Source organism: Streptomyces sp. NPDC088732, from assembly GCF_044751205.1.
Lineage (GTDB): Bacteria > Actinomycetota > Actinomycetes > Streptomycetales > Streptomycetaceae > Actinacidiphila.
The window spans coordinates 1-57,671 of sequence record NZ_JBIVLI010000008.1 but is presented as its reverse complement, the minus strand read 5'-3'; the positions used below and the strand labels follow the sequence as shown (position 1 = coordinate 57,671).

Below are 57,671 nucleotides of genomic sequence, written 5' to 3'. Positions count from 1 at the left end.
GCTCCCACCTGGCTGATGAGGTGGGCAAGGACTGGCGCGACCAGGAACCCCGCATCATGGCCGCCCTGGCACGCGCAGTGCCGTTGTCGCGACCCGTGACCTACGACCACTGGATGGCAGCCGTACGCGAAGCCTGGCTGCTGCGGCAACTCGCCGAATGGATGCCCCGTGCCGCCGATCCGGGCCCTCAGGTGCGGGACATGCTGCTGGACGAGGCATGCCGTGAGGCACCCGAAGCTGCCGCTTCAGCGCAGCTCGCGCTCGGGCACTGCGGCGATCTGCGGCTGCTGGAATCCAACGCTGTCCCCACGAGCGAGGCGATCGCCGCACTGCTCACCCACCACGACCCGCACCTCCCACCCCTCCTGCACCTGGCCCTTGAGGAACACCTGCCCAAGGGCGACCCGGTACTGCTCGACGCACTCACCCCAGCCATGGCCCGCACCTACGCGGCCCACATCGCTGAGGCATTCCGGGCTCGTCCCACGTTCAGTGCGATGCAGCTCCTCGGCACCCTCGATCCGGCCCTTGTCGACAACGCCACCTTGGACCGCCTCGCGGCAGCCCGACGCGACAACCCGAAGAAGGCGCTGCGTGCCACCGCAGCCGTTTCCCACGCGCTGCTCACCGTCCGGCCCGGAGCCGCGATCGGTCTGCTGCGCGAGCTGATGGCGGGGGACTCGCCGGAGTGGATCCTGCCCCAGGCCGGTCGGCTCGGGCCCCTGGCCGCGCCTTTGGCCGCGCAGGTGCGGGAACTGTTCGCTGGGCGGGACGGCATGGCGCGTGCGGAAGCGGCCGACGCCTATTGGCGCATCACCGCGGATCCTGGCCCGGTGGTCCCGCTGCTGGTCGAACTGGCCGTCCCCAGCAGGGCGCCCCACGCCGGTGACTGCGCGTGGCATCGCCTGGAGGCGCTGCGCACCCTCAGAGACATCGGGATCACACCGCCGGAACTTCTGCCCCTGCTCGAAGCGTGCGCTCGCTCGCCCCGCCGGGTCGCCCGCCCGGACACGGACGAAGAACTGCGCGAGGTCGCCGTCGGACTGCTCGCGCGTGCGCAGTGAGCGGTGCACGTCCCGTGCCGGTGCGGCATGTCAGGCCCGGGTCGCACCGGGCAGCCCCAGGGCGGCCAAGAGGGCTGAGGAGAGCTCTTCCGCGAACAGGGCTGACCCGGTGAGCGCATGCCGGATGGCTTCCTCGTCGGACGTCAGTCCGGCCGCGGCCGACCAGGCGAGTGCGCCGGCGACCGCCCGCTCGACGGGGAAGCGGTCCAGAGGGATCTCGTAGCTCTCCGCCATCTCGCGGTTGAGCAGGCCCTGCCATCTGCTGCCGTCCGGCGTGAGGGCTTCGACGAAACCGACGTCGCTGTCCAGGAAGGACACCATGATCGCCGGTGTCCGTGTGCTCTGGACGAGGTTCGCCAGGCTGCGTCGTCCGGCGTCGGCGAAGTCCGTCACCTGCCAGCCCTCCGCCCGCACCTCCGTGTCCTCAAGGTCCGTGAACCCGGCTGCCAGCATGAGCCGGCCCAGGTCTTCCGTGGTCCGCGTCGTCAATGATCCGCCTGAATTTCCCATGGCCGGAAAGCTAGCGGGTACCTCTGACAAGCCCGCTCGGCGTCCGCGGGTTCAGGCGGTGTCCCACTGGCGGAGCTGGAGGGCGATCTGCCGGACGGGCGCCTCGCCGGCGATGACGTCGCGGACCAGGATCGCGGCGTCCTTCGGCTCGTAGGTCAGGGTGTGGCCGTTCACGCGGAGGAACGCGACCGCGGCGAGCCAGCCGAACTGGCCGTTGGAGTGCTCCAGGGCCGGGAGCCTGGCCAGGGTGTGGAGCAGCGCGGCCGCCTTGAGCCAGATCGAGCCGTAGATCTCGCGCCGCATGGCCTCCGAGCGGTGCCGGGCGACCGCGGCCGGGAGGATGCCCAGGTCGTCGGCCTGCGGATCGCCCGTGATGTGCTCGGCGACCTGCAGCAGCATCGGGACGTCCGCGTAGATCACCGCGTCGGGCCGGCTCACGCGGCGGTCCCGCGCGCCTGGTCGTCGGCGTTGAGCTCGGCCAGGCGGTGGCCGGCCTCGGCGTCCGCGGCGCGGTACGCCTCGTTCGGACGGCCGTCCTCCGGCAGGATCTCGGCAAACGCGTCCTTCACCTTTGCGTGCGCTTCCATCGCGGCTTCCAGGAACGCGGTCGGGACGGCGTTGGCCTGGATGAGCGCCGCCTGCCGGATGAACTCGCGGGTGGGCAGGCCCGCGGCCGCCGCCGCGCGGCGCACCTGGTCGAGTTCGTCGTCGTCGGTGAAGGGGACGTTCATGCCCTTGGTACTCGTCATGTACTGACGGTACCGCCGGTACACCGCGCACCGCGAGGCCTTCCGTGTTTCCCGGCAGGGTGCCGGAGGGGGCGGCTTCGCCTCACCACGGCTTCTCCGCTCCCCGTGACGCAGGCGGAAGGCCGACCGCCCGGCAGATTTTGCGCTGAGTGTTGACCCGTCAAGACATCCGATGTTCACTTCCTGTGGCACGGCCATGCCAACGCCGTGACGTACCCGCACGCCGTCATTCCGCTTGTCGCAGGCGCTTCGAGAGCGAACGGCCTCGTGCGACCTGCACTGCTCTTTCCGTTACATGTCCCGCCCGGCGCGTCGCTTCGCCATGCCCTCGTACGGCACGGGGAGCAAGCGTGCCAAAGAAGCAGTCCCACCAAGTCATCCGATCAATCACGCTCCACGTCGACCGGTCGCACCCCCGTCCCAGGCTCTCCGGGCGCCGGTCGGCGCACCCCCATGACCAGCAGGGAGGACATTCGATGAGACTGCGCAGACTTGTGCGAGCGGCGCTCGCAGCCGTCTGCATCATGACCGCGACCGCCGTCGGGCTGTCGGCTCCGGCCGCGGCCGCACCGACGGAGGCCGCGTTCGACTCCGCCAACGGAGCCCTGAACGTGGATCGCGCCGCCTATATGTCCAAGCACGACCTCGTCTACAACCGGCCCAACACCAACCCCCTGCACGGGCTGACCGTCGGCAACGGCCGCACGGGCGCGATGGCCTGGCAGAACAACGGGCTGACCATGCAGGTGTCCGGCGTGGACACCTCGCAGCAGACGGCGTTCGGCGCGGGCCTGCTCAACCTGTCCACGACCCCGGCGCTCGAGAGCGGCTACAGCACCTATCAGCAACGCCTGTCGCTCTACGACGGCACCCTGACCACCAAGTACGACAGCAACCGCACGGTGACCGTGATGGGCGTGCCGAACTCCGAGGTCATGGGCGTGCACGTCGAGGACTCGCGCTCCGGGGTCTCCGCCGTCAACCTCGACCTGGGCCTGTGGGACGTCTCCCAGCTGGGCAACAGCGGTGACGTGCCCAACCTCACCACCTGGAAGACGGTCTCCACGTACGCCGACTCCACCGGCGCCGGGATCAGCCGCGGCCAGTCCGACCCGCAGAATTTCGGCTACACCCTGGCCGCCACGGTGGAGGGGGCGTCCTACAGCACCCGTGTCGTCGACGGCCGGACCGTCCGCCTGTCGATCACCCCGTCCAGCAGCTACACCATCTGGTTCACCGCCAGCACCCGGCTCAACGCGCCCTCGCACGACTCGGTGGCCGAGGCCAAGCGCGCGCTGGCGGCGGCCAAGAGCCGCGGCTACAGCGCGACGCTCGGCGACTACACGTCCTGGTGGCACAACTTCTGGGGCAAGTCGTTCGTGCAGTACTCGGGGCTGTCCGGGGACGCGGACTACCTGGAGAACGTCTACTACCTGAGCACGTACATGATCGCCGCCGGTGGGTACGGGACCAATCCGTTCCACTTCATCAACGGCGTCTTCCGGGCCACCGGTGATCAGACCAAGTGGAGCAACGCGTACTGGTTCTGGAACCAGCGCGATGTCTACAACTCCTTCCTCGCCTCCAACCACACCGACCTCATGGCCGGCTTCAACCGGCTCTACAGCGGCAACGCGGCGGCGCTGAAGGCGTACACCGGGACCCGCTACGGCGTCGACGGGCTGTGGGTGCCGGAGACCATGGGCTGGGACGGCAACGCCCGCGGCACCGTCAACAGCGACTTCACGAAGAACATCTGGTCGACGGGCACCGAGGCCGCGTACAACATGTACCTCCAGTACGCGTACACCAACGACTCCGCCTACCTGCGCAACACCGCCTACCCGTTCATGCGGGACGTGGTGAAGTTCTACGCCGCGAAGCTGTCCTTCGACTCCGCGTCCGGCAAGTACTACGTCGCGAGTTCGAACGCGCACGAGACGTACTGGAACGTGCCGAACGCGATCACCGACCTCGCCGCGGTGCGCACCCTGTTCCCCCTCGCGATCAGCACGTCCCAGTCCCTGGGCCTGGACGCGGACCTGCGGCCGCAGTGGCAGCGGATCGTGGACAACCTGATCGCCTACCCGTCCACCGCGGACGTCTATCTGCCGCACACCCCGCCGCTGGCCCAGACCCGCAACGGGGAGAACGTGGCGGCCGAACTCATCTGGCCCTACGACCGGACCGGCATCGGCGCCCCGGACCAGCAGAAGGCCGTGAACACCTTCAATGCCCGTCCCTTCCCGTACGGCAACGTCTGGGCCAATGACGCCGTGCAGGCGGCCCGGCTGGGGCTGGGGGACCAGGCGTACCAGGGCATGAAGACGATGCTCCGCAAGTACCAGACCTATCCCAACGGCATGACCGACAACACCAACGGCGTCTTCGAGTACCTCGGGGTGCACCTCGCGGCCCTCAACGAGTCGCTGCTCCAGTCCTACAACGACAAGATCCGGGTCTTCCCCGCGGTGCCGAGCGACTCCTCCTTCACGGGACGCTTCACCCTGCTGGCCAAGGGCGGCTTCACCGTCAGTTCCGAGCGTGAGGCCGGCGAGGTGAAGTACATCGGCATCAAGAGCCTGTACGGGAAGACGACGCGGGTCGTGAACCCGTGGGGGACCCAGCAGGTGAGGGTCCGCGACGTCACCGGCGGTACGACCGCGCTCACCACGAGCGCCGCCGAGTTCGACCTGCCGACGGTCGCCGGCAGGGTGTACGTGGTGGAGCGCACCGCCAAGCCGCTGTCCTCCTACACCGCCGTACGGCTCACCGGCACCGCGAACCAGGGGGAGAAGGCGCTGAGCGGCACCACCTCCACCCTGGGCCTGGCCCAGACCGCCAACCCCATGGTGAACGACAGCCAGTTGACCTACGACAGCAACTGGTACGGCACCAGCGGCCGGGGCTACGGCGACTACAACGACGACACCCACCACAGCACGACGGTGAACTCCGTGGCCCAGTACACCTTCACCGGCACGGGAGTCGGCTACATCTCCGAACGCAACGGCGACATGGGGCCCGTCGACGTCTATCTCGACGGCACCTTCCAGGCGACGGTGGACCTGCGGGTCTCCGGAGCGCGGCAGGCGCAGCAGACCGTCTGGCAGCGCACCGGACTGACCCAGGGAACGCACACCATCCGCATCGTCAACCGCAGCACCTCGGTGGGGATGGTGGACGCCTTGCGCATCACACCGTAGGAAGTCCGCGGGCCGAGGGCGCAAGCGCCCCCGGCCGGGTGCCATGGGCTGGGCCGAGGTCCGGTCCAGCCCGTGGCACCTCACGGCTCCGCGGCGCGCCGCGGCCGTCGACTTGGATTTCGTTTTTAAAGTCAGCTAGTGTGCGTCGCATGTCAGACACGCAGCAGTTCCACGTGACCGAGGTGTCGCCGTCCCACTGGGACGTGACCTTCTCCAACGGTCCGGTCAACCTCATCGACGTCGACACCATCGAGCAGCTCGCCGCTCTCGTCGACCGCATCGAGCAGGCGCCTGATCTGACCGTGGTCGTCTTCCGCAGCGACAACCCGGACTTCTTCATGGCGCACTTCGACTTCCTGGCGGACGGCGCCAGGGTGGCCGCCATGAAGCCCGGCCCGACGGGCCTCCACCCCTACGCGGACAACTTCGTCCGCCTGAGCAAGGTCCCGGCCCTGACGATCTCCGCGATCAGGGGCCGCGTCCGCGGAGCGGGAAGCGAGTTCGCGCTGGCCACGGACATACGCTTCGCCGGACATCAGGCGATCCTCGGGCAGTTCGAGGTCGGTGTCGGTGCCGTGCCCGGGGGCAACGCGACGGGGCGCCTGGGCAGGCTCGTGGGCCGGGGCCGCGCGATGGAGATCCTGCTCGGGGCGGACGACTTCCCGGCCGAGCTGGCGGCCGAGTACGGCTACGTCAACCGTGTCGTCCCCGACGGCGAACTGGACGCCTTCGTCGACGCTTTCGCCCGCCGTGTCGCGGGGTTCGACAAGACCGCCGTGTCCCGGACCAAGGCCCTCGTCGACGAGAGCGCCCCGACCTCCGACGAGGAGGCCGGATCGGCGTTGTCCGCCTACTTCCGGACGGCGGGGCGGCCGGAGAACGCAGACCGCGTCCGTCGTCTCTTCGAGCGCGGCCTGCAGCAGCCGGACGGCGTCGAACTCGACCTCGGCAAGCGGGTCGCGGAGAACGACTGAATCGCGCGGAGGTACGGGGCCGGCGGCGGCCGGACCCCGGGGCGTCCTGAGCCCCGGGGCCGGCCGCCGCGGTACCCGCGAAACCGGCCCGGTCCCGATCGCTCCGCGACGCCGTGCCGGGCACGCCCCGAGATCGAGTAAAAGGATTCAACAATGCCGAACCCGGATATCCGTGGGTTCGGCGGAGTACCGGTTGGATCGTGATATGTCGCCGTCTCGCCCGCGACCGGGAGACCCTTACCGACGGCTCCGCGGCCGTGCTTCATATCACTTCGGCCGGCGGCGTCCCCGCAGGGCAGAACGGGTGAGAACGCCCAGACCCGGCGCGAACCCATTCGGGCATCACGGGCGTTCCGCCTGCTTCAAACGCCCTCTTATCCGCCGAACCCGACACCTTTTCCCGCGGGGTCGCCACCCCTGGCCGTCGATGTGTCCACCAGGGGTGTTTCAGGCGTGTAGGGGTGCCGATTAGGGGTACTCCGCCGCTCGCCGCCTCTGCTAGACATGGCGCTGTGAAGGAAACGTGTTCATGCTGCCGTCGCGGCATCGAGCGCGCGATCGCGTCCCGACGTTGAGTGGAAAGTTTCAGTCAGTTGGCAGAAAACATGGCCTCCAGCCGCTGGATCCGCCGCTACCACCCGTCGGAGGGGAGCCAGGTCCGACTGGTCTGTCTGCCGCACGCCGGTGGCTCGGCCTCCTTCTACTTCCCGATGTCGCAGGCGCTCGCTCCGGCGCTGGACGTCCTCTCGGTGCAGTACCCCGGTCGCCAGGACCGCAGGGACGAACCCGGCATCACCGACATGACCCGCTACGCCGACGAGTTGACCAGGGAACTCCTGCCCTGGCTCGACCGGCCGCTGGCCTTCTTCGGGCACAGCATGGGCGCGGTCCTGGCCTTCGAGGTGACGCGGAGACTGGAGCGCGACCACGGCGTGGCTCCCGTGCGGATCTTCGCCTCCGGACGGCGCGCGCCGTCGAGTCACCGCCACGAGACGGTGCACCTGCGCGACGACGACGGCGTCGTAGCGGAGATGCGTGAACTCAGCGGGACGGATTCGAGGATTCTCGGGGACGAGGAAATCCTCCGCATGGTGCTGCCCGCAATTCGCACCGATTACACCGCGATCGAGAACTACCGGGCCACCCCGGAGGACGTCGTGCGCACGCCCATCACGGTGCTGACCGGAGACGCGGATCCGAGAACGACCCGCGAAGAGGCGGAGTCCTGGGAAAAGCACACGACCAGTGATTTTGAAATTCACTGTTTCCCTGGGGGCCACTTCTTTTTGGCGAACCATCAGGAGCGCATCCTGAGAATTGTTTCCGAGGGGTTGACCGCGGACGCTCGGACGAACTGAACCAAGCGCTTCGGCACAACGGGGGATCGCGTCCGACAGGCCGCGAGTTCGAGTGCCCGCCCCCGCCTGACGGCGGGGGCGGAAAGCCGCCGGACATCGGTGTCCTGGCGGACGACCGTATGGGGCAGGGCCGTACAACGGCCCGGGACGCGCCCCGCGGTGCACAGATGACAGGACGGCACCGCACGGGCCCACCGGCACGGCGCGCGGTCGTCACGTCCTCCGTAGACGTGTGGTAGCGGGAGGGGAAACTCCGTGTGGGCAAGGCTGTTCGAGCGCGGGAAGCAGCTGGACACCCTGAGCGAACTCCTCGGCAGCGCGATGCGCGGCCGGGGCCGGGTCGCCGTGATCAACGGGGCCGTCGCCAGTGGGAAGACGAGCCTTCTGGAGAGATTCACCGACGAGGCGATCTCCGCCGGCGCACTGGTCCTCGAGGCCTCCGGTTCCCGCTCCGAACGCTTTCTCCCGTTCGGCATCCTGCGCAGGATCCTCGACAGCGCGGGCCACCACTCGCCGGAGGTCCACGCCTACGCCACCGAACTGCTCGACGCAGCCTCGGAGGAGACCGCACAGGCCGCGGACGGCACCGAGGCGGGCATGCGCATCATGCCGCACCTGTCCACCGCGGTGCTCCGCCTCGCCCGGAACAGGACCGTCGTCATCGCCGTCGACGACGTCCACCACGGCGACGAGCTCTCCCTGCACTTCCTGCTCTGCCTGGCCCGCCGGGTACGCCAGGCCCGGGTGCTGATCGTGCTCACCGAGGCGGTGCGGCTGCGACCGGCCCAACTCGCCTTCCACGCCGAGCTGCAGCGCCAGCCCAACTGCACCAGCGTCCGGCTCCGGCTGCTCACGCCCGAGGGCACCGCGGGGGTCCTCGGCGACCACCTGCCGGAGGCGGCGGTCGGCCGGCTCGCGCCCGAGATCCACCGGACGACCGGCGGCAACCCGCTGCTGCTGAAGGCACTGCTGGAGGACGGCACCTCCGCCGCCCCCGGTGAGACCTTCCAGCAGGCCGTTCTCAACTGCCTGCACCGCGGCGACCCCGAGATGCTGACCGCCGCCCGCGGCGTCGCCGTCCTCGGCGACGGCTGCTCCGCCGTCCAGCTCAGCCACATCGTCGACCTGCACGTCAAGCCCACCGAGCAGGCCCTGCAGGATCTCGAACGCTGCGGCGTCCTCCACAAGGGCGCGTTCCGCACCCCGGCCGCCCGCGAAGCGGTCCTGGACGCGGCGCCCCCCGCCGCGCTGTCCGCACTGCACCTGCGGGCCGCCAAGCTGCTCCACCACGAGGGCGCGGCCTCCCTCGACGTCGCCCGCCACCTCGTGGCCGCCCGCAAGAACGTCGAGGAGTGGGCCATCCCGGTCCTCAAGGAGGCCGCGGAGTACGCGCTCGTCGACGACGAGGACGAACTCGCCCAGCAGTGCTGGGAACTGGCCGTCGCCTCCTGCCCCGAGGGGCCGCAGCGCGCCGCCCTCAAATCCCGCCTGGTGAGCCTGGTGTGGCGCAGCAGCCCGGCGGCCGCCGAGAGCCACCTGCGGCAGCTGTGCCGGGAACTCGCGGCGGGCCGGCTCGCCGACCGGGACGTGATCCAGGCCGTGTCGGCGCTGGTGTGGATGGGACAGACCGAGGGCGCGGGCGAGGCCCTGCGGCACCAGATGACCGCCGCGGCCCCCGCCTATGCCCAGGCCAGCATCGCCACCGCCCGGACCTGGCTGACGACGATCAGCCCGCCGCTCACCGCGCTCTTCGCGGACACGGACGCGGAGACGGGCACCGACACCGATCCGTCCGGTTCCGTACGCCCCGGCGGCGCGCACACGCCGGCGGCGGTCGCGGCGGCGATGGCCCCCTACGACTCCGCGGACTGCGCCTACGTCCAGGCCGCCGGGGCCGTCCTGACCACCTTGCGGGAGCGCAGGACGGACGCCGCCGTCGCGGAGGCCACCCAGGTCCTCCAGCGCTACCACCTGGGCGACCGGACCATCCAGCCCCTCGTCTTCGCCCTGCTGACCCTGATCTACACGGGCCGCCTCGACCTGGCGCTCGCGTGGTGCGAACGGCTGCTGGGCGAGTGCTCCGCACGCAACGCCCCCGCCTGGCACGCCGCGCTCGGCGTCGTCCGCGCCGAGATCGCCCTGCGCCGGGGCGACCTGCCCGGCGCGGCCGCCCAGGCGCGCCAGGCCCTCTCGCGGATCTGCACGCAGAGCTGGGGCGTCGGCATCGCGCTGCCGCTGGCCATCCTGATCGAGACCGAGGTCCAGATGGGCAACCACGAGGAGGCGATGAACCTCCTCGAACAGCCCGTTCCCGAGGCGATGTTCTCCACCTTCCTCGGCCTGCAGTACCTCCGGGCACGTGGCCGCTGCCACCTGGCCACCGGGCGCTACCACGCCGCACTGCGCGACTTCCTCACCTGCGGCGAGCTGATGCAGGCATGGGACATGGACGCCGTGGAACTCGTCCCCTGGCGGCTCGACGCCGCGGAGGCCTGGCTGGCCCTCGGCAACACCGGACGCGCCCGCGAGTACGCCGAACAGCAGAACCAGCGTGACACCGGACTCGAGGGCAGCCGCTCCCGCGGCGCGCTGCTGCTCATGCTCGCCCGTACCGGAGGCGACCTCACGTACCGGCTCAAGCGGCTCACCGAGGCCGTGGACATCCTGGAAGTCGGCGAGGACCGCCTGCAGTTCGCCGTGGCCCTGGGTGAACTGGGCCGCGCCTACCGGGCGCTCGGCGACTTCAACCGCGCCCGGATCCTCGTCCGCAAGGCCTGGCACGTCGCCAAGTCCTGCGGCGCCGAGCCGCTGTGCGTGCAGTTCATGCCCGGCGGCCAGGCCGGCCCCGAACCCGCCGAGGCCACCGGCCGCGAGACGGCCGAACCGCCCAAGGAGACCGAGGTACTGTCGGAGGCCGAGGCGCGCGTGGCGCTGCTGGCGGCACGCGGCCACACCAACCGGGAGATCGCGACCAAGCTCTACGTCACCGTGTCGACGGTCGAGCAGCACCTGACCCGCATCTACCGCAAGCTGCAGGTGAAGCGGCGCCGGGACCTCCCGGCCCGGCTGTCCGACCTGAGCCTCACCGGGGCCGCCTGAGCCCGCGACCGGCCGAGGAGGCGGAAGCAGTGGACAGCACGCACGACGTATGGCTCAGGCCCCCGCGCCACCGTGTCGACCGGCGCGCCCTGGGCTGGTGGACCGTCCAGGCCGCCGTGTTCGCCCTTCCGCTGCCCCTGGTGTTCGGAGCCCTGTACCTCTTCGTCCCGCCCGCCCGCTTCGTCTTCGTGTGGCTCTTCCTGGCCTTCCTGGTGCCCGGCGTCGCGTACATGGCGGTCATGCCCGTCTGGCGCTACCGGGTCCACCGCTGGGAGGCCACGGACGAGGCCGTCTACGCGGCGTCCGGCTGGCTGTGGCAGACCTGGCGGGTCGTGCCGCTGTCCCGCGTGCAGACGGTGGAGACGCTGCGCGGCCCGATCCAGCAGCTCTTCGGGCTCTCCGGGGTGACCGTCACCACCGCGTCGTCCTCCGGCGCGGTACGGATCAAGGGGATCGACCGGCGGATCGCCCTCGATCTCGTCGAGCACCTCACGCGGGCCACACAGGCCGCACCGGGTGACGCCGCGTGAGCCCGCAGGACGGTGAGCGGGCGGCCTCCGCGCAGGACGGCGGGTGGCGCCGGCTCAGCCCCCGGCTGCTGCTGGTCAACCTCGGCATGCTCAGCGGGCCGCTCGCCCTGTTCGCCCTCACGCTGCTCCTGACCGGTGCCGACCTCCAGGCCCTCATCTCCCTCGGGTCGATGCTGACCACCTTCCTGGTGATCACCTGGATCGGCACGATGCGGCTGCTCACCACCCGCTTCCGGGTCGTGGACGGCCGCGTCGAAATGCGCTCCGGACTCCTCTTCCGCAGCCACCGCTCGCTCCCCGTCGACCGGATCCGCAGCGTCGACATCCACGCCAAGCCCTCGCACCGCATCTTCGGCCTCGCGTCCGTGCGGATCGGCACCGGCGGACAGGGCTCGCCCTCCGGCCGGGAACTGCGGCTGGGCGGCATCACCCGGAGCCATGCGGACGACCTCCGCCGGCTGCTGCTCGACCCCCACGGGCGCACCGGCGCCGGACCGGGGACACCGGGCCCCGGCGGAGAAGGCGACGGCCTCGTCGCCGAGTTGGACTGGGCCTGGCTCCGCTACGCGCCGCTGAGCCTGTGGGGGCTCGGCGCCGTCCTCGTCGGGGTCGGCACCGTCGCGCGCGTCCTGGGCGAGATGAAGATCAACCCCCTGGACCTCGCCGTCGTCGTGTACGTCCGCGACCGCTTCGGCTCCGTGCCCTGGTGGTTCGGCATCCTCGTGACCGCCGTGGCCCTCCTCGTCATCGGAGCGGCGCTGTCCACCGCCGCCTTCGTGGAGGGCTGGAGCGGCTACCGGCTGGAGCGGGAGGGGGACGACGCCTACCGGGTCCACCGCGGACTGCTCGTCCACCGTTCCGTCACCCTGGAACACCGCCGTCTGCGCGGCGTCGAGATCATCGAGCCGATGCCGCTGCGCCGGGCCGGTGCCGCCCGCCTCGACGCGATCGCCGGCGGCCTCGGTAGCAGCGAGGAGAACCGCAGCCGGCGGTCCCTCACCCCGGCCGTTCCGCGGCAGGAGGCCCTGCGGGTCGCCGCCGACGTCCTCGCGGAGGAACGGTCCCCGACGGAGACTGCGCAGTTCCTCGCACATCCCCGGGTCGCCCTGTGCCGCCGGATCAACCGCGGACTGCTGGTCCTGGCGCCCCTCGTGGCCGTACTCCTGGGGCTCGGGCCGTGGCTCGGCCCGGCCGCGGTGCACGCGGCCTGGATCACCGCGTTCCTCGGAGTTCCCGTCGTCCTCGCGCTCGCCCACGACGCCTACCGCGCCCTGGGCCACGGCCTGCGCGACCGCTATCTCGTCGTCCGCGCGGGCACGTTCGCCCGCCGCACCGCCGCCGTGCAGCGCGACGGCGTGATCGGCTGGAGGATCACCCGGTCCGCCTTCCAGCGCCGCAAGGGTCTGCTGACCCTCGGCGCGACGATCGCCGCGGGCGACGGCTGCTACAAGGTCCGGGACGTCGGGGTCACCGACGGGATCGCCCTGGCCGAGGAGGTCGTGCCGGGGCTCCTCACCCCGTTCCTCGAACGCGGCCCGGAGGGCGGGGCGGGGCCGCGGGGCGAAGGGACGTCCACCGGTAACGGAAGGCGTTCCTGAAGCCCATTTCCCCGAACCTGCGGACACGGCTCCCGGGAATTCCTGCCGCAGTTTCCATTCTTTCTTGCAATTGCCTCCCCTCTCCGCGCATCCTGGTGCAGTCGCACGTCAAAAGGCTGAGCCCAGGGCCGAGTCAACCGGTTACCGCCTAGGGGCCCGTAGGGGATTGGTAGGGGTTTCTCGCCCTTGCCCCGCATGCGAGAGTGACCCCTGGTCTTGGGTTCTTGTCCGGGGGTAATGGAGCGTGCGATGGTGAATGAGTCCGGAGAATTCCCGTCCGAGATCCACGCCGTTTCCGAATCCGTACCGGATGCCTTCGAGGATGTCTTGTCGGACGCGGGGCCGGAGGCACGGCCGGACGCCCCGTCATGGCGCGAGCGGCTGATCCTCCTGACCGACGCCGAGCAGCACACCGCCCTGCTCGAATGGGTCACCTCGCTGGTCTCCGCCGCGCTCCGCGACTCCGCCCCCGCCGTGCTCGACCCTCAACGGCCCTTCCTGGAACTCGGCTTCGACTCCCTCGCCGCCGTCGACCTGCACGCCCGCCTCACCGCGGGCACGGGCCTGCGCCTCCCCGTCACCCTCGCCTTCGACCACCCCACCCCCGCCGCCCTCACCCGGCACCTGCGCGCCGCGCTCCTCGGCCTGGACGACACCGACGCGTCGCCCGTCACCGCCGCCGTCGGCAGCGACGAACCCATCGCCATCGTCGGCATCGGCTGCCGCTTCCCCGGCGGCGTCCAGTCCCCCGAAGCGCTCTGGGACCTCGTCGCCGCGGGCACGGACGCCGTCTCCGCATTCCCCACCGACCGCGGCTGGGACCTCGACGCGCTCTACGACCCCGACCCCGAGCGGGCCGGTACGAGCTACACCCGCGAGGGCGGATTCCTCCACGACGCCGCCGAGTTCGACGCCGCGTTCTTCGGCATCTCCCCGCGTGAAGCGCTCGCCATGGACCCCCAGCAGCGGCTGCTGCTGGAGACGTCCTGGGAGGCGTTCGACCGGGCGGGCGTCGATCCCGCGGGACTGCGCGGCGGCCAAGTCGGCGTGTTCGTCGGCGCGGAGACCCAGGAGTACGGCCCCCGGCTCCAGGACGCCACCGACGGCTTCGAGGGGTACCTCGTCACCGGAAACGCGGCCAGCGTCGCGTCCGGCCGCATCGCGTACACCTTCGGCTTCGAGGGCCCGACGGTCACCGTCGACACCGCCTGCTCCTCCTCCCTCGCCGCCCTCCACCTCGCCGTCCAGGCCCTGCGCACCGGGGAGTGCTCCATCGCCCTGGCCGGCGGCGTGGCCGTCATGGCGAGCCCCGGTTCCTTCATCGCCTTCAGCCGTCAGCGGGGCCTGGCCCCCGACGGCCGGTGCAAGCCGTTCGCCGCCGCCGCAGACGGCACGGGGTGGGGCGAGGGCGTCGGCATGCTGCTGGTGGAGCGGCTGTCGGACGCGCGCCGCAACGGGCACCAGGTGCTCGCGGTGGTACGGGGCTCCGCCATCAACCAGGACGGCGCCAGCAACGGCCTGACAGCTCCGAGCGGCCCCTCGCAGCAGCGCGTGATCCGCCAGGCCCTCGCCAACGCGGGCCTGTCGGCAGCCGATGTGGACGCGGTGGAGGCCCACGGCACGGGTACGACGCTGGGCGACCCGATTGAGGCGCAGGCGCTGCTCGCGACGTACGGACAGGGCCGGGGCGACGGCGGGCCGCTGTGGCTCGGTTCCCTGAAATCGAACATCGGTCACACGCAGGCCGCGGCCGGTGTCGCCGGCATCATCAAGATGATCATGGCGATGCGGCACGGTGTACTGCCGCGGACCCTCCACGTCGACGAGCCCACCCCGCACGTCGACTGGGAGGCCGGAGCCGTCTCCCTGCTCACCGAGCCCGTCGACTGGCCCCGGGGCGACCGCCCGCGCCGCGTCGGCGTGTCCTCGTTCGGCATGAGCGGCACCAACGCGCACACCATCATCGAGGAGCCCCCGGCCGAGGACGCGGACGCCACCACCACCGGTAACGGCGTGTCCGGGGACGGCGCCTCGCGCCCGCCGGAGCTCCTGCCCTGGGTACTGTCCGCGAAGACCCCCGAAGCCCTGCGCGCCCAGGCCCGGCGGCTCGCCGGCCATGTGACCGCCGACCCGGGACTCACCCCCGCCGACATCGGCCACTCCCTGGCCACCACCCGCGGGGTCTTCGAACACCGCGCCGTCGCCCTGGGCCCCGACCGGGACGCGCTCCTGCGGGCGCTCGACGCCCTCGCCGACGGCACCGACACCCCCGCCGCCGTCCACGACGAGCCCGCCACCGGCCGGCTCGCGTTCCTGTTCACGGGGCAGGGCAGCCAGCGCCTGGGCATGGGCCGTCAGTTGTACGACACCTGCCCGGAGTTCGCCGACGCCCTCGACGACGCGTGCTGGTACCTCGACGACCAGCTCGAACTCCCCCTTCTCGACGTGCTGTTCGCGGAAGAGGGAACGCCGGAGGCCGCGCTCCTCGACGAGACCGCCTACACCCAGCCCGCGCTGTTCGCGGTCGAGGTGGCGCTGTTCCGGCTCCTGGAGAGCTGGGGGCTGCGGCCGGACCTCGTGTCGGGCCACTCGGTCGGCGAGATCGCCGCCGCGCACGTGGCGGGGGTGTTCTCGCTGGAGGACGCGTGCACGCTGGTGGCGGCCCGCGGACGGCTCATGCAGGCGCTGCCGGGCGGTGGCGCGATGATCGCGGTCCAGGCCTCGGAGGACGAGGTCCTGCCGCTGCTGGACGAGCGCGTGAGCATCGCGGCCGTCAACGGCCCCCGGTCGGTGGTCATCGCCGGTGACGAGGACGCCGCGAAGAACGTCGCCGCCCACTTCGCCGCGCAGGGCCACAAGACCAAGCATCTCGTCGTCAGCCACGCGTTCCACTCGTTCCACATGGACGGCATGCTGGACGAGTTCCGCCGCGTGGCCCAGGTGATCGAGTACGGCACCCCGACGCTTCCCCTCGTCTCCCTCCTCACCGGACGCGCCGCCGGCGCCGCCGAACTGACCGATCCCGAGCACTGGGTCCGCCACGCCCGCGACGCCGTACGGTTCCACGACGGCATCCGGACGCTCGAAGCCCGCGGCGTCACCACGTACCTCGAACTCGGCCCCGACGCCGTGCTCACCGCGATGGCGCAGGACTGCGTCGACACCCGGGGTACCGCCTTCGCCGCGGCCCTGCGCTCCGGCCGCGCCGAGGCCACCACCCTGCTCAGCGCCGTCGCCCGCGCCCACGTCCGTGGCGCGGCCGTCGACTGGAGCCGCCTCTTCACCGGCAGCGGCGCCCGGCGCGTGGACCTGCCGACGTACGCCTTCCAGCGCTCGCGCTATTGGATGGACGCGGGCCCCGGGACCGCCGCTCACGTGGCACACGGCCCGGACACCGCCGACACCGCCTTCTGGGACGCGGTCGAGCAGGAGGACGTGGCCGGACTCGCGACGGCGCTCGGACTCGACCTCGACGGCGACCGTCCGCTCAGCGAACTGATCCCCGCCCTGTCGGCGTGGCGCCGGCGGCGGCGCACGGAGTCGGAGGTGGACGGCTGGCGGTACCGGGTGGTGTGGAAGCCGCTCGCCGAGGCTTCCGGTGCCCGCCTGTCCGGGACGTGGCTGGTGGCCGTCCCGGCCGGGAGTGACGTCGACGAGCCGGTGGTGGACGCGCTGGCGGGGCGCGGTGCCGAGGTGCGCCGGGTCGAGGTCGAGCCGGACATGCACCGGGGCGCGCTGGCGGGGCTGGTCGGCGGTGAGTGGGCGGGTGTCGTGTCGATGCTCGGGCTCGCCGGCACGGTCGCGTTGGTGCAGGCGCTGGGCGACGCCGGGGTGGAGGCCCGTGTCTGGGGCCTGACCCGGGGTGCGGTGTCCGTGGGCCGGTCGGACCGGCTGGCGTCGCCGGTGCAGGCGCAGGTGTGGGGACTGGGCCGGGTCGCCGCCATGGAGGTTCCGGAGCGCTGGGGCGGTCTGATCGACCTGCCGGAGGTGCTGGACGAGCGGGCGCAGACCCGGCTCATAGGCGTGCTGGCCGGCTCCGGTGAGGACCAGGTCGCGGTGCGGTCGACCGGCGTGTTCGGGCGGCGGCTGGTGCGGGCGTCGCTGCCGGAGAGCACGGGGTCGTGGACCCCGTCGGGCACGGTGCTGGTCACGGGTGGCACGGGCGCGCTGGGTGGTCGTGTCGCGCGGTGGCTGGCGGAGGCTGGTGCGTCGCGGCTGGTGCTGATCAGCAGGCGCGGGACGGATGCGCCCGGTGCCGCCGAGTTGGTGGCGGAGCTGGGCGTCGAGGTATCGGTCGTGGCGTGCGACGCGTCCGACCGGGATGCGCTGCGTGCGGTGCTGGCCGAGCACGCGGAGTCCCTGACCGCCGTCGTTCACACGGCGGGTGTGCTGGACGACGGCGTGCTGGACGGCCTGACCGCGGAGCGCGTCGAGAATGTCGTGCGGGCGAAGGCCACGTCGGCGCTCAACCTGCACGAGCTGACGATCGAACTCGGCTTCGAGCTGGACGCGTTCGTGATGTTCTCGTCCATGAGCGGCACCATCGGCGGGGCGGGCCAGGGCAACTACGCCGCCGCGAACGCCTTCCTGGACGCCCTGGCGGAGCAGCGTCGCGCCGACGGCCTCGCGGCGACATCGATCGCGTGGGGCCCGTGGGCCGAGGGCGGCATGGCCGCCGGCGAGACGACGGACGCCCGTATGCGGCACGAAGGCGTCCCGCCCATGGCGCCCGAGTCGGCCATGGCGGCCCTGGCACCGGTCGTCGCCTCGGGCGAGGCCTCGCTGACCGTCGCGGACCTCGACTGGGACCGCTTCGCGCCCTTCATGACGTCCGTCCGGCCGCTCCCGCTGATCGGCGCCTTCATCACGCACGCGGAGACCGTCACGGGCGCCGACGTGGCAGGCACCGCGGCGCGCCGCCTCGCGGGGCTGACGGCGGCGGAGCAGGAGCGTGAGCTGCTCACCCTGGTGCGTACGCACGTCGCGGCCGTCCTCGGTCACGGCGGAGCCGAAGCGGTCGGCGCCGACCGCGCCTTCAAGGAACTGGGCTTCGACTCCCTGACGGCCGTCGAACTGCGCAACCGCCTCGGCGCGGCCACCGACCTGCGCCTGCCCACCACCCTCGTGTACGACTACCCGACCTCGACCGCGCTCGCGGCCTTCCTGCGCCACGAACTGCGGGGCGCGCAGCCGGAGGTGACGGGGCCGGTCACCGCGGCGGCGGCCGCCGACGACGACCCGATCGCCATCGTGGCGATGAGCTGCCGCTTCCCGGGCGGCGTGCGCACCCCGGAGGAGCTGTGGACGCTCCTCGCCGACGGGGCCGACGCGATCGGCGACTTCCCCTCCGACCGCGGATGGGACCTGGCCGGCCTCTACAGCGCCGACCCCGACCGCCCCGGCACCACGTACACCCTGGAAGGCGGATTCCTCCACGACGCCGCGGACTTCGACGCCGGCCTCTTCGGGATCTCGCCGCGCGAGGCGCTGGCGATGGACCCGCAGCAGCGGCTGCTGCTGGAGACGTCGTGGGAGGCGTTCGAGCGGGCCGGCATCGCCCCGTCGTCGCTGCGCGGCAGCCAGGCTGGCGTCTTCGTCGGCACCAACGGGCAGGACTACCTCTCGCTCGTCACCGGTGACACGCACGGACTGGAAGGACACGTCGGCACGGGCAACGCGGCGAGCGTCGTCTCCGGACGGCTCTCCTACGTCTTCGGGCTCGAAGGCCCCGCGATCACCGTCGACACGGCCTGCTCGTCCTCGCTGGTGGCCCTGCACCTCGCCGTCCAGGCGCTGCGGCAGGGCGAGTGCTCGCTCGCCCTGGCCGGCGGCGTCACGGTGATGTCGACGCCTGAGGCCTTCGTGGACTTCAGCCGTCAGCGGGGCCTGGCGGAGGACGGCCGGATCAAGGCGTTCGCCGCGGCGGCCGACGGTACGGGGTGGGGTGAGGGCGTCGGCATGCTGCTCGTCGAGCGGCTGTCGGATGCGCGGCGCAACGGCCATCCGGTGCTCGCTCTCGTTCGTGGTTCGGCGATCAACCAGGACGGCGCGAGCAACGGACTGACCGCTCCGAACGGCCCCTCGCAGCAGCGCGTGATCCGCGCCGCCCTGGCCGGCGCCGGTCTGTCGGCCGCGGACGTGGACGCGGTGGAGGCCCACGGCACCGGTACGCGGCTGGGTGACCCCATCGAGGCCCAGGCACTGCTGGCCACCTACGGTCAGGGGCGCTCGCCGGAGCAGCCGCTGCTACTGGGGTCCGTGAAGTCGAACATCGGTCACACGCAGGCCGCGGCCGGTGTCGCGGGCATCATCAAGATGGTGCTGGCGATGCAGCACGGGGTACTGCCCCGCACCCTGCACGTGGACGAGCCGACCCCGCACGTCGACTGGTCCGCGGGCGAGATCGCCCTGCTGACCGAAGCCGTCGACTGGCCCGAGACCGGGCGGCCCCGGCGCGCCGCCGTCTCGTCCTTCGGCCTCAGCGGTACCAACGCCCACACGATCGTCGAACAGGCCCCGGCGCCGGCGCGTGCCGACGAGCCCCAGGCCGACACGGCACCCTCGGTGCTGCCGGTCCTGCTCTCCGCACAGAGCACGACCGGTCTCCGGGCCCAGGCCGCGCGCCTGGCCGCCCACGTGGCGTCGCAGCCCGAAGTCTCCGCCCTGGGTGCGGCATTCACGCTGGCGACCGCTCGTACGGCCCTGGAGACACGCGCGGTCCTGGTCGGCGGCACCGGCAACCGCGATGCGCTGCTCGCCGGGCTCAACGGCCTCGCCGCGGGCGAATCGCCCTACGGCCTCGTGCGGGGCACGGTCACGACCGGCGCACTCGCGTTCCTGTTCACGGGGCAGGGCAGCCAGCGCCTCGGGATGGGACGGGAGCTCTACGAGGCTTACCCTGCGTTCGCGGACGCGCTGGACGCGGTCTGCGCCCACCTGGACGCCCACCTCGATGTGGCACTGGGGACTGTGCTGTTCGGCGACGATGCGACGGTTCTGGACCGGACGGAGTTCGCGCAGCCGGCGTTGTTCGCGGTGGAGGTGGCGCTGTTCCGGCTGCTGGAGTCGTGGGGCCTGGCGCCGGACTTTGTGTCGGGGCATTCGGTGGGTGAGATCGCCGCCGCGCATGTGGCGGGGGTGCTGTCGCTTGAGGACGCGTGTGCACTGGTGGCGGCGCGTGGGCGGTTGATGCAGGCGCTGCCGACGGGTGGCGTGATGATCGCGTTGCAGGCCTCGGAGGACGAGGTTCTGCCGCTGCTGAGCGAGCGTGTGAGCATCGCGGCCGTGAACGGGCCGGAGTCGGTGGTGATCGCGGGTGATGAGGATGCCGCGGTCGCGATTGTCGAGTCCTTCGCGGGGCGGAAGTCGAAGCGGTTGACGGTCAGTCATGCGTTCCATTCGCCGCACATGGACGGGATGCTGGAGGCGTTCCGCGAGGTGGTGGCTGGGCTGTCGTTCGAGTCGCCGCGCATCTCGGTGGTCTCGAACCTGACCGGCGCCGTGGTCGCCGACGAGATGGCCTCGGCGGACTTCTGGGTGCGCCATGTGCGGGAGGCCGTGCGCTTCCTGGACGGTGTGCGTGCTCTGGAGGCGGCAGGGGTCAGCACGTTTGTGGAGCTGGGTCCGGACGGTGTGCTGTCGGCGATGGCGCAGGACTGTGTGACGGGCGAGGGCGCGGCCTTTGTTCCGGTGCTTCGCAAGGGCCGTCCGGAGGCCGAGAGTGCCGTCACGGCGCTGGCGCAGGCACATGTGCGGGGCCTGGAGGTGGACTGGGCCGGGTACTTCGCCGGCACGGGTGCGCGGCGCGTGGACCTGCCGACCTATGCCTTCCAGCGGACGCGGTACTGGCCCGAGGCCCAGCAGGACGCTGCCACTCCCGCCGGGAAGACGGTCGACACCGTCGACGCACGCTTCTGGGATGTCATCGAGCACGAGGACCTGACGACCCTCGAATCCATGCTCGGCCTTGAGGACACCGCGTCCTGGGGGAACATGGTCACGGCTCTGTCGGCTTGGCGCCGACGTAGCCAGGACCAGGCCAAGGTCGACGGGTGGCGTTACCGGACCAGCTGGAAGCCGGTGAAGGCGACCGCCGAAGCGCGGTTGTCCGGCGCGTGGTTGGTGGCGGTTCCGGTCGGGAGTGACGTTGACGGGCCGGTGGTGGGTGCGCTGGCGGGGCGCGGTGTCGAGGTGCGCCGGGTCGAGGTCGCGGCCGATGTGGACCGGGCCACGCTGGCGGGGCTGGTTGGCGGTGAGTGGGCGGGTGTCGTGTCGATGCTCGGGCTCGCTGACACGGTGTGCCTGATCCAGGCTCTGGGTGATGCCGGGGTGGGTGCTCCGCTGTGGTGTCTGACGCGAGCCGCTGTCTCGGTGGGCCGGTCGGATCGGTTGGTGTCGCCGGTGCAGGCGCAGGTGTGGGGTCTGGGTCGGGTGGCGGCGCTGGAGGTGCCGGAGCGTTGGGGCGGTTTGATCGACCTGCCGGAGGTGCTGGATGAGCGTGCGCTGTCCCGGTTGGTGGGTGTGCTGGCTGGTTCGGGTGAGGACCAGGTGGCTGTGCGTTCGTCCGGGGTGTTCGGGCGGCGGTTGGTTCGGGCCTCGCTGCCGGAGGGTGCGGGGTCGTGGGTTCCGTCGGGCACGGTGCTGGTGACGGGTGGCACGGGTGCGCTGGGTGGTCGTGTTGCGCGGTGGTTGGCGGAGGCTGGTGCTGAGCGGCTGGTGCTGACCAGCCGGCGCGGGATGGACGCGCCCGGTGCTGCTGAGCTGGTGGCGGAGCTGGGGGCCGAGGTCACGGTCGTCGCGTGTGATGCCTCCGACCGTGAGGCGCTGCGGGCTGTGCTGGCTGAGCACGCCGATTCCCTGACCGCGGTCGTTCATACCGCTGGTGTGCTGGATGACGGCGTGCTGGATGCGTTGACTCCTGAGCGCCTTGAGACTGTCTTGCGGGCGAAGGCCGTGTCGGCGTTGAACCTGCATGAGTTGACGGTCGAGCTGGGTGTCGAGCTGGATGCGTTCGTGCTGTTCTCGTCGATGAGCGGCACGGTCGGTACGCCTGGTCAGGGCAATTACGCGGCTGCGAATGCCTTCCTGGACGCTCTTGCCGAGCAGCGTCGTGCGGACGGCTTGGCGGCGACGTCGATTGCGTGGGGTCCGTGGGCCGAGGGCGGGATGGCGGCCGATGAGGCGCTTGCGGCTCGGATGCGTCGGGATGGTGTTCCGCCGATGCGGGCGGATCTGGCGATCAGTGCGTTGCGGTCGGCGGTCGGTTCCGGTGGGGCCGTGTTCACCGTGGCCGACGTGGAATGGGACCGCTTCCTCGCAGGATTCACCGCCGCACGCCCCAGCTCGCTGTTCGGTGAACTGCCGGAGGTGCGTCAGGAGCACACTGCCCGGACCGCCCTGGCCGGCGTGGTCGCGGACGTCCCGGATTCCGTCTCGTTCGTCGGTCGCTTGTCCGCTCTTTCTGCGGGTGAGCAGGAGCGTGAACTGCTGGATCTGGTTCGGGGCCACGTGGCTGCTGTGCTTGGTCACGGCGGGGTCGATGCGGTGGGCGCGGGTCGGGCGTTCAAGGAGTTGGGCTTCGACTCGCTGACGGCCGTCGAACTGCGGAACCGGTTGGGTGCGGCCACTGAGCTGCGGTTGCCGGCGACGCTGGTCTACGACTACCCGACGTCGGCTGCGCTGGCGGAGTTCTTGCGGAGCGAGCTGCTGGGGACGGTCCGTGTCGCGGATGCGGATCTGCCCGCGGCGGTCGCCACCGATGACGATCCGATCGCGATTGTGGCGATGAGCTGCCGGTTCCCGGGCGATGTGCGGTCTCCGGAGGACCTGTGGCAGTTGCTGGTGACAGGGACGGACGCGGTGGGGGAGTTCCCCGTGGACCGCGGCTGGGACCTGGACCACCTCTACGACCCCGACCCGGAGCGTGCCGGCACCTCGTACACGCGCGAGGGCGGTTTCGTCGCAGGGGCGGCGGAGTTCGACGCGGACTTCTTCGGGATCTCGCCGCGTGAGGCGCTGGCGATGGATCCGCAGCAGCGGTTGCTGCTGGAGACGTCGTGGGAGGCGTTCGAGCGGGCCGGTATCGATCCGACTGTTCTGCGCGGGAGCCGGACGGGTGTGTTCGTCGGCACCAACGGCCAGGACTACCTTTCCCTCGTCGCCCGGGAGCCGGAGGGCCTGGAAGGCCACATCGGCACGGGCAACGCGGGCAGCGTGATGTCGGGTCGCGTCTCGTACGCGCTGGGGCTGGAAGGCCCTGCGGTGACCGTGGACACGGCCTGCTCCTCGTCGCTGGTGGCTCTGCATTGGGCGGTGCAGGCGCTGCGGCAGGGCGAGTGCTCCATGGCGCTGGCCGGTGGCGTGACGGTGATGTCGACGCCTGAGACCTTTGTCGACTTCAGTCGTCAGCGGGGCCTGGCGGAGGACGGCCGGATCAAGGCGTTCGCCGCCGCCGCGGACGGTACCGGCTGGGGCGAAGGCGTGGGCATGCTGCTGGTGGAGCGGCTGTCGGACGCGCGGCGCAACGGTCACCCGGTGCTCGCTCTCGTTCGTGGCTCCGCAGTGAACCAGGACGGCGCGAGCAACGGCCTGACCGCGCCCAACGGCCCCTCTCAGCAGCGCGTGATTCGCCAGGCCCTGGCCAGCGCCGGTCTGTCGGCTGCGGATGTCGACGCGGTGGAGGCGCACGGCACGGGCACCCGGCTGGGTGACCCGATCGAGGCGCAGGCGCTGCTGGCGACCTACGGCCAGGAGCGTGCCGAGGGCGGATCGCTGCTCCTCGGGTCGATCAAGTCCAACCTCGGTCACACGCAGGCCGCGGCCGGTGTCGCGGGCGTCATCAAGATGGTGCTCGCGATGCAGCACGGGGTACTGCCGCAGACCCTGCACGTGGACGAGCCGACGCCGCACGTGGACTGGACGGCCGGAGACATCGCGCTGCTCACCGAGCAGCGGGAGTGGCCGGAGACGGACCGCCCGCGTCGGGCCGGCATCTCGTCCTTCGGCATCAGCGGCACCAACGCCCACACGATCATCGAACAGGCCCCGGTCGTCGTCACCGAGGTCGGCGACGACGCCGAATCCTTGTCGCGGATGCCGGGCGACGCTCTTCCGTACGTCCTGTCGGCCAGATCCCCCGAGGCCCTGCGCGCCCAGGCAGCCGCCCTCAGCGTCCATCTGGCAGGGGCGGGTGCCGCCCCGGGGCCCGTCGACCTCGCGTATTCGCTCGCAACCGGGCGCGCGCACCTGGACCACCGTGCGGTCGTCCCGGCCCGGAGCACGCGCGAAGTCGCGGACCTGCTCGCACGGCTGGCCGCCGGTGAGCAGCTTCCCGCCGTCAGCACGGACACGGTGGATGACGGGCGCGTGGCGTTCCTGTTCACGGGGCAGGGCAGCCAGCGCCCGGGGATGGGCCGAGAACTGTACGAGGCCTACCCCGTGTTCGCGGACGCGCTGGACGCGGTCTGCGCCCACCTGGACGTGCACCTCGACAGCCCGCTGCGGGACGCTCTCTTCGGCGAGGCGGACGAGGGTCTGCTGGACCGCACGGAGTTCACCCAGCCCGCGCTGTTCGCGGTGGAGGTGGCGCTGTTCCGGCTGCTGGAGAGCTGGGGGTTGCGGCCGGACTTCGTGTCGGGGCATTCGGTGGGTGAGATCGCCGCCGCGCATGTGGCGGGGGTGCTGTCGCTTGAGGACGCGTGTGCGCTGGTGGCGGCGCGTGGGCGGTTGATGCAGGCGCTGCCGACGGGTGGCGTGATGATCGCGGTGCAGGCGTCGGAGGACGAGGTTCTGCCGCTGCTGAACGAGCGCGTGAGCATTGCGGCCGTGAACGGGCCGGAGTCGGTGGTGATCGCGGGTGACGAGGACGCCGCGGTCGCCATCGTCGAGTCCTTCGCGGGGCGGAAGTCGAAGCGGCTGACAGTTAGTCATGCGTTCCATTCGCCGCACATGGACGGCATGCTGGAGGCGTTCCGCGAGGTGGTGGCGGGGCTGTCGTTCGAGTCGCCGCGCATCCCCGTGGTCTCGAACCTGACCGGGGCCCTGGCCACCGACGAGATGCTCTCTCCCGACTTCTGGGTGCGGCACGTGCGCGAAGCGGTGCGCTTCCTGGACGGAGTCCGGACGTTGGAAGCAGCCGGGGTCACCACGTACGTCGAACTCGGCCCGGACGGCGTGCTGTCGGCTCTGGCCCAGGAGTGCGTGACAGAGGGGGCGGTGTTCGTCCCCGTCCAGCGTGCCGCCCGTCCCGAAGTCGAGAGCCTGGGCGCTGCCCTCGCACAAGCCCATGTCAGGGGCCTCTCGATCGACTGGCATGGGTACTTCGCCGGCTCGGGCGCTCGGCGCGTGGACCTTCCGACCTATGCGTTCCAGCGCCGCCGGTTCTGGTTCGAGCCCACCACCGCGGTCGGTCCTGACGCACCGGCCGCTGCCTCGGACTCCTGGTTCTGGGACGCGGTGGAGCGAGAGGACCTCGCATCGCTGGCTGCCGCTCTCGACGCGGAGGAGGACGAGGCTGCCTGGGGCAGCGTCCTGCCTGGCCTGGCGGCGTGGCGTCGGCAAGGTCGGGAGCGGTCGGAGGTGGACGGCTGGCGGTACCGGGTGATGTGGCAGCCGCTGACCGATGTCGCTGCTGGTCAGCTGACGGGCGCGTGGTTGGTGGTGGTGCCGGCCGGGAGCGGCGTTGACGGGCCGGTGGTGGGTGCGCTGGCGGGGCGTGGTGTCGAGGTGCGTCGGGTCGAGGTCGCGGCTGATGTGGACCGGGCCACGCTGGCGGGGCTGGTTGGCGGTGAGTGGGCGGGTGTCGTGTCGATGCTCGGGCTCGCTGACACGGTGTGCCTGATCCAGGCTCTGGGCGATGCCGGGGTGGGTGCGCCGCTGTGGTGTCTGACGCGAGGCGCTGTCTCGGTGGGCCGGTCGGATCGGCTGGTGTCGCCGGTGCAGGCGCAGGTGTGGGGTCTGGGTCGGGTGGCGGCGCTGGAGGTGCCGGAGCGCTGGGGCGGTCTGATCGACCTGCCGGAGGTGCTGGACGAGCGGGTGCTGTTCCGGTTGATGGGTGTGCTGGCTGGTTCTGGTGAGGACCAGGTGGCGGTTCGGTCGTCCGGGGTGTTCGGGCGGCGGCTGGTTCGGGCCTCGCTGCCTGAGGGTGCGGGGTCGTGGGTTCCGTCGGGCACGGTGCTGGTGACGGGTGGCACGGGCGCGTTGGGTGGTCGTGTTGCGCGGTGGTTGGCGGGTGCCGGTGCCGGGCGGCTGGTGCTGACCAGTCGGCGCGGGATGGACGCGCCGGGTGCTGCTGAGCTGGTTGCGGAGTTGGGTGTCGAGGTTTCGGTGGTTGCGTGTGACGCCGCTGATCGTGAGGCGTTGCGGGCTGTGCTGGCTGAGCACGCCGATTCCCTGACGGCAGTGGTGCACACGGCCGGCGTGCTGGACGACGGCGTGCTGGATGCGTTGACTCCGGACCGTCTCGAGACCGTTCTGCGGGCGAAGGCCGTGTCGGCGTTGAACCTGCATGAGTTGACGGTCGAGCTGGGTGTCGAGCTGGATGCGTTCGTGCTGTTCTCGTCGATGAGCGGCACGGTCGGTACGCCTGGTCAGGGCAATTACGCGGCTGCGAATGCCTTCCTGGACGCTCTTGCCGAGCAGCGTCGTGCGGACGGCTTGGCGGCGACGTCGATTGCGTGGGGTCCCTGGGCCGAGGGCGGGATGGCGGCCGATGAGGCGCTTGCGGCTCGGATGCGTCGGGATGGTGTGCCGCCGATGCGGGCGGATCTGGCGATCAGTGCGTTGCGGTCGGCGGTCGGTTCCGGTGGTGCCGTGTTCACCGTGGCCGACGTGGAGTGGGACCGCTTCCTCGCAGGATTCACCGCCGCACGCCCCAGCTCGCTGTTCGCCCGGCTGAGCGAGGCGCGTGCGACGCGACCCGCTGATGTTGACGTAACCTCCGACGCCAGGAATTCTGCGTCTCTTGCAGCTCGCCTGTCCGCCCTTTCTGCGGGTGAGCAGGAGCGCGAACTGCTGGAACTGGTTCGGGGTCAGGTTGCCGCTGTGCTTGGTCACGGCGGGGTTGATGCGGTGGGCGCGGGTCGGGCGTTCAAGGAGTTGGGCTTCGACTCGCTGACGGCGGTGGAGTTGCGTAACCGGCTGGGTGCGGCGACCGAGCTGCGGTTGCCGGCGACGCTGGTCTACGACTACCCGACGTCCGCTGCGCTCGCCGGGTATCTGCGGGGTGAGCTGCTGGGGACGATCCGGGTCACGGATGCCGACCTCCCCGCGGCGGTCGCCACCGATGACGATCCGATCGCGATCGTGGCGATGAGCTGCCGCTTCCCCGGTGGCGTCACCACTCCCGAGGACCTGTGGCACCTGCTGGTGACGGGGACGGACGCGGTGGGGGAGTTCCCCGTCGACCGCGGCTGGGACCTGGAGCAGCTCTACAGTCCGGACCCTGATCGTCAGGGGACGTTCTATGCCCGTGGAGGTGGATTCCTCTACGGGGCCGCCGAGTTCGACGCGGACTTCTTCGGGATTTCGCCGCGTGAGGCGTTGGCGATGGATCCGCAGCAGCGGTTGCTGCTGGAGACGTCGTGGGAGGCGTTCGAGCGGGCCGGCATCGACCCGTCCTCGCTGCGCGGCAGCCGGACCGGCGTGTTCGTCGGCACCAACGGACAGGACTACTACCTCTCCCTCCTCGCCGGGGAGACCGAAGGCCTCGAAGGCCACCTCGGGACGGGCAATGCCGGCAGCGTGATGTCGGGTCGTGTCTCGTACGCGCTGGGGCTGGAAGGCCCTGCGGTGACCGTGGACACGGCCTGCTCCTCGTCGCTGGTCGCTCTGCATTGGGCGGTGCAGGCGCTGCGGCAGGGCGAGTGCTCCATGGCGCTGGCCGGTGGCGTGACGGTGATGTCGACGCCTGAGACCTTTGTCGACTTCAGTCGTCAGCGGGGCCTGGCGGAGGACGGCCGGATCAAGGCGTTCGCCGCCGCAGCCGATGGCACGGGCTGGGGTGAGGGCGTGGGCATGCTGCTGGTGGAGCGGCTGTCGGACGCGCGGCGCAACGGCCACCCGGTGCTGGCGCTGGTGCGGGGTTCGGCGGTGAACCAGGACGGTGCGAGCAACGGTCTGACCGCGCCGAACGGCCCGTCGCAGCAGCGCGTGATCCGTCAGGCCCTGGCGAGCGCCGGGCTGGCGGCCTCGGATGTGGACGCGGTGGAGGCGCACGGCACGGGCACCCGTCTGGGCGACCCGATCGAGGCGCAGGCGCTGCTGGCGACCTACGGCCAGGACCGGTTGCCGGAGCAGCCGTTGTTCCTGGGGTCGGTCAAGTCCAACCTCGGTCATACGCAGGCCGCGGCCGGTGTCGCGGGCGTCATCAAGATGGTGCTGGCGATGCGGCACGGGGTGCTGCCGCAGACGCTCCACGTGGACGCGCCGACCCCGCACGTCGACTGGTCGGCCGGAGACATCGTCCTGCTCAGGGATCAGCAGCAGTGGCCCGACACCGGACGGCCCCGGCGCGCCGGCATCTCGTCGTTCGGCATCAGCGGCACCAACGCCCACACGATCATCGAACAGGCCACCGAGGCCGCACCGGCGGACGAGGCGGTTGCCGATCGTCCGGCGACATCGGCATGGGTACTCTCGGGCAAGTCCGAGGATGCCCTGCGTGACCAGGCGGCACGCCTCCACGCCCGCCTCGACGCCCGCACCGACCTGCGTCCGGTGGACATCGGCCGTGCGCTGGCAACCGGTCGGGCCGCGCTCGACCATCGTGCCGTCATCGTCGCCGACGACCGCGACGCGTTCCTCCAACGGCTTGCGTCCGTGGCCGGCGGGGAGTCTGTGGGTGTGGTGACGGGATCCCCGGTCGCGGGCAAGCTCGCGTTCCTGTTCACGGGGCAGGGCAGCCAGCGACTGGGCATGGGCCGGGAGTTGTACGACTCCTATCCCGTGTTCGCGGACGCCCTGGACGCGGTCTGCGCCCGGATGGACGCGTACCTCGACGTGCCGTTGAGGGATGTGGTGTTCGGGGAGGACGCCGCGGTTCTGGACCGGACGGAGTTCACCCAGCCCGCGTTGTTCGCGGTGGAGGTGGCGCTGTTCCGGCTGCTGGAGTCGTGGGGTGTGCGGCCGGACTTCGTGTCGGGGCATTCGGTCGGTGAGATCGCCGCCGCGCACGTGGCGGGAGTCTTCTCCCTGGAGGACGCGTGCGCCCTGGTGGCGTCGCGGGGGCGGTTGATGCAGGCGCTGCCGGCCGGCGGCGTGATGATCGCGCTTCAGGCGTCGGAGGACGAGGTCCGGCCGCTGCTCACCGACCGGGTGAGCATCGCCGCCGTCAACGGTCCGCAGTCCGTCGTGATCGCCGGTGACGAGGACGGCGCCACGGCGATTGCGGCCTCCTTCGCAGGGCGGAAGTCGAAGCGGCTGCAGGTCAGTCATGCGTTCCATTCGCCGCACATGGACGGGATGTTGCAGGCGTTCCGGGAGGTGGTGTTCGGGCTGTCGTTCGAGATGCCGCGTATCCCGGTCGTCTCGAACCTGACCGGTGCCGTGGTCACGGATGAGATGGCGTCCGCGGACTTCTGGGTGCGGCACGTCCGTGATGCCGTGCGCTTCCTGGACGGCGTCCGCACCCTGGAGGACGCCGGGGTCACCACGTACGTCGAACTCGGCCCGGACGGCCTGCTGTCGGCGATGGCGCAGGAGTGCGTGACGGACGGTGGCGTGGCGTTCGTTCCGGTGCTGCGCAAGGGCCGTCCGGAAGCCGAGACCGCCGTCACGGCTCTGGCGCAGGTGCACGTGCGAGGCGTGGAGGTCGACTGGCGGACGTTCTTCGCCGGGGCCGGCGACCGGTACATCGACTTGCCGACTTATGCGTTCCAGCGACAAAGGTACTGGCCGGAGCCCATCGACGCGCCTCAGCCCGGCGCCACCGCCGATGCCTCGGACGCTCACTTCTGGGACGTGGTGGAGCGGGAGGATCTGACCTCGCTGCTGGCGGAGTTGGACGTGTCCGGTGATGCGTCGCTGGGTGAGGTGCTTCCGGCGTTGTCGGCGTGGCGTCGGCAGGGTCGTGAGCGGTCGGAGGTGGACGGCTGGCGGTACCGGGTGGTGTGGAAGCCGCTCGCCGAGGCCTCCGGCGCGCGGTTGTCCGGGGCGTGGCTGGTGGTCGCGCCGGCCGAGGGCGCGGACGACGCCCCGGTCGTGGGCGCGCTGGCGGACCGGGGCGCTGACGTTCAGCGGGTCGAGGTCGGCCCGGGCACGGATCGCGCGGCGCTGGCGGGGCTGGTCGCCGGTGAGTACGCGGGTGTGGTGTCGCTGCTGGACCTCGCCGGCACTGTAAGTCTGGTCCAGGCTCTGGGTGATGCCGGTGTGGACGCCCGGGTGTGGTGTCTGACGCGGGGTGCGGTGTCGGTCGGGCGGTCGGACAGGTTGACCGCGCCGACGCAGGCGCAGGTGTGGGGACTGGGCCGGGTGGCCGCGCTGGAGGCGCCCGAGCGTTGGGGTGGTCTCATCGACCTCCCCGGGTTCCTGGACGAGCGGGCGCAGTCCCGTCTGGTGGGTGTGCTGGCCGGTTCCGGTGAGGACCAGGTGGCTGTGCGCTCCACGGGTGTGTTCGGCCGACGGCTGGTCCGCGCGGCGCTGCCGGAGGACACGGAGTCGTGGACCCCGTCCGGGACGGTGCTGGTGACGGGTGGCACGGGCGCGTTGGGTGGTCGTGTTGCGCGGTGGTTGGCGGAGGCTGGTGCCGAGCGGCTGGTGCTGACCAGCCGGCGCGGGATGGACGCGCCCGGTGCAGCGGAGCTGGTGGCGGAGTTGGGCGTCGACGTCTCGGTCGTTGCGTGTGACGCCGCTGACCGTGAGGCACTGCGGGCGGTGCTGGCTGAGCACGCCGATTCGCTGAGCGCCGTCGTCCACACGGCCGGTGTGCTGGACGACGGCGTGCTGGATGCCCTGACCCCGGACCGTGTCGAGACCGTTCTGCGGGCGAAGGCCGCGTCGGCGGCGAACCTGCACGAGCTGACGATCGAACTCGGCATCGTGCTGGATGCGTTCGTGCTGTTCTCGTCGGTCAGTGGCACGGTCGGCACGTCCGGGCAGGCGAACTACGCGGCTGCGAACGCCTTCCTGGACGCTTTGGCGGAGCAGCGTCGTGCGGACGGCCTGGCGGCGACGTCGATCGCGTGGGGTCCGTGGGCCGAGGGCGGCATGGCCGCCGACGAGGAGATGGCGGCCCGCATGCGCCGGGGCGGGGTCCCGCCCATGAAGGCCGGGTTCGCCATCACGGCGATGGGACGCGCCGTCGGCGCCGCGGACGCCACCGTCGTGATCGCGGACTTCGTCTGGGAGCGCTTCGCCTCCGAGTTCACCGCCGGGCGCCCCAGCAACCTCTTCGCCGAGCTGGTGGACGCAACGCCTGTCCCTGCGAACGCCACCACGACCGATGCGTCGGTTGTCGTGGCGTCGACCACCCTGGCTGAGCGGCTGGCGGCCCTTCCCCCGGCTGAGCGGGAGCGTGAACTGCTCGGACTGGTGCGTGCCCAGGTCGCGGCGGTGCTCGGTCATGCCGGGGTTGATGCGGTGGGCGCGGGTCGGGCGTTCAAGGAGTTGGGCTTCGACTCGCTGACGGCGGTGGAGTTGCGTAACCGGCTGGGTGCGGCGACCGAGCTGCGGTTGCCGGCGACGCTGGTCTACGACTACCCGACGTCCGCGGCGCTGGCGGAGTATCTGCGGGGTGAGCTGCTGGGGACGGTGCGGGTCGCGGATGCCGATCTGCCCGCGGCGGTCGCCACCGATGACGATCCGATCGCGATCGTGGCGATGAGCTGCCGCTTCCCGGGCGGCGTGCGGACCCCGGAAGACCTTTGGCACCTGCTGGTGACGGGGACGGACGCGGTGGGGGAGTTCCCCGTCGACCGCGGCTGGGACCTGGAGCAGCTCTACAGTTCCGACCCTGATCGTCAGGGGACGTTCTACGCCCGCGGAGGTGGATTCCTCTACGACGCCGCCGAGTTCGACGCGGACTTCTTCGGGATCTCGCCGCGTGAGGCGCTGGCGATGGATCCGCAGCAGCGGCTGCTGCTGGAGACCTCGTGGGAGGTGTTCGAGCGGGCCGGCATCGACCCCGGCTCCCTGCGCGGGAGCCAGGCGGGCGTCTTCGTCGGCACCAACGGCCAGGACTACGCCACGGCACTCCAGTCGATCCCCGACGGCATCGAAGGATTCCTGGGCACGGGCAACGCGGCCAGCATCGTCTCCGGCCGGCTCTCCTACGCCTTCGGGCTCGAGGGTCCCGCGATGACGGTCGACACGGCCTGCTCCGCGTCCTTGGTCGCCCTGCACCTCGCCGCGCAGGCCCTGCGCAGTGGCGAGTGCTCACTGGCCCTGGCCGGCGGTGTGACCGTCATGTCGTCGCCGGGAACGTTCATCGACTTCAGTCGTCAGCGGGGCCTGGCGGAGGACGGCCGGATCAAGGCGTTCGCGGCTGCCGCGGACGGTACCGGCTGGGGTGAGGGCGTCGGCATGCTGCTGGTGGAGCGGCTGTCGGACGCGCGGCGCAACGGCCACCCGGTGCTCGCTCTCGTTCGTGGTTCGGCGGTGAACCAGGACGGTGCGAGCAACGGTCTGACGGCGCCGAACGGCCCGTCGCAGCAGCGCGTGATCCGCCAGGCCCTGGCGAGCGCCGGGCTGGCGGCCTCGGATGTGGACGCGGTGGAGGCGCACGGCACGGGCACCCGTCTGGGCGACCCGATCGAGGCGCAGGCGCTGCTGGCGACCTACGGCCAGGACCGGATGCCGGAGCAGCCGTTGTTCCTGGGGTCGATCAAGTCCAACCTCGGTCACACGCAGGCCGCGGCGGGCGTCGCGGGTGTCATCAAGATGGTGCTGGCGATGCGGCACGGCGTCCTGCCGCAGACCCTCCACGTCGATGAGCCGACCCCGCACGTCGACTGGTCGGCCGGAGACATCGCCCTGCTCACGGAACAGCAGCAGTGGCCCGACACCGGACGGCCCCGGCGCGCCGGTATCTCGTCCTTCGGTATCAGCGGCACCAACGCCCACACCATCGTGGAGCAGGCCCCGGACGACATCGCCGTGACGGCCGTGCCGGACCGGCCCGCGGTGATGCCGTGGGTGCTGTCGGCGAAGAACGGGACGGCGCTGGGCGTCCAGGCCGAAAGGATCAGGGCGCACATGGCGGCCCACCCGCTGCTGGACCCGCTCGATGTGGCGTACACCCTTGCCACGTCGAGAGCCGCGCTGGAGCGGCGCGCGGTCGTCGTGGCGGGGGAGCGGGAGGGGTTGCTGACCGCGCTGACGGCCCTGGCCGCCGGCGATGACGTGGCCTCGCTGCACCTGGGGACCGCGGCCGACGGCTCGCTCGCGTTCCTGTTCACGGGGCAGGGCAGCCAGCGACTGGGCATGGGCCGGGAGTTGTACGACGCCCACCCCGTGTTCGCCGACGCGCTGGACGCGGTCTGCGCGCAGATGGACGCATACCTCGATGTGCCGTTGAGGGATGTGGTGTTCGGCGAGGACGCCGCGGTTCTGGATCGTACGGAGTCCACCCAGCCGGCGCTGTTCGCGGTCGAGGTCGCGCTGTTCCGGCTCGTCGAGTCGTGGGGCGTGACACCGGACTTCGTGTCGGGGCATTCCATCGGTGAGATCGCTGCCGCGCATGTGGCCGGGGTGTTGTCGCTGGACGACGCGTGCGCGCTGGTCGTGGCCCGCGGCCGGTTGATGCAGGCGCTGCCCACGGGCGGCGTGATGATCGCGGTGGAAGCTGCCGAGGACGAGGTCCTGCCGCTGCTGGACGAACGGGTGAGCATCGCCGCCGTCAACGGCCCGCGGTCGGTGGTCGTCGCGGGTGACGAGGACGCCGCGGTCGCCATCGCGTCGTCCTTCGAGGGCCGCAAGTCCAAGCGCCTGACGGTCAGTCACGCCTTCCACTCCCCGCACATGGACGGGATGCTGGCCGACTTCCGCAAGGTCGCCGAGGGGCTGTCCTACGCCCCGCCCCGTATTCCGCTGGTCTCGAACCTCACCGGCGCCCTGGTCACGGACGAGGTGACGTCGCCCGACTTCTGGGTGCGCCACGTCCGCGAGGCCGTCCGCTTCCTGGACGGCGTCCGCGCGCTGGAGGCCGCGGGCGTCACCACCTACATGGAGCTGGGCCCGGACGGCGTGCTGTCCGCGATGGCCCAGGACTGCGTGACCGGAGAGGGCGCTGCCTTCCTCCCCGTCCTGCGCAAGGGCCGCCCCGAGCCGGAGACGGCGGTGACCGCCCTCGCCCGGGCCCACACCCGGGGCGCCACCGTCGACTGGGCGCGGTTCTTCGCCGGGACCGGCGCCCGCCGTGTCGACCTGCCCACCTACGCCTTCCAGCGCGAGCGCTACTGGCTGGAGGAGGCCGACGCCGCCACCTCCGGCGAGGACGTCGACCGGCGGTTCGGTGCGGCGGACGCACAGTTCTGGGAGGCCGTCGACAACGCGGACCTCGCCTCGCTCGCGGGCACCCTGGGCGTCGACACCGACCAGCCGCTGAGCGCACTGCTGCCCGCCCTGTCGGCGTGGCGACGGCAGCGCCAGGAGGAGTCCGTCGTGGACGGCTGGCGGTACGGCGTCACCTGGAAGCCACTGGGCCTTCCCGCCACCGGAGGCCCGTCCGGGACGTGGATCGTCGTGAGCACGGCGGAGGACGGGGAGGGAGCCCTTCCCGGCGTCTCCGGTGCCCTGGCGGCGCGCGGGGCGGACGTGCGGAATCTCGTCGTCACCGAAGCCGAGGCCGGCCGGGAGGCACTGGCGGGCCGCCTGCGCGAGATCGCCGGAGCGGGCGGGGCCGGCGGCGTCGCGGGCGTCGTGTCGCTGCTGGCCTTCGCCGAGCAGCCGCATCCCGTGCACGGCGCCGCGCCTGCAGGGCTGTTGCTGACGGGAGCGCTGGTGCAGGCGCTGGGCGACATCGGCATCACGGCACCGCTGTGGTGCGTCACGTCGGGGGCGGTCTCGACCTCGGCGGCGGACCGCCTGACGAGCGTCGCGCAGGCCCAGGTGTGGGGCCTCGGCCGGGTCGTGGCCCTGGAGCACCCCGACCGCTGGGGCGGCCTCGTGGACCTGCCCGGCACCGTGGACGACCGGGTCCTCGACCGGCTGGTCGGCGTCCTCGCGGGCCGCGGGGACGAGGACCAGATCGCTGTCCGCACAACTGGCCTGCTGGCGCGCCGCATCCAGCACGACCCCGACCGCGCGCCCGCGGTGGACCGCACGCCGTGGCGCCCCCGCGGCACCGTCCTCGTCACCGGCGGAACGGGCGCCCTCGGCGGGCACGTCGCCCGCTGGCTGGCGGCCCACGGCGCGGAGCACCTGGTGCTGGTCGGCCGGCGCGGGCCGCAGGCACCCGGCGCCGCCGAACTGGTCGCCGAGATCGGCGCCTTGGGCGCCCGGGCCACGGCGGTGGCCTGCGACGTGACCGACCGCCAGGCCGTCGCCGACCTGCTGGCGCGGCTGCGCGGACCGCGGACCGGCGCAGGAACGGACGGAACGGCCGGAGCCGGCCTCACCGCCGTCTTCCACACGGCGGGCGCCGGGCAGTTCGCTCCGCTGGCCGAGACAGGCCCCGGCGACGTGGCCGACGTCCTCGCCGCCAAGGTCGCCGGCGCCGCCCACCTCGACGAACTCCTCGGCACGGCCGACCTCGACGCCTTCGTCCTCTTCTCCTCCATCGCGGGTGTGTGGGGCAGCGGCGGCCAGGCCGCCTACGCCGCCGCCAACGCCCACCTCGACGCCCTGGCACAGCACCGCAGGGCCCGCGGGCTGACGGCGACCTCGGTGGCCTGGGGCCCCTGGGCCGAGGGCGGCCTCGTCGCCGACGACGGCGCGGAGGAGCAGCTGCGCCGGCGCGGACTGCCCGCGATGGCGCCGAACCGGTCCATCGCGGCGCTCCAGCGTGCCCTGGACGGTGACGAGACCACCGCGATCGTGGCCGACGTCGACTGGCAGCTGTTCGCCCCGGCCTTCACCGCCGCCAGGCCGCGCCCGCTGATCGGCGACCTGCCCGAGGTGCGCCGCGCGCTCGCCGCGGGACAGGAAAGCGTCACTGCGTCCACGGACGAAGCCCCCGACCTCCAGGCGCAGTTGCGGGGGCTGCCCGTGGCCGACGCGGAGCGGGTCGTGCTCGACCTCGTCCGTGCGCAGGTCGCGGCCGTCCTCGGTCACCAGGGCGCGGCGTCGGTCGAGGCCGGGCGCGCCTTCAAGGAACTGGGCTTCGACTCACTGACCGCCGTCGAACTGCGCAACCGGCTGCAGACCGCCACCGGGCTGCGCCTGCCGGCCGCCCTCGTCTTCGACCACCCCACCCCCTCGGCGCTCGCGGCGCACATCCGCGCGGAAGTCGTCGGCGAGGACACCACCCCCGCACTGCCCGCCCTCGCGGAGATCGACAAGCTCGAGTTCCTCCTGTCGTCCGTCCCCGAGGACACCACCGAACGCGCCCGCGTCACCGCACGGCTCGAATCCCTCCTGGCGAAGTGGAACCGGGCGGAACGAGCGGCCACCGGAGGGGGCGAGGACGAGGAGATCGAAATCGCGTCGGCGTCCGCCGACGACCTCTTCGACCTCATCAACAAAGAATTCGGAAAATCCTGAACCGATGGCTGATCCGACGACCCGACCGATGTCCGTACGGCCGCATTTCGCGATTCCCCAGGGGGTGACGTTCCGGTGACCAGCTCGAACGAAGAGAAGCTTCTGGAAAACCTGAAGTGGATGACCGCCGAGCTGCGCCGGTCCCGCCGCCGTGTCCAGGAGATCGAGGCCGACGCCGCCGAGCCCATCGCCATCGTGGCGATGAGCTGCCGCTTCCCCGGCGGGGTCAGGTCGCCGGAGGACCTGTGGCGACTGGTCGACGAGGGCGGCGACGCCATTTCCGGATTCCCCGCCGACCGCGGCTGGGACGTCGAATCCCTCACCGATTCCGATCCCGACCGCAAGGGTGCCTTCTACAACACCGGCGGTGGATTCCTCGACGACGCGACGCTGTTCGACCCCGCGTTCTTCGGGATATCGCCGCGCGAGGCGCTGGCGATGGACCCGCAGCAGCGCCAGCTGCTGGAGGTCACCTGGGAGGCGTTCGAGCGGGCCGGCATCGACCCCTCGACCGTGCGCGGCAGCCGTACCGGCGTCTACGTCGGTGCCAGCGCCATGGGATACGGGGCCGACCTCAGGGAGGTCCCGGAGGAGCTGGAAGGGCTGCTGCTGACCGGCGGCGCCACCAGCGTCCTGTCCGGCCGCCTCAGTTACGTCTTCGGGCTCGAGGGCCCGGCCGCCACCGTCGACACCGCGTGCTCGTCCTCCCTCGTCGCCCTGCACCTCGCGACGCAGGCGCTGCGCCAGCGCGAGTGCTCGCTCGCCCTGGTCGGCGGCGTGTGCGTGATGCCCAACACCGACGTGTTCGTCGAGTTCAGCCGTCAGCGCGGCCTGGCGCCCGACGGGCGCTGCAAGTCCTTCGCCGCCTCCGCCGACGGCACCGGCTGGTCCGAGGGCGTCGGCGTGCTGCTGGTCGAGCGGCTGTCCGACGCACGGCGCAACGGTCACCCGGTCCTGGCAGTGGTGCGGGGCTCGGCCGTCAACCAGGACGGCGCCAGCAACGGCCTCACCGCCCCCAACGGGCCCTCGCAGCAGCGCGTCATACGGCAGGCCCTGGAGAACGCACAGCTCTCCGCCGCCGAGGTCGACGCCGTCGAGGCCCACGGCACGGGCACCCGCCTCGGGGACCCGATCGAGGCCGAGGCCCTGCTGGCCACCTACGGCCAGGACCGCCCCGAGGGCCACCCGCTGCGCCTCGGTTCGCTGAAGTCCAACCTCGGCCACACCCAGGCGGCCGCCGGTGTCGCGGGCATCATCAAGATGGTTCTCGCGATGCAGCACGGCGTGCTGCCGCAGACCCTGCACGTCGACGAGCCCACCCCCGACGTCGACTGGTCGGCCGGCGACGTCGCCCTGCTCACCGAGCGGATGCCGTGGCCCGGGACGGGCGCGCCGCGCCGCGCCGCCGTGTCGGCCTTCGGTGTCAGCGGCACCAACGCCCACACGATCATCGAGCAGGCCCCGGAGGCCGAGGAGGCCCCGGAGCCGCCGCCCGCCCCACCGGCGTACGTGGTGCCGTGGCTGCTGTCGGCGAAGGGGCAGGAGGCTCTGCGCGACCAGGCCCGCCGCCTGTCCGCGTACGTGGGGGAGCACACCGGGCTGCGCGCGGTCGACGTCGCCCACTCGCTGGCGCAGGGACGTGCCGCGTTCGAGGACCGTGCGGTGGTCGTCGCCGAGGACCGTCCGGGGCTGCTGGCCGCGTTGAACGCGCTGGCCGAGGGCGACGCGGCCGCTGGTGTGGTGACGGGGTCGCGGGCCGAGGGCAAGGTGGCGTTCCTGTTCACGGGGCAGGGGAGTCAGCGGCTCGGGATGGGCCGGGAGTTGTACGCGGCCTATCCGGTGTTCGCCGAGGCGCTGGACTCGGTGCGTGAACGGCTCGGGCTGGACGTGCTGTTCGGCGACGACGCGGAGGCGTTGGATCGGACGGAGTTCGCGCAGCCGGCGTTGTTCGCGGTGGAGGTGGCGCTGTTCCGGCTGCTGGAGAGCTGGGGTGTGCGGCCGGACTTCCTGTCCGGGCATTCGGTGGGTGAGATCGCGGCCGCGCATGTGGCCGGGGTGCTGTCGCTTGAGGACGCGTGCACGCTGGTTGAGGCGCGTGGCCGTTTGATGCAGGCGCTGCCGACCGGTGGCGTGATGATTGCGCTTCAGGCGTCGGAGGACGAGGTCCTGCCGCTGCTGACCGACCGCGTGAGCATCGCCTCGGTCAACGGGCCGGAGTCCGTGGTCATCGCGGGCGACGAGGACGCGGCCGTCGCGATCGTGGAGTCCTTCGCGGGACGGAAGTCCAAGCGGCTGACGGTCAGTCATGCCTTCCACTCGCCGCACATGGATGGCATGTTGGACGCTTTCCGTGAGGTCGTGTCCGGGCTGTCGTTCCAGGCGCCGCACATCCCGGTCGTCTCCAACCTGACCGGTGGCGTGGTCACCGACGAGATGGCGTCGCCCGAGTTCTGGGTGCGGCACGTCCGCGACGCCGTCCGTTTCCTCGACGGCGTCCGCGCGCTGGAGGCCGCGGGCGTCACCACGTATCTCGAACTCGGCCCGGACGGTGTGCTGTCGGCGATGGCGCAGGAATGTGTGACCGGACAGGGCGCCGCCTTCGTCCCCGTCCTGCGCAGGGACCGTTCCGAGACCGAGACCGTCACCACCGCGCTCGCCCACGCCCACGTCCGCGGGGTGCCGGTGGACTGGGCGGCATACTTCGCCGGGACCGGTGCCCGCCGCGTCGATCTGCCCACCTACGCCTTCCGGCGGCAGCGCTACTGGATCGAGCCGGTCGCGGGCATCGGGGACGTGCGTGCCGCCGGGCTGGAGGCCGTCGATCACCCCCTGCTGGGCGCGACCGTCGCCCTCGCCGACTCAGACGGCCTCCTCTTCACCGGCCGCCTCTCCCTGGACACCCACCCCTGGCTTGCCGACCACACCGTCTGGGACTCCGTGATCCTGCCCGGCGCGGCCTTCGTGGAACTGGCGGTACGCGCCGGTGACCAGGTCGGCTGCGACGTGCTGGAGGAGCTCACCCTCCAGGCCCCGCTGGTGCTGCCCGAGCGGGGCGGCGTGCAGGTGCAGATCCACGTGGGCGCGCCGGACGCCGACGGCACCGGGCGGCGCACGTTCACGCTCGCGTCCCGCGTCCAGGACGGCGCCGGCGACGAGCGGTGGGTGCGGCACGCGGACGGTGTCCTCGCCCAGGGCGCGGCACGCCCGGACTTCGAGTTCACCCAGTGGCCCCCGGCGGGGGCCGAACCCGCCGAGTCGGACGACCTGTACGACGTGCTGGCCGGGCTCGGCATGGGCTACGGGCCGGTGTTCCGCGGTCTGACGGCCGCGTGGCGGCACGGGGAGAGCGTCTACGTCGACGTCGCGCTGCCCGAGGGGTCCGCCCCGGCCGCACGGGACTTCGGCCTGCACCCGGCTCTGCTGGACGCCTGTCTGCACGCGCTGGCGCTGGGCGGGCTCGGCGGCACCGTGGGCGTGGGACGCCTGCCGTTCGCCTGGACCGGGGTCACCCTGCACGCCGCCGGCGCCGAGGCGCTGCGCGTCCACGTGGCGCGCACGGGCACGGACGGCATACGCCTGGAGATCGCCGACACCTCCGGCGCACCCGTCGCCACCGTGGACGCCCTCGCCCTGCGCACCGTCTCGGCGGAACAGGTACGCGTCGCCGAAGCAGCCCACCTGGAGTCGCTGTTCGGCGTGGAATGGGCGCCCGTGACCGCTGTGCGCGGTGAGGGCCCCCAGGGGCGGCGCTGGGCCGTGCTCGGCCAGGACGAACTGGGCCTGGCATCCACGGGTGCGGAGGTGGTGGAGTACGCCGGCCTTGCCGCACTCCGCGAGGCGTTGACGGCGGGGGAGCCGAGCTTCGACTCCGTCTTCGTCCAGCTGCCGGCGACGGGTCACGACGGTGTGGCCGACGCGGTGCATTCGGCTGTGCGGGGTGCCCTGGCGACCGTGCAGGAGTGGATCGCGGACGAGCGCTTCGCGGACGTGCGGCTGGTGTGGCTGACGTCGGGTGCCGTGACGACCGTGCCCGGTGGCGCGGTGACGGATCTCCCGGGCGGCGCGGTGCGGGGACTTCTGCGCTCGGCGCAGTCGGAGCACCCCGACAGCTTCGTGATGGTCGACCTCGACGGCGACCCCGCCTCGGTGCTGGCGCTCGCGGGCGCCCTGGCCAGCGGCGAGCCGCAACTCGCCATTCGCCGCGGCATGGTGCAGGCGCCCCGGCTGGCCCGGGTCCCCGCCACGACGGCGCTGACCCCGCCGGCGGACACCACCGCCTGGCGCATGGACATCCGGGACCGGGGTACGGTCGACAACCTCGTCCTCGTGCCGAGTCCGGAGTCCGAGGCACCGCTGGCGCCGGGTGAGGTGCGCGTCGCCGTCCGCGCCGCCGGCCTCAACTTCCGCGACGTCCTGAACGCCCTGGGCATGTACCCGGGTGACGCGGGCCTGATGGGCGTCGAGGGTGCGGGCCTGGTCGTGGAGACCGGTCCGGGTGTCACCGATCTCGCCCCCGGTGATCGTGTGATGGGCATGCTGCCGGGTGCGTTCGGGCCGTTGGCCGTTGTCGACCGGCGTATGGTCGCCCCGATGCCGGACGGTTGGACGTTCGCCGAGGCGGCGTCGGTGCCGATCGTCTTCATGACGGCGTACTACGCGCTCCACGACCTCGCCGTTTTGCGCGGCGGTGAGTCCGTCCTCGTGCATGCGGCGGCAGGCGGCGTCGGGATGGCCGCCGTCCAGCTCGCCCGTCACTGGGGCGCCGAGGTGTATGCCACCGCGAGCCCTGGCAAGTGGGACACCCTGCGCGGGCTGGGTCTGGCCGACGACCGCATCGCCTCGTCCCGCACCCTCGACTTCGAGGACGCCTTCCGCGCCGCCACCGGCGGCCGGGGTGTCGACGTGGTTCTGGACTCTCTGGCGCGGGAGTTCGTGGATGCTTCGCTGCGGCTGCTGCCGCGCGGCGGACGCTTCGTGGAGATGGGCAAGACCGACGTCCGTGAGCCGCAGGACGTCGCCGCCGCCCACCCCGGCGTCGCCTACCAGGCCTTCGACCTGACCGAGGCCGGCCTCGACCGCATCCAGGAGATGCTCACCGAACTGCTCGCCCTGTTCCGGTCCGGTGCCCTGCACCTGCTCCCGGTCTCGGCGTGGGACCTGCGCCAGGCGCCCGAGGCGTTCCGTCATCTGAGCCAGGCACGTCATGTGGGGAAGATCGTGCTCACGGTTCCCCGTGACTGGGACCCGGACGGCACCGTTCTCATCACCGGGGGAACGGGTGCCCTCGGTGGTCTGGTCGCCCGGCACGCCGTCACCGCGCGCGGCGCCCGCCACCTGCTGCTCACCAGCCGCCGCGGCGAGTCCGCCTCCGGAGCCCGCGAACTCGCGGACGAACTGCGAGCCCTGGGCGCCGAGGTCACCGTCGCCGCCTGCGACACCGCCGACCGCGACGCGCTGGCCGCCCTGCTGGACTCCATTCCGGCCGAGCACCCCCTGACCGCCGTCGTGCACACCGCGGGCGTCCTCGACGACGGCGTCATCGACTCCCTCACCCCGGAGCGCCTCGACAAGGTCCTGCGTCCGAAGGTCGACGCGGCGCTCCACCTGCACGACCTCACCCGCCGGCTCGACCTCGCCGACTTCGTCGTCTTCTCGGCGATCGCCGCGGCCCTCGGGGCGGCCGGGCAGGCGAACTACGCCGCCGCCAACGCCTTCCTGGAAGGCCTCGCGGAGCAGCGGCGAGCTCAGGGACTCGCGGCCACCGCCCTCGCCTGGGGCCTGTGGGCCCCGCAGGTGGGCGGAATGGCGACGCACCTGGACGAGAGCGATCTCCAGCGCATGGCCAGAGACGGCGTGGGCGCCCTCTCGAGCCAGGACGGCCTTGCCCTCTTCGACACCGCGCTGTCCGTCGGCGCGGCCGTTCTCCTGCCGATGAAGCTCGATCTCGCGGTCCTGCGCGGTCAGGCCCAGGCAGGTGCCCTGGCGCCGCTGCTGCGCGGTCTCGTGGGTGGCCCCACGCGCCGGGCCGCGGCCGCCGCCGGTGACGGCGGAGGGGAGGACGGGCTGCGGGCGCGTCTGGCGGCGCTCGCCCCGGCCGAACGCGACCGTGTCCTGCTGGATCTGGTCCGCAAGCAGGTCGCCGTCGCGCTCGGCTACCCGGGTCCGGCCTCCGTCGAGCCGGGACGCTCCTTCAAGGAACTGGGCTTCGACTCGCTGACCGCCGTCGAACTGCGCAACCTGCTGGGTGCCGCGACCGGCCGGCGCCTGCCGGCCACCCTCGTCTTCGACTACCCGACCGCCACCGCGCTCGCCGGCCACCTGCGCGAGGAACTCCTCGGCGACGTCGCGGACGGGAACGCGGACGGGGTCGGGACCGACCTCGCGCCGACCGGATCGCGAACCGCCGGCGCGGACGACGACCCCATCGCGATCGTGGCCATGGGCTGCCGCTACCCCGGCGGCGTCCGCAGCCCCGAGGACCTGTGGCGCCTCGTCGAGACCGGCGGCGACGCGATCTCCGGCCTTCCCGCCAACCGCGGCTGGGACACCGCCGAACTCCTCGCCACCGCCGACGCGCCCACCTTCCAGGGCGGCTTCCTCGCCGACGCCGACACCTTCGACGCCGACTTCTTCGGGATCTCCCCGCGCGAGGCGCTGGCCATGGACCCGCAGCAGCGGCTCCTCCTGGAGACCGCCTGGGAGACGATCGAACGCGCCGGCATCGATCCGGCCTCCCTGCGCGGCAGCCGGGCCGGTGTCTTCGTCGGAGCCGCCTACACCGGATACGACGCACAGTTGGAGCAGTTGGGCACCGACGCGGTCCTCGGCCACGTGATGACGGGCAACGCGGGCAGTGTGATGTCCGGCCGTGTCTCGTACGCGCTGGGGCTGGAAGGCCCGGCGGTCACCGTCGACACGGCGTGTTCGTCGTCGCTGGTCGCTTTGCACTGGGCGGTGCAGGCACTGCGGCAGGGCGAGTGCTCCATGGCGCTGGCCGGCGGCGTCACGGTCATGTCCACACCCACCACCTTCAGCGAGTTCAGCCTCCAGGGCGGCCTCTCGCCCGACGGCCGCTGCAAGGCGTTCGCCGCCGCGGCGGACGGTACGGGGTGGAGCGAGGGCGTGGGCATGCTGCTGGTGGAGCGGCTGTCCGACGCGCGGCGCCACGGGCACCCGGTGCTGGCGCTGGTGCGCGGTTCGGCGGTGAATCAGGACGGTGCGAGCAACGGCCTGACGGCGCCGAACGGCCCGTCCCAGCAGCGCGTCATCCGTCAGGCCCTGGCGAGCGCCGGGCTGTCGGCCTCCGACGTGGACGCGGTCGAGGCACACGGCACCGGCACCCGGCTCGGGGACCCGATCGAGGCGCAGGCGCTGCTCGCCACGTACGGTCAGGACCGCTCGCCGGAGCAGCCGCTGCTGCTCGGCTCCATCAAGTCGAACATCGGGCACACGCAGGCCGCGGCCGGTGTCGCCGGCATCATCAAGATGGTCATGGCGATGCGGCACGGCGCGCTGCCGCGCACGCTCCACGTGGACGAACCGTCCCCGCACGTCGATTGGTCGAGAGGCGACGTCGCCCTGCTCACCGAGCAGCGGGAGTGGCCCGGGACGGGCCGTCCGCGCCGGGCCGGCATCTCGTCGTTCGGCATCAGCGGCACCAACGCCCACACGATCATCGAGCAGCCCCCGGGCGACGTCGCGGAGGCCGCCGAGGCCCCCGCACAGGCGCCGGGAGTCCTCCCGTACGTCCTGTCGGCCAGGACCCGCGAGGCCCTGCGCGACCAGGCACGACGCCTGCTGCCGGTGGTCGGGTCCGGCGCCGCGCCTCTCGCCGACCTGGCGCACTCGCTGGCGACCACCCGGGCGGCCCTCGACGACCGGGCCGCGATCGTGACCGGCGACACCGATGGACTGAAGACCGCCCTCGCGGCGCTCGCCGAGGGTCGGCAGGCCCCCGGCCTCGTCCAGGCGACGGTCACCGCCGGCTCGCTCGCGTTCCTCTTCACCGGGCAGGGCAGCCAGCGGCTGGGGATGGGACGCGAGTTGTACGACGCCTATCCGGTGTTCGCGGAGGCGCTGGACGCGATCGGTGAACGGCTCGGACCGGACGCGTTGTTCGGGGACGATGCGGAGGCGCTGGACCGCACGGAGTTCGCGCAGCCGGCGCTCTTCGCGGTGGAGGTCGCTCTCTTCCGGTTGCTGGAGTCGTGGGGTGTGCGTCCGGACTTCGTGTCGGGGCATTCGGTGGGTGAGATCGCCGCCGCGCATGTGGCGGGGGTGCTGTCGCTGGACGATGCGTGCACGCTGGTCGCGGCTCGTGGGCGGTTGATGCAGGCGCTGCCGGGCGGCGGGGTGATGATCGCGCTGGAGGCGTCGGAGGACGAGGTTCTGCCGCTGCTGGGTGAGCGGGTGAGCATCGCGGCCGTCAACGGTCCGCGGTCGGTGGTCGTCGCCGGTGACGAGGACGCTGCCAAGGGGATTGTGGAGGCGTTCCCGGACCGGAAGTCCAAGCGGCTGACGGTCAGTCACGCCTTCCACTCCCCGCACATGGACGGGATGCTGGCGGACTTCCGGAAGGTCGCCGAGGGGCTGTCCTACGGCGCGCCCCGTATTCCGCTGGTCTCCAACCTCACCGGCGCCCTGGTCACGGACGAGGTGACGTCGCCCGACTTCTGGGTGCGGCATGTGCGGGAGGCCGTGCGCTTCCTGGACGGCATCCGCGCCCTGGAGGCGGCCGGTGTCACCACGTACGTCGAACTCGGCCCCGACGGGGTGCTCTCGGCCATGGCTCAGGACTGCGTGACCGGTGATGCAGCCTTCGTCCCCGTCCTGCGCAAGGGCCGTCCCGAGCCGGAGACGGCCGTGACCGCCCTCGCCCGGGCTCACACGCGTGGCGTTTCGGTCGACTGGGCGCGGTTCTTCGCCGGGACCGGCGCCCGCCGCGTCGACCTGCCCACCTACGCCTTCCAAGGGCTGCGCTACTGGCCCGAGCCCGCGGCGCGGCGCACCGCATTCGACGGCACACGCGACGCGGTGGACGCCCGCTTCTGGGAGGTCGTCGAGAGCGCCGACCCCAAGGGCATCGCCGACGAGTTGGGCCTCGACGCCGACCAGCCGCTGAGCTCTCTGCTGCCCGCCCTCTCGCTCTGGCGCCGCGATCAGCAGGCGCGTACGCAGGCGGACGCCCGGCGCTACCACGTCACTTGGCACCCGTGGTCGAACGGCAACGGCACCCCCACCGGTGTCTGGCTGGTGGCCCTCCCGGCCGCCCACGCCGACGACCCTTGGGTGGGTGCCGTGACGGCGCGCATCGAGGCCGGCGGTGCCCACGTCGTGCCCGTCGTGCTCGACGCTGCCGACGCCGACCCGGGCGCAATCGCCGCTCGCCTGAGCGGACATGGTGCCGTCGCCGGTGTCCTGTCCCTCCTCGCCCTGGACGAGCGACCCCACCCGGAGCACCCCGGAGTCCCCGTCGGCCTCGCGCTGACCTCCGCGCTCGCCGAGGTGCTGACGGGCGAGGCCGCCGGGGTCGACGGGCCGCTGTGGTCCGTGACCCGCGAAGCCGTCGCGGCCGTCGCCGCGGACGGGCTCACCGGCGCCGCCCAGGCCCACGTCTGGGGCCTGGGCCGGGTCGTCGCCCTGGAGCACCCCGACCGCTGGGGCGGGCTCGTCGACCTGCCCGCCGACTGCGACGAGCGGGCGCTGGACCGCCTGGCGGCAGTGCTCGCCGGAGCGGGCGACGAGGACCAGCTCGCCGTCCGCGCGTCCGGAACCTTTGTACGCCGCCTGGAGCGCGCCGCGCCCCAGGCACCGGCCGCCGGGACCTGGACCCCGCGCGGCACCGTGCTCGTCACCGGCGGCACGGGCGCGCTCGGCCGCCACACGGCCCGGTGGCTCGCCGGGCACGGAGCGCAGCGGCTCGTCCTCGTCAGCCGCAAGGGAGCCGACGCCCCCGGCGCGGCGGAGCTCGAGAAGGAACTGTCCGGTCTCGGCGCCGAAGTGACGCTCGCCGCCTGCGACGTCGCCGACCGGTCCGCGCTCGCGGCGCTCGTCGACCGACTGGCCGCCGAGGGCAGCCCGATACGCGCCGTCGTGCACGCCGCCGGTGTCTCCCAGCCCCCCGGGGAGCACACCGACCTGCCCGGCCTCTCCCACGTCGTGGCCGCCAAGACCGCCGGAGCCGTGAACCTCGACGCGCTCTTCGGCACACCGGACTCCCTCGACGCCTTCGTGCTCTTCTCGTCCATCGCGGGTGTCTGGGGCAGCGGCGGGCAGGGCGCCTACGCGGCCGCCAACGCCTTCCTCGACGCGCTCGCCGAGCGCCGCAGGGCCCAGGGCCTGCCAGCGACCGCCGTCGCCTGGGGCCCGTGGGCCGACGGCGGCATGGCGGCCGAGGGCGACGCGGAGGAGCAGCTGCGCCGCCGCGGCCTGCCGCCCATGGCCCCGGCCGACAACCTGCTGGCGCTGGAACGCGCCGTCGCCGGCAACGAGGCGGCCGTGACCGTCGCCGAGGTGGACTGGGCGCGCTTCGCACCCGTCTTCACCGCGGCCCGGCCCCGCCCCCTCGTCGCCGACCTCCCCGAGGTCCGGGACGCGCTGCGCGCCGACCCGCCGGCCGCCGCGGAGGGCACCGACGACCCGTCCTCCGCGACGCTCCGGCGCCTCGCCGAACTCACCGGCGACGACCGGCAGGCGGCCCTGCTCGACCTCGTGCGCGAGCACGCGGCCGCGGCCCTCGGACACGTCTCCGCCGACGCGGTTGCCGCAGAACGCGCCTTCAAGGACCTCGGCTTCGACTCCCTGACCGCCGTCGAACTGCGCAATCGCCTGGGTGCCGCGTGCGGGCTGCGGCTGCCCTCCAGCCTCGTGTTCGACTACCCCAACCCCCGCGCCCTCACCGGGCACCTGCTGCACAGGCTCTTCCCCGAGGCCGCCGGCACCACGACCGCCCATCCCGTGGACACCGACCCGCAGGACGCCGAACTGCGCCGGACGCTGGCCACCATCCCGCTGGGTCGGATCCGCGAGGCCGGGCTGCTGGACACACTGCTGCGGCTGGCCGCCCCGGACGACACGCCCGCCGGCGCGGCGGACACCGCCGATCCCGCGGACGCCGCGGACTCCATCGACGCGATGGACCTCCAAGCCCTCCTCGACCTGGCACTCGACGGCCACGGCGACCCCGACGGGTCCCACGGCGGCGCCACCGACGACGACAGCAACCGATCCTGACGTGCCCGAAGTGCGGAGTATGTGATGACCACCCCGAACGAAAAAGTCGTTGAAGCGCTGCGGGCATCCCTGAAGGAGACCGAGCGGCTGCGCCGCCGGAACCGGGAGCTGACCGACGCCTCGCGCGAGCCGATCGCCATCGTCGCCATGGGCTGCCGCTTCCCCGGCGGCGTCCGCTCGCCCGAGGACCTGTGGAACCTCGTCGACAGCGGCGGCGACGGCATCACCGGCTTCCCCGTCGACCGGGGCTGGGACATCGAGTCGCTGTACGACCCGGACCCCGACCACGAGGGCACCACCTACGCCCGCCACGGCGGCTTCCTCCACGACGCGGGCGACTTCGACCCCGCCTTCTTCGGGATCTCGCCGCGCGAGGCCCTCGCCATGGACCCGCAGCAGCGCCTGCTGCTGGAGACCACCTGGGAGACGTTCGAGCGGGCCGGCATCGACCCGGCCACCCTGCGCGGCAGCCGGGCAGGCGTCTTCGTCGGCGCCTCCGCCAACGCGTACGGCGCCGGCGCCGGGGACCTCCCCGACGGAGTGGAGGGCCACCTCCTGACCGGCACCGCCTCCAGCGTCGTCTCCGGCCGCCTCGCCTACGTCTTCGGCCTCGAAGGCCCCGCCGCCACCATCGACACCGCTTGCTCGTCCTCCTCCGTCGCCCTCCACATGGCCGTCCAGGCGCTCCGCCAAGGCGAATGCTCGCTGGCCCTGGCCGCGGGCGTCACCGTGCTCGCCGGGCCCGACGTCTTCGTCGAGTTCAGCCGCCAGCGCGGACTGTCCCCCGACGGGCGCTGCAGGTCCTTCGCCGAGGCGGCCGACGGCACCGGATGGTCCGAGGGCGTCGGCGTGCTCCTCGTCGAGCGCCTGTCCGACGCGCTCCGCAACGGCCATCCGGTGCTGGCGGTGGTGCGGGGTTCGGCGGTGAACCAGGACGGTGCGAGCAACGGCCTGACGGCGCCCAATGGCCCGTCCCAGCAGCGCGTCATCCGCCAGGCCCTCGAGAACGCCCGCCTGACCCCCGCCGACATCGACGCCGTCGAGGCGCACGGCACCGGTACGACCCTGGGCGACCCCATCGAGGCGCAGGCCCTCCTCGCCACCTACGGCCAGGAACGGCCCGAGGACCGGCCGCTGCTCCTTGGCTCGCTCAAGTCCAACATCGGCCACACCCAGAACGCCGCGGGTGTCGCGGGAATCATCAAGATGGTCATGGCGATGCGGCACGGTGTACTGCCCCGCACCCTCCACATTGACCGGCCGACCTCGCACGTCGACTGGTCGTCGGGCGCCGTGTCCCTGCTCACCGACGCCATGGACTGGCCGGAGACCGGCCGCCCGCGCCGCGTCGGCGTCTCGGCGTTCGGTGTCAGCGGCACCAACGTGCACACCATCATCGAGCAGGCCCCGGAGCCCGAGGAGCCGGACGCCCCGGCACCCGCCGCCTTCGGGGGCGCGGTGCCGGTGCTGCTCTCGGCGAAGGGGCGCGACGCGCTGCGCGAGCAGGCCCGTCGCCTCCACGCGTACGTGGAGGAGAACACCGGGGCGGGTGCGGTGGACGTCGCTCACGCCCTGGCCACGACCCGCGCCGCCTTCGAGGACCGCGCCGTCGTCGTCGCCGAGGGCCGCGCCGGCCTGCTGTCGGCCCTCGCCGCCCTGTCCGAGGGCGAAGCGGCGCCGGGCGTGGTGACCGGCTCGCCCGTCGCGGGCAAGGTGGCATTCCTGTTCACGGGGCAGGGGAGTCAGCGGCTGGGGATGGGGCGTGAGTTGTACGACGCCTATCCGGTGTTCGCCGGGGCGCTTGACGCGGTGCGTGAGCGGCTGGGGCTGGATGTGCTGTTCGGCGACGACGCTGAGGCGCTGGACCGGACGGAGTCCGCGCAGCCGGCGTTGTTCGCTATCGAGGTCGCGCTGTTCCGGCTGCTGGAATCGTGGGGTGTGAAGCCGGACTTCCTGTCCGGGCATTCGGTGGGTGAGATCGCTGCCGCGCATGTGGCCGGGGTGCTGTCGCTTGAGGACGCGTGCACGTTGGTCGAGGCCCGTGGGCGGTTGATGCAGGCGCTGCCGGGTGGCGGTGTGATGATCGCGGTGCAGGCGTCGGAGGACGAGGTCCTGCCGCTGCTGACCGACCGGGTGAGCATCGCGGCCGTGAATGGCCCTTCGTCGGTTGTCATCGCCGGTGATGAGGATGCCGCGGTCGCGATCGTGGATTCCCTCGGTGACCGGAAGTCGAAGCGCCTGACGGTCAGTCATGCCTTCCACTCGCCGCACATGGACGGGATGCTGGACGCGTTCCGTGAGGTGGTTGCCGGGCTGTCGTTCACGGCCCCGCGCATCCCGGTCGTCTCGAACCTGACCGGTGCCGTGGTCACGGATGAGATGGCGTCGGCTGAGTTCTGGGTGCGGCACGTCCGTGAGGCCGTGCGCTTCCTCGACGGTGTCCGTGTCCTGGAGGCCGCGGGCGTCACCACGTACGTCGAACTCGGCCCCGACGGTGTGCTGTCGGCGATGGCGCAGGAGTGCGTGACCGGCGAGGGCGTCGCCTTCGTGCCCGTCCTTCGCAAGGGCCGGCCCGAGGCCGAGACCGTCACCACCGTGCTCGCCCAGGCCCACACCCGGGGGATCGCGGTCGACTGGCAGGCGTACTTCGCCGGGACGGGCGCGCAGCGCGTCGACCTGCCCACCTATGCCTTCCAGCGGCAGCGCTACTGGATCGAGTCGGGCCGCGGCGCCGGGGACCTGCGCGCCGTCGGCCTCGAGGCCGTGGGCCACCCGCTGCTCGGCGCGACCGTTGCGCTCGCCGACTCCGACGGCTTCCTCTTCACCGGCCGCCTCTCGCTCGACACGCACCCCTGGCTCGCCGACCACGCCGTCATGGGCTCCGTGCTCCTGCCCGGCACAGCCTTCGTCGAGCTGGCCGTACGCGCCGGTGACCAGGTCGGCTGCGACGTACTGGAGGAACTCACCCTCCAGGCCCCGCTGGTGCTGCCCGAGCGGGGCGGCGTGCAGGTGCAGATCCACGTCTCCGCGCCGGACGCCGACGGCACCGGCCGCCGCACCTTCACGCTCTCCTCCCGCGCCGAGGGCGGCGCGGCCGACGAGTCGTGGGTGCGGCACGCCGACGGTGTCCTCGCCCAGGGCGCGGCACGCCCGGACTTCGAACTCGCCCAGTGGCCCCCGGCGGGCGCCGAGGCCGTTCCGACGGAGAACCTGTACGCGGAGCTTTCCGCGCTCGGCATGGCCTACGGCCCCGTCTTCCGCGGGCTGACGGCCGCGTGGCGGGACGGGGAGAGCGTCTACGTCGAGGTCGCGCTGCCCGAGGGGAACGCCACGGCCGCCAGGGACTTCGGCCTGCACCCCGCCCTGCTCGACGCAGGTCTGCACGCGCTCGCCCTGGGCGGGCTCGGCGGCAACGACGGCGAAGGACGCCTCCCGTTCTCCTGGATGGGCGTGACCCTGCACGCCGCGGGCGCCGAGGCCGTGCGCGTCCGCCTGGCACCGGCCGGCACCGACGGCGTGCGGCTTCAGATCGCCGACACCTCCGGCGCGCCCGTCGCCACCGTGGACGCCCTCGTGCTGCGCGCCGTCTCCGCCGAGCAGGTGCGGGCCGCCCGTACCGCCCACCACGAGTCGGTGTTCCGCACCGAGTGGACCCCGCTGCCGGGTACCCCCGACACCGCCTCCACACCGCGGCGTTGGGCCGTCGTGGGTGGGGCCGCCGCTGTGGCCTCGCTGCCGGGTGCGCTGCCCGGCGAGGTCGGCGTGCACGCGGACCTCGCCGCCCTCGCCGCGGCGGTCGAAGCCGGGGCGCCTGTCCCGGACGCTTTGGTGGTCGGATTCGGCCCGGCGGAGGAGCTGTCGGCCCAGGCCGTGCACGCCGCCGCCCACGACGCCCTCGCGCTCGCCCAGGCGTGGTGCGCGGACGAGCCGTTCGCGGGCGAGGCCTTTGCCGGCTGCCGTCTGGTCGTCGTCACCCAGGGCGCGGTCAGCACCGGCGACGGCGCCGGGATCGCCGACCCCGTGCACGCCGCCGTCGTCGGCCTGCTGCGCTCCGCGCAGTCCGAATACCCCGACCGCCTGCTGCTCGTCGACACCGACGGACACGAGGACTCCGCCCGCGCCCTCCCGTACGCCCTCGACGCGGCCCTCGCGGCGGACGAACCCCAACTCACCCTGCGCGCGGGCTCCGTGCACGCCCTGCGGCTGGCCCGGGCCGCCCGCCGGGACGACGACGGCGACGCCGCCGTCACCGCGTACGCACCCGAAAGGACCGTGCTCATCACCGGCGCGGGCGGCATGCTCGGCGGCCTGGTCGCCCGCCGCCTCGTCACCGAACACGGCGTACGCCACCTGCTGCTCGTGGGACGCCGGGGCGGTGCCACCCCGGAGGCCGAGCGGCTGCGGGACGAACTGACCGCGCTGGGCGCCGCCGTCACCTGGGCGGCGTGCGACGTCGCCGACCGCGAAGCGCTCGCGGACGTCCTGCGCGGCATCCCCGCCGCACATCCGCTGGGCGCGGTCGTCCACACCGCGGGCGTGCTCGACGACGGCGTCATCACCTCCCTCACCCCGGAACGGCTCTCCGCCGTCCTGCGTCCCAAGGCCGACGCGGCGCTGCACCTGCACGACCTCACCCGGGACCTCGACCTCTCGGCCTTCGTCCTCTTCTCCTCCATCGGCGGCGTCTTCGGCGGCCCCGGCCAGGGCAACTACGCGGCCGCCAACGTCTTCCTCGACGCCCTCGCCCACCACCGGCGCGCCCACGGCCTCCCCGCCACCTCCATGGCCTGGGCCCTGTGGGCCGGCGACGTCGACGACGCCACTGGTGGCGCAGGCATGGCCGGCACCCTGGACGAGGCCGACATCAGCCGCATGCGGCGCGCGGGCCTGCCCCCGCTGACCACCGCGGAAGGCCTCGAACTCTTCGACCTCGCGCACCGCGTCGATGAGGCGACTCCCGTCCTCATGCACGCCGACCTGGCCGCGCTGCGCAACCAGGCCGGGTCCGGCGCCCTGTCGCCGCTCCTGCGCGGCCTCGTCCGGGTGCCCGCCCGCCGGACGGCCGCCACCACCGGCACCGCGGGAGAGGACGGCCTGCGCCAGCGGCTGGCCGGGCTCGCCCCTGCCGAACGCGACCGCGCCCTGCTCGACCTCGTCCGCAAGCAGGTCGCCACCGCCCTCGGCTACCCCGGACCGGCCTCCGTCGAGCCCGGCCGCTCGTTCAAGGAGCTCGGCTTCGACTCCCTGACGGCGGTCGAACTGCGCAACCTGCTCGGCGCCGCCACCGGCCGACGCCTGCCCGCCACCCTCGTCTTCGACTACCCGACCGCCACCGCGCTCGCCGGCTTCCTGCGCGAAGAACTCGTCGGCGACCTGACGGACGGCGCCTCCATCACCACCCACCGGGCCGGCGACCCGGCGCCGGCCGGCTCGCGCGGCGGGACGACCCGGGCCGGTGCGGACGACGACCCCATCGCCATCGTCGCGATGAGCTGCCGCTTCCCCGGCGGCGTCACGTCCCCCGAGGACCTGTGGGAGCTCCTGGCAGCCGGGCGCGACGGCATCACCGGCTTCCCCGCCGACCGCGGCTGGGACCTCGACCACCTCTACAGCGACGACCCCGACAGCGAGGGCACCAGCTACGCCCGCGAAGGCGGCTTCCTCCACGACGCCGCCGAGTTCGACGCCGACTTCTTCGGCGTCTCGCCGCGCGAGGCGCTGTCCATGGACCCGCAGCAGCGGCTCCTGCTGGAGACCACCTGGGAGACGTTCGAGCGCGCCGGGATCGACCCCACCACGCTGCGAGGCAGCCGCACCGGCGTCTTCGTCGGCTCCAACGCCCAGGACTACCTGCACCTGTGGCTCAACGACGCCGACGGCCTCGAAGGCCACCTCGGGACCGGCAACGCGGCCAGCGTCGTCTCCGGCCGCATCTCCTACACCTTCGGCCTCGAGGGCCCGGCCGTCACCATCGACACCGCCTGCTCGTCGTCCCTGGTCACCCTGCACCTGGCGGCACAGGCACTGCGCCGCGGCGACTGCTCGATGGCACTGGCCGGCGCCGTCACCATCATGTCCACCCCGGGCGCGTTCACCGAGTTCAGCCGCCAGCGCGGCCTGGCCGCCGACGGCCGCATCAAGGCGTTCGATGCCTCGGCCGACGGGACGAGCTGGTCCGAGGGCGTCGCCCTGCTCCTTGTCGAGCGCCTGTCCGACGCGCGCGCCAACGGGCACCCGGTGCTCGCTCTCGTCCGCGGTTCGGCGGTGAACCAGGACGGCGCGAGCAACGGCCTCACCGCGCCGAACGGCCCGTCCCAGCAGCGCGTCATCCGGGAAGCCCTCGCCGACGCCGGCCTGTCGGCCACGGACGTCGACGCGGTGGAGGCGCACGGCACCGGTACGACGCTGGGCGACCCGATCGAGGCGCAGGCACTGCTCGCGACGTACGGCCAGGGGCGCCCCGATGGCAGGCCGGTGTGGCTCGGCTCCGTGAAGTCCAACATCGGCCACACGCAGGCCGTCGCCGGAGCCGCCGGCGTCATCAAGATGGTCATGGCGATGCGGCACGGGGTCCTGCCCCAAACCCTGTACGTGAACGAGCCCACGCCATATGTCGACTGGACGGCGGGCGACATCGCCCTGCTGACCGAGGCGGTCCAGTGGCCGGAGACCGGCCGACCGCGCCGCGCCGGCATCTCCTCCTTCGGCTACAGCGGCACCAACGCCCACGCGATCATTGAGCAGGCGCCCGATGTCGTCGTGCCCGCTCAGCAGGAACCGGCCCGCGACCTGCCCGTCGTGCCCTGGCTCGTCTCCGGCCGGACGGCGGAGGCCCTGCGCGCCCAGGCCGAACGCCTGCACCCGACGGCCGCCGGCATCGCGGACACGGGCGAACTCGACTTCGCCTACTCCCTCGCCACCAGCCGCGCCGCCCTGGAACACCGCGCCGCCGTAGTCGCCGGGGATCCGGCCGCCCGACTCGCCGCCCTCGCCGCCCTGGCCTGCGGCGACCAGGCACCGGGCCTGGTGCAAGGCACCGTGACGACAGGCGCGCTCGCCTTCCTGTTCACGGGGCAGGGGAGCCAGCGACTCGGGATGGGGCGTGAGTTGTACGCGGCCTGTCCGGTGTTTGCCGAGGCGCTTGATGCGGTGCGTGGGCGGCTGGGTCTTGATGTGCTGTTCGGCGATGACGCTGAGGCGTTGGATCGTACGGAGTTCGCGCAACCGGCGTTGTTCGCGGTGGAAGTTGCCTTGTTCCGGCTCCTGGAGAGCTGGGGTGTGCGTCCGGACTTCGTGTCGGGGCATTCGGTGGGTGAGATCGCGGCTGCGCACGTGGCTGGGGTGCTGTCGCTTGAGGATGCGTGCGCTCTGGTGGCGGCGCGTGGGCGGTTGATGCAGGCGCTGCCGACGGGTGGCGTGATGATCGCGCTGGAGGCGTCGGAGGACGAGGTCCTGCCGCTGCTGAACGAGCGGGTGAGCATTGCCGCGGTCAACGGTCCGCAGGCTGTGGTGATTGCCGGTGACGAGGATGCCGCGGTCGCGATCGTGGAGTCGTTCGGGGATCGGAAGTCCAAGCGGCTGACGGTCAGTCATGCATTCCATTCGCCGCACATGGACGGGATGCTGGAGTCCTTCCGTGAGGTGGTGACGGGGCTGTCGTTCGAGGCTCCGCGCATCCCGGTTGTCTCGAATCTCACCGGTGCGGTCGTAGCGGATGAGATGTCCTCGCCCGAATTCTGGATGCGGCACGTTCGTGAGGCTGTCCGCTTCCTGGACGGTGTTCGCGCGCTGGAGGCTGCTGGGGTCAGCACGTTTGTGGAGCTGGGTCCGGACGGTGTGCTGTCGGCGATGGCGCAGGAGTGTGTGACGGGCGAGGGCGCGGTCTTCGTTCCCGTGCTCCGCAAGGGCCGTCCGGAGGCGGAGACCGCCGTCACGGCTCTGGCGCAGGCGTACGTGCGGGGCGTGGAGGTGGACTGGGCCCGGTACTTCGCCGGCACGGGTGCGCGGCGCGTGGACCTGCCGACGTATGCCTTCCAGCGGCGGAGGTTCTGGCCGGAGACCGTTCTCTGGGCGGCCCCGCAGGCCACGGCGCCGGATCAGGCGAGCGCGGTGGACGCCAGGTTCTGGGATGCGGTGGAGCGGGAGGACCTGGTCTCCCTGGCCGCCGAGTTGGACGTCTCCGGCGATGCGTCTCTGGGTGAGGTGCTTCCGGCGTTGTCGGCGTGGCGTCGGCAGGGTCGGGAGCGTTCGGAGGTGGACGGTTGGCGGTACCGGGTGGTGTGGAAGCCGCTGGCCGAGGTTTCCGGCGCGCGTCTGTCCGGTTCCTGGCTGGTGGTCGTGCCGGTCGGGAGTGACGTTGACGGGCCGGTGGTGGATGCGCTGGCTGGGCGTGGTGCGGAGGTGCGCCGGGTCGAGGTCGAGCCGGGCACGGACCGCGGCACCTTGGCGGGTCTGCTCGCCGGTGAGTACGCCGGTGTGGTCTCGCTGCTGGGGCTCGTCGACGCGACGAGTCTGATCCAGGCTCTGGGCGATGCAAGGGTGGATGCGCCGCTGTGGTGCCTGACGCGAGGCGCTGTTTCCGTTGGCCGGTCGGACCGGCTGGTGTCGCCGGTGCAGGCGCAGGTCTGGGGTCTGGGCCGGGTGGCGGCGCTGGAGGTGCCGGAGCGCTGGGGTGGTCTGGTGGACCTCCCGGAGGCGCTGGACGAGCGGGCGCTGTCTCGGCTCATAGGCGTGCTGGCTGGTTCGAGTGAGGACCAGGTGGCTGTGCGTTCGTCCGGGGTGTTCGGGCGGCGGCTGGTTCGGGCTGTGCTGCCGGAGGGTGCGGGGTCGTGGATCCCGTCGGGCACGGTGCTGGTGACGGGTGGCACGGGTGCGCTGGGTGGTCGTGTTGCGCGGTGGCTGGCGGAGGCTGGTGCCGAGCGGCTGGTGCTGACCAGCCGGCGCGGGATGGACGCGCCGGGTGCTGCTGAGCTGGTGGCGGAGCTGGGGGCCGAGGTCACGGTCGTCGCGTGTGATGCCTCCGACCGTGAGGCGCTGCGCGCTGTGCTGGCTGAGCACGCCGAGTCGCTGACCGCAGTCGTTCACACGGCGGGCGTCCTGGACGACGGCGTCCTCGACTCGCTCACGCAGGACCGTCTTGACACCGTCCTACGGGCGAAGGCGACCTCCGCCCTCAACCTGCACGAGCTGACGATCGAACTCGGCGTGGAGCTGGATGCCTTCGTCCTGTTCTCGTCGATGAGCGGCACGATCGGCACCGCGGGCCAGGGCAATTACGCTGCCGCGAACGCTTTCCTGGACGCCCTTGCCGAGCAGCGTCGTGCGGACGGCTTGGCGGCGACGTCGATTGCTTGGGGTCCGTGGGCCGAGGGCGGCATGGCGGCCGATGAGGCGATGGCCGCCCGGATGCGCCGTGGCGGGGTTCCGCCGATGCGGGCAGACCTCGCCATGGTCGCGATGCACCAGGCCGCCGGATCTGCGGAGGCGGCCCTCCTGATCGCCGACTTCGACTGGGAGCGCTTTGCGCCCGGTTTCACTTCCGCGCGTCCCAGCAGGCTGCTCGTAGAGCTTCAAGGGGCGGCCACCGCCGCGCACGGGGAGAGCGCGAACGATGCCTCCGATTCGGCTGGTTCGTCGTTTGCTGTGCGGTTGCGGGGGATGGCGGAGGGTGATCGTGCGCCGTTTGTCCTGGAGTTGGTGCGTCGGCTGGTTGCCGAG

Annotated in this window: 13 protein-coding genes (1 of these 13 running past the window's edge); 10 read left to right on the top strand and 3 right to left on the bottom strand. The window is 72.4% G+C overall.

Annotation, left to right across the window (positions count from 1 at the left end; translation table 11 throughout):
* Positions 1-1,064: the 3' portion of a hypothetical protein gene (locus tag ACIP9H_RS15675; RefSeq protein ID WP_401959428.1), read on the top strand. The gene continues 841 nt to the left of window position 1, outside the view; 1,064 of the gene's 1,905 nt are visible here — the last part of the coding sequence; its start codon lies off the left edge, out of view; it ends in the stop codon at positions 1,062-1,064.
* 30 nt (positions 1,065-1,094) lie between these two features.
* Here ACIP9H_RS15675 and ACIP9H_RS15670 read toward each other — a convergent pair whose 3' ends face one another.
* Genes ACIP9H_RS15670 through ACIP9H_RS15660 form a run of 3 tightly spaced genes read right to left on the bottom strand, consistent with a single transcriptional unit; the run spans position 1,095 to position 2,323 of the window.
* On the bottom strand, positions 1,095-1,574 hold the full coding sequence (locus ACIP9H_RS15670) for a hypothetical protein (protein ID WP_401959426.1): 480 nt from the start codon (positions 1,572-1,574) through the stop codon (positions 1,095-1,097).
* A gap of 51 nt (positions 1,575-1,625) precedes the next feature.
* Positions 1,626-2,012, bottom strand: a complete 387-nt coding sequence (locus ACIP9H_RS15665; RefSeq protein WP_401592286.1) for a fic family toxin-antitoxin system, toxin component — start codon at positions 2,010-2,012, stop codon at positions 1,626-1,628.
* Positions 2,009-2,323, bottom strand: a complete 315-nt coding sequence (locus ACIP9H_RS15660; protein ID WP_401592288.1) for a hypothetical protein — start codon at positions 2,321-2,323, stop codon at positions 2,009-2,011. The genes ACIP9H_RS15665 and ACIP9H_RS15660 overlap by 4 nt, the downstream gene beginning before the upstream one ends.
* A gap of 476 nt (positions 2,324-2,799) precedes the next feature.
* Between ACIP9H_RS15660 and ACIP9H_RS15655 the strand changes: the two genes are divergently transcribed.
* The 9 genes from ACIP9H_RS15655 to ACIP9H_RS15615 all read left to right on the top strand — a co-directional run.
* Positions 2,800-5,529, top strand: coding sequence for a glycosyl hydrolase family 95 catalytic domain-containing protein (locus tag ACIP9H_RS15655; RefSeq protein WP_401592290.1), 2,730 nt, complete (start codon positions 2,800-2,802; stop codon positions 5,527-5,529).
* 149 nt (positions 5,530-5,678) lie between these two features.
* Entirely contained in the window at positions 5,679-6,503 is an 825-nt protein-coding gene (locus ACIP9H_RS15650; RefSeq protein WP_401592292.1) for an enoyl-CoA hydratase/isomerase family protein, read from the top strand.
* A gap of 605 nt (positions 6,504-7,108) precedes the next feature.
* On the top strand, positions 7,109-7,861 hold the full coding sequence (locus tag ACIP9H_RS15645) for a thioesterase II family protein (protein ID WP_401959424.1): 753 nt from the start codon (positions 7,109-7,111) through the stop codon (positions 7,859-7,861).
* Between the two features lie 255 nt (positions 7,862-8,116).
* Entirely contained in the window at positions 8,117-10,960 is a 2,844-nt protein-coding gene (locus ACIP9H_RS15640) for an AAA family ATPase (protein WP_401959422.1), read from the top strand.
* A 29-nt stretch (positions 10,961-10,989) separates the two neighbouring features.
* Positions 10,990-11,490: a PH domain-containing protein gene (locus ACIP9H_RS15635; protein ID WP_401592296.1), complete on the top strand. Its 501-nt coding sequence runs from the start codon at positions 10,990-10,992 to the stop codon at positions 11,488-11,490.
* Positions 11,487-13,088 (top strand): PH domain-containing protein, encoded by a 1,602-nt coding sequence (locus ACIP9H_RS15630; RefSeq protein WP_401592298.1) that lies wholly within the window; start codon positions 11,487-11,489, stop codon positions 13,086-13,088. The genes ACIP9H_RS15635 and ACIP9H_RS15630 overlap by 4 nt, the downstream gene beginning before the upstream one ends.
* Positions 13,089-13,337: 249 nt before the next feature.
* Positions 13,338-36,722 carry a type I polyketide synthase gene (locus tag ACIP9H_RS15625; RefSeq protein ID WP_401959419.1) on the top strand — a complete coding sequence of 7,795 codons (23,385 nt, stop codon included), beginning with the start codon at positions 13,338-13,340 and terminating at the stop codon, positions 36,720-36,722.
* A 75-nt stretch (positions 36,723-36,797) separates the two neighbouring features.
* Positions 36,798-47,954, top strand: a complete 11,157-nt coding sequence (locus tag ACIP9H_RS15620; RefSeq protein WP_401959418.1) for a type I polyketide synthase — start codon at positions 36,798-36,800, stop codon at positions 47,952-47,954.
* A gap of 24 nt (positions 47,955-47,978) precedes the next feature.
* On the top strand, positions 47,979-57,671 hold a 9,693-nt coding region (locus ACIP9H_RS15615), incomplete at its 3' end, for a type I polyketide synthase (RefSeq protein ID WP_401959416.1).

What these genes read in the sequence shown, in the direction of transcription:
- ACIP9H_RS15670 (WP_401959426.1), bottom strand. Translation starts at nt 1,574, where the DNA reads ATGGGAAATTCAGGCGGATCATTGACGACGCGGACCACGGAAGACCTG.
- ACIP9H_RS15660 (WP_401592288.1), bottom strand. Translation starts at nt 2,323, where the DNA reads ATGACGAGTACCAAGGGCATGAACGTCCCCTTCACCGACGACGACGAA.
- ACIP9H_RS15655 (WP_401592290.1), top strand. Translation starts at nt 2,800, where the DNA reads ATGAGACTGCGCAGACTTGTGCGAGCGGCGCTCGCAGCCGTCTGCATC.
- ACIP9H_RS15650 (WP_401592292.1), top strand. Translation starts at nt 5,679, where the DNA reads ATGTCAGACACGCAGCAGTTCCACGTGACCGAGGTGTCGCCGTCCCAC.
- ACIP9H_RS15645 (WP_401959424.1), top strand. Translation starts at nt 7,109, where the DNA reads ATGGCCTCCAGCCGCTGGATCCGCCGCTACCACCCGTCGGAGGGGAGC.
- ACIP9H_RS15625 (WP_401959419.1), top strand. Translation starts at nt 13,338, where the DNA reads ATGGTGAATGAGTCCGGAGAATTCCCGTCCGAGATCCACGCCGTTTCC.